Annotated in this window: 49 protein-coding genes and 1 tRNA gene (1 of these 50 running past the window's edge); 27 read left to right on the forward strand and 23 right to left on the reverse strand. The window is 34.1% G+C overall.

All coding sequences use genetic code 11. From position 1 onward, the window contains the following. From ACNQGN_RS14225 to ACNQGN_RS14240, 4 genes are all read right to left on the reverse strand, one after another. On the reverse strand, window positions 1-1,152 hold a 1,152-nt coding region (locus ACNQGN_RS14225), incomplete at its 3' end, for an HYR domain-containing protein (RefSeq protein ID WP_417988491.1). Between the two features lie 645 nt (window positions 1,153-1,797). Beyond that, window positions 1,798-3,795: a protein-disulfide reductase DsbD family protein gene (locus ACNQGN_RS14230; protein ID WP_417988492.1), complete on the reverse strand. Its 1,998-nt coding sequence runs from the start codon at window positions 3,793-3,795 to the stop codon at window positions 1,798-1,800. Continuing rightward, complete coding sequence (gene tilS / locus ACNQGN_RS14235) at window positions 3,795-5,105, reverse strand: tRNA lysidine(34) synthetase TilS (protein ID WP_417988493.1); 1,311 nt, start codon at window positions 5,103-5,105, stop codon at window positions 3,795-3,797. Before tilS ends, ACNQGN_RS14230 begins: the two co-directional genes overlap by 1 nt. Before the next feature lie 27 nt (window positions 5,106-5,132). After that, window positions 5,133-6,419, reverse strand: coding sequence for an anthranilate synthase component I family protein (locus tag ACNQGN_RS14240; protein WP_417988494.1), 1,287 nt, complete (start codon window positions 6,417-6,419; stop codon window positions 5,133-5,135). Between the two features lie 140 nt (window positions 6,420-6,559). Here ACNQGN_RS14240 and ACNQGN_RS14245 point away from each other — a divergent pair, with 140 nt between their 5' ends. Both ACNQGN_RS14245 and ACNQGN_RS14250 read left to right on the forward strand, forming a co-directional pair. Then, entirely contained in the window at window positions 6,560-6,964 is a 405-nt protein-coding gene (locus ACNQGN_RS14245) for a VOC family protein (protein WP_417988495.1), read from the forward strand. Between the two features lie 36 nt (window positions 6,965-7,000). Beyond that, window positions 7,001-7,378, forward strand: a complete 378-nt coding sequence (locus ACNQGN_RS14250) for a DoxX family membrane protein (RefSeq protein ID WP_417988496.1) — start codon at window positions 7,001-7,003, stop codon at window positions 7,376-7,378. A gap of 76 nt (window positions 7,379-7,454) precedes the next feature. Here ACNQGN_RS14250 and lpdA read toward each other — a convergent pair whose 3' ends face one another. Together lpdA and ACNQGN_RS14260 are read right to left on the reverse strand one after the other, a co-directional pair. Continuing rightward, the gene (gene lpdA, locus ACNQGN_RS14255) at window positions 7,455-8,858 is read right to left on the reverse strand and encodes a dihydrolipoyl dehydrogenase (RefSeq protein ID WP_417988497.1); all 1,404 of its coding nucleotides are present in this window, start codon (window positions 8,856-8,858) and stop codon (window positions 7,455-7,457) included. A 153-nt stretch (window positions 8,859-9,011) separates the two neighbouring features. Next, on the reverse strand, window positions 9,012-9,470 hold the full coding sequence (locus tag ACNQGN_RS14260; RefSeq protein WP_417988498.1) for an Lrp/AsnC family transcriptional regulator: 459 nt from the start codon (window positions 9,468-9,470) through the stop codon (window positions 9,012-9,014). A 269-nt stretch (window positions 9,471-9,739) separates the two neighbouring features. On the opposite strand from ACNQGN_RS14260, the gene ACNQGN_RS14265 reads away from it, so the two are divergent. Beyond that, the gene (locus ACNQGN_RS14265) at window positions 9,740-10,966 is read left to right on the forward strand and encodes an aminotransferase class I/II-fold pyridoxal phosphate-dependent enzyme (protein ID WP_417988499.1); all 1,227 of its coding nucleotides are present in this window, start codon (window positions 9,740-9,742) and stop codon (window positions 10,964-10,966) included. Between the two features lie 127 nt (window positions 10,967-11,093). Here the strand turns inward: ACNQGN_RS14265 and ACNQGN_RS14270 are convergent, their stop codons facing one another. Beyond that, window positions 11,094-13,025, reverse strand: coding sequence for an amino acid permease (locus tag ACNQGN_RS14270; protein WP_417988500.1), 1,932 nt, complete (start codon window positions 13,023-13,025; stop codon window positions 11,094-11,096). A 249-nt stretch (window positions 13,026-13,274) separates the two neighbouring features. Next, entirely contained in the window at window positions 13,275-16,190 is a 2,916-nt protein-coding gene (locus ACNQGN_RS14275; RefSeq protein WP_417988501.1) for an FAD-binding and (Fe-S)-binding domain-containing protein, read from the reverse strand. Between the two features lie 251 nt (window positions 16,191-16,441). On the opposite strand from ACNQGN_RS14275, the gene ACNQGN_RS14280 reads away from it, so the two are divergent. The 14 genes from ACNQGN_RS14280 to ACNQGN_RS14345 all read left to right on the forward strand — a co-directional run bounded on the left by ACNQGN_RS14280 (window position 16,442) and on the right by ACNQGN_RS14345 (window position 30,964). After that, window positions 16,442-17,974, forward strand: a complete 1,533-nt coding sequence (locus tag ACNQGN_RS14280; protein WP_417988502.1) for a glycoside hydrolase family 10-like protein — start codon at window positions 16,442-16,444, stop codon at window positions 17,972-17,974. A gap of 28 nt (window positions 17,975-18,002) precedes the next feature. Then, entirely contained in the window at window positions 18,003-19,274 is a 1,272-nt protein-coding gene (locus tag ACNQGN_RS14285; protein ID WP_417988503.1) for an AmpG family muropeptide MFS transporter, read from the forward strand. 25 nt (window positions 19,275-19,299) lie between these two features. Further along, window positions 19,300-20,910 carry a glycoside hydrolase family 3 protein gene (locus ACNQGN_RS14290; protein ID WP_417988504.1) on the forward strand — a complete coding sequence of 537 codons (1,611 nt, stop codon included), beginning with the start codon at window positions 19,300-19,302 and terminating at the stop codon, window positions 20,908-20,910. Between the two features lie 141 nt (window positions 20,911-21,051). Beyond that, complete coding sequence (locus ACNQGN_RS14295) at window positions 21,052-21,690, forward strand: peroxiredoxin (RefSeq protein WP_039107817.1); 639 nt, start codon at window positions 21,052-21,054, stop codon at window positions 21,688-21,690. Window positions 21,691-21,770: 80 nt separating this feature from the next. Beyond that, the gene (locus ACNQGN_RS14300; protein WP_416835483.1) at window positions 21,771-22,079 is read left to right on the forward strand and encodes a thioredoxin family protein; all 309 of its coding nucleotides are present in this window, start codon (window positions 21,771-21,773) and stop codon (window positions 22,077-22,079) included. A 53-nt stretch (window positions 22,080-22,132) separates the two neighbouring features. Then, complete coding sequence (locus ACNQGN_RS14305) at window positions 22,133-22,390, forward strand: DUF6952 family protein (RefSeq protein WP_113637306.1); 258 nt, start codon at window positions 22,133-22,135, stop codon at window positions 22,388-22,390. Window positions 22,391-22,582: 192 nt separating this feature from the next. Then, entirely contained in the window at window positions 22,583-23,080 is a 498-nt protein-coding gene (gene tpx, locus ACNQGN_RS14310) for a thiol peroxidase (protein WP_417988505.1), read from the forward strand. A 10-nt stretch (window positions 23,081-23,090) separates the two neighbouring features. Further along, complete coding sequence (locus tag ACNQGN_RS14315) at window positions 23,091-23,465, forward strand: diacylglycerol kinase family protein (protein ID WP_417988506.1); 375 nt, start codon at window positions 23,091-23,093, stop codon at window positions 23,463-23,465. Between the two features lie 18 nt (window positions 23,466-23,483). After that, window positions 23,484-25,931 (forward strand): DNA translocase FtsK, encoded by a 2,448-nt coding sequence (locus ACNQGN_RS14320; protein ID WP_417988507.1) that lies wholly within the window; start codon window positions 23,484-23,486, stop codon window positions 25,929-25,931. Window positions 25,932-25,971: 40 nt separating this feature from the next. Then, on the forward strand, window positions 25,972-26,625 hold the full coding sequence (lolA1, locus tag ACNQGN_RS14325) for an outer membrane lipoprotein periplasmic chaperone LolA1 (RefSeq protein WP_417988567.1): 654 nt from the start codon (window positions 25,972-25,974) through the stop codon (window positions 26,623-26,625). Between the two features lie 9 nt (window positions 26,626-26,634). Continuing rightward, window positions 26,635-28,068 (forward strand): LptF/LptG family permease, encoded by a 1,434-nt coding sequence (locus ACNQGN_RS14330; RefSeq protein ID WP_417988508.1) that lies wholly within the window; start codon window positions 26,635-26,637, stop codon window positions 28,066-28,068. 9 nt (window positions 28,069-28,077) lie between these two features. After that, window positions 28,078-29,211, forward strand: coding sequence for a 3,4-dihydroxy-2-butanone-4-phosphate synthase (gene ribB / locus ACNQGN_RS14335; RefSeq protein ID WP_417988509.1), 1,134 nt, complete (start codon window positions 28,078-28,080; stop codon window positions 29,209-29,211). Between the two features lie 167 nt (window positions 29,212-29,378). Next, a tRNA-Ser gene (locus ACNQGN_RS14340) sits at window positions 29,379-29,466 on the forward strand. Window positions 29,467-29,725: 259 nt separating this feature from the next. Beyond that, window positions 29,726-30,964, forward strand: a complete 1,239-nt coding sequence (locus ACNQGN_RS14345; protein ID WP_417988510.1) for a site-specific integrase — start codon at window positions 29,726-29,728, stop codon at window positions 30,962-30,964. Between the two features lie 479 nt (window positions 30,965-31,443). Here the strand turns inward: ACNQGN_RS14345 and ACNQGN_RS14350 are convergent, their stop codons facing one another. Further along, window positions 31,444-32,457, reverse strand: coding sequence for an NAD(P)/FAD-dependent oxidoreductase (locus ACNQGN_RS14350; RefSeq protein ID WP_417988511.1), 1,014 nt, complete (start codon window positions 32,455-32,457; stop codon window positions 31,444-31,446). Further along, entirely contained in the window at window positions 32,450-35,257 is a 2,808-nt protein-coding gene (locus ACNQGN_RS14355; protein WP_417988512.1) for a hypothetical protein, read from the reverse strand. The genes ACNQGN_RS14350 and ACNQGN_RS14355 overlap by 8 nt, the downstream gene beginning before the upstream one ends. Before the next feature lie 448 nt (window positions 35,258-35,705). Between ACNQGN_RS14355 and ACNQGN_RS14360 the strand changes: the two genes are divergently transcribed. Further along, entirely contained in the window at window positions 35,706-36,434 is a 729-nt protein-coding gene (locus ACNQGN_RS14360) for a hypothetical protein (protein WP_417988513.1), read from the forward strand. 238 nt (window positions 36,435-36,672) lie between these two features. On the opposite strand, the gene ACNQGN_RS14365 is transcribed toward ACNQGN_RS14360, so the two are convergent. The 7 genes from ACNQGN_RS14365 to ACNQGN_RS14395 form a co-directional block, all read right to left on the reverse strand. Next, on the reverse strand, window positions 36,673-36,963 hold the full coding sequence (locus ACNQGN_RS14365) for a DNA-binding protein (RefSeq protein WP_417988514.1): 291 nt from the start codon (window positions 36,961-36,963) through the stop codon (window positions 36,673-36,675). Between the two features lie 31 nt (window positions 36,964-36,994). Continuing rightward, window positions 36,995-37,456, reverse strand: a complete 462-nt coding sequence (locus ACNQGN_RS14370; RefSeq protein WP_417988515.1) for a hypothetical protein — start codon at window positions 37,454-37,456, stop codon at window positions 36,995-36,997. Between the two features lie 461 nt (window positions 37,457-37,917). Beyond that, window positions 37,918-38,265 (reverse strand): hypothetical protein, encoded by a 348-nt coding sequence (locus ACNQGN_RS14375; RefSeq protein WP_417988516.1) that lies wholly within the window; start codon window positions 38,263-38,265, stop codon window positions 37,918-37,920. Window positions 38,266-38,288: 23 nt separating this feature from the next. Further along, window positions 38,289-38,627, reverse strand: a complete 339-nt coding sequence (locus tag ACNQGN_RS14380; protein WP_417988517.1) for a hypothetical protein — start codon at window positions 38,625-38,627, stop codon at window positions 38,289-38,291. Between the two features lie 32 nt (window positions 38,628-38,659). Further along, window positions 38,660-38,944, reverse strand: a complete 285-nt coding sequence (locus ACNQGN_RS14385) for a hypothetical protein (protein ID WP_417988518.1) — start codon at window positions 38,942-38,944, stop codon at window positions 38,660-38,662. Between the two features lie 49 nt (window positions 38,945-38,993). After that, window positions 38,994-39,830: a hypothetical protein gene (locus ACNQGN_RS14390; protein ID WP_417988519.1), complete on the reverse strand. Its 837-nt coding sequence runs from the start codon at window positions 39,828-39,830 to the stop codon at window positions 38,994-38,996. A gap of 11 nt (window positions 39,831-39,841) precedes the next feature. Further along, window positions 39,842-40,693, reverse strand: a complete 852-nt coding sequence (locus ACNQGN_RS14395) for a hypothetical protein (protein WP_417988520.1) — start codon at window positions 40,691-40,693, stop codon at window positions 39,842-39,844. 171 nt (window positions 40,694-40,864) lie between these two features. Between ACNQGN_RS14395 and ACNQGN_RS14400 the strand changes: the two genes are divergently transcribed. From ACNQGN_RS14400 to mobC, 4 genes are all read left to right on the forward strand, one after another. After that, complete coding sequence (locus tag ACNQGN_RS14400; RefSeq protein WP_417988521.1) at window positions 40,865-41,260, forward strand: helix-turn-helix domain-containing protein; 396 nt, start codon at window positions 40,865-40,867, stop codon at window positions 41,258-41,260. 679 nt (window positions 41,261-41,939) lie between these two features. Then, window positions 41,940-42,329: a plasmid mobilization protein gene (locus ACNQGN_RS14405; RefSeq protein ID WP_417988522.1), complete on the forward strand. Its 390-nt coding sequence runs from the start codon at window positions 41,940-41,942 to the stop codon at window positions 42,327-42,329. Continuing rightward, on the forward strand, window positions 42,317-43,621 hold the full coding sequence (locus ACNQGN_RS14410; protein ID WP_417988523.1) for a relaxase/mobilization nuclease domain-containing protein: 1,305 nt from the start codon (window positions 42,317-42,319) through the stop codon (window positions 43,619-43,621). Before ACNQGN_RS14405 ends, ACNQGN_RS14410 begins: the two co-directional genes overlap by 13 nt. Window positions 43,622-43,632: 11 nt before the next feature. Beyond that, complete coding sequence (gene mobC / locus ACNQGN_RS14415) at window positions 43,633-45,624, forward strand: conjugal transfer protein MobC (RefSeq protein WP_417988524.1); 1,992 nt, start codon at window positions 43,633-43,635, stop codon at window positions 45,622-45,624. 1,230 nt (window positions 45,625-46,854) lie between these two features. Here the strand turns inward: mobC and ACNQGN_RS14420 are convergent. Next, window positions 46,855-50,067, reverse strand: coding sequence for a sacsin N-terminal ATP-binding-like domain-containing protein (locus ACNQGN_RS14420; protein ID WP_417988525.1), 3,213 nt, complete (start codon window positions 50,065-50,067; stop codon window positions 46,855-46,857). Window positions 50,068-50,945: 878 nt separating this feature from the next. Between ACNQGN_RS14420 and ACNQGN_RS14425 the strand changes: the two genes are divergently transcribed. The 5 genes from ACNQGN_RS14425 (at window position 50,946) to ACNQGN_RS14445 (ending at window position 53,244) form a co-directional block, all read left to right on the forward strand. Further along, window positions 50,946-51,452, forward strand: coding sequence for a hypothetical protein (locus ACNQGN_RS14425; protein WP_417988526.1), 507 nt, complete (start codon window positions 50,946-50,948; stop codon window positions 51,450-51,452). A 506-nt stretch (window positions 51,453-51,958) separates the two neighbouring features. Then, window positions 51,959-52,132: a transposase gene (locus tag ACNQGN_RS14430; RefSeq protein ID WP_417988527.1), complete on the forward strand. Its 174-nt coding sequence runs from the start codon at window positions 51,959-51,961 to the stop codon at window positions 52,130-52,132. 93 nt (window positions 52,133-52,225) lie between these two features. Then, window positions 52,226-52,858: an IS1595 family transposase gene (locus ACNQGN_RS14435; protein WP_417988528.1), complete on the forward strand. Its 633-nt coding sequence runs from the start codon at window positions 52,226-52,228 to the stop codon at window positions 52,856-52,858. Beyond that, entirely contained in the window at window positions 52,851-52,991 is a 141-nt protein-coding gene (locus ACNQGN_RS14440; protein WP_417988529.1) for a hypothetical protein, read from the forward strand. The genes ACNQGN_RS14435 and ACNQGN_RS14440 overlap by 8 nt, the downstream gene beginning before the upstream one ends. Beyond that, on the forward strand, window positions 52,975-53,244 hold the full coding sequence (locus ACNQGN_RS14445; RefSeq protein WP_417988530.1) for a hypothetical protein: 270 nt from the start codon (window positions 52,975-52,977) through the stop codon (window positions 53,242-53,244). The genes ACNQGN_RS14440 and ACNQGN_RS14445 overlap by 17 nt, the downstream gene beginning before the upstream one ends. A gap of 90 nt (window positions 53,245-53,334) precedes the next feature. Here the strand turns inward: ACNQGN_RS14445 and ACNQGN_RS14450 are convergent, their stop codons facing one another. The 5 genes in view from ACNQGN_RS14450 to ACNQGN_RS14470 are tightly spaced (at most 33 nt apart) and all read right to left on the reverse strand, a layout consistent with a single transcriptional unit that may run on beyond the window. Beyond that, complete coding sequence (locus ACNQGN_RS14450; RefSeq protein WP_417988531.1) at window positions 53,335-53,763, reverse strand: very short patch repair endonuclease; 429 nt, start codon at window positions 53,761-53,763, stop codon at window positions 53,335-53,337. A gap of 33 nt (window positions 53,764-53,796) precedes the next feature. Then, entirely contained in the window at window positions 53,797-55,227 is a 1,431-nt protein-coding gene (locus ACNQGN_RS14455) for a Sau3AI family type II restriction endonuclease (protein WP_417988532.1), read from the reverse strand. Further along, the gene (locus tag ACNQGN_RS14460; RefSeq protein ID WP_417988533.1) at window positions 55,220-56,392 is read right to left on the reverse strand and encodes a hypothetical protein; all 1,173 of its coding nucleotides are present in this window, start codon (window positions 56,390-56,392) and stop codon (window positions 55,220-55,222) included. The genes ACNQGN_RS14455 and ACNQGN_RS14460 overlap by 8 nt, the downstream gene beginning before the upstream one ends. Then, on the reverse strand, window positions 56,368-57,669 hold the full coding sequence (dcm, locus tag ACNQGN_RS14465; RefSeq protein WP_417988534.1) for a DNA (cytosine-5-)-methyltransferase: 1,302 nt from the start codon (window positions 57,667-57,669) through the stop codon (window positions 56,368-56,370). The genes ACNQGN_RS14460 and dcm overlap by 25 nt, the downstream gene beginning before the upstream one ends. Beyond that, on the reverse strand, window positions 57,659-57,671 hold the final stretch of the coding sequence (locus ACNQGN_RS14470; protein ID WP_417988535.1) for a helix-turn-helix domain-containing protein. 296 nt of this gene lie beyond the right edge of the window; only the last 13 of its 309 coding nucleotides appear in the window; the start codon falls outside the window, past its right edge; it ends in the stop codon at window positions 57,659-57,661. The genes dcm and ACNQGN_RS14470 overlap by 11 nt, the downstream gene beginning before the upstream one ends.

The following is a 57,671-nucleotide window of genomic DNA, read 5'->3' on the forward strand; positions in this document are numbered from 1 at the left end:
GTTTCCAACAGCATCTGTAAAGGTCCACGTAACTATTGATGTCCCTTGGGTTGTTCTTGTCAACGGATCCGAAGTAGTTCCTTGTAGGATCCCTGAACAATTATCTGTGGCAGTTGGCACTGCTGTTATTGTTGCAGAACATTGGCCCGTAACATCAGTAAGGGCTGTCATAGACGGTTTCTCTGTATCCGTTACAGTAATTGTAAAGGACGACGAAACATTGTTGCCTGCTGCATCGGTAGCTTTGTATGTTATTGAATATGGTCCTCCTACAGGAAATGTCGTGCCCGATGCTGCGCCAACCGTCTGAACCAGTAAATCTGGATTAGCATCATTTACTGTAGGCAAGTTCCAACTAACAGCGGCCCCACAACTTCCAGAAGTATTAGCTACTGAAAAATTTCCCGGTAGATTAATAACAGGGTTTGTGTTATCTACAATTATTGTTTTAGTTATAGAAGATGGGCTGTTTGATTCTTTATTATTATCATAAGCAATAGCGGTATATATACCATCTGGCACAAATCCACTTCCGGCCGCTGGACTGAATTGCCCATTCCATGAAAATGTGTCTGAACTTCCATTATTAATCGTTTTATCAGCGGATTGCCAAACTATTTGATTGGCACCATTTTTAACTCTTACATTAAAGTTAGAAATATTACTATTATTACCAACAGCACCATTATTAAACCCAGTTATTATCACATTGTCCTTTACTCCTGAACTTGTAATTTGATTTGGAGAAAAAGGACTTGGAGCAGCTGCTGATATTTCAGGTCTACCATCTGTAAAATTGCGCGTTGCAATTGACCCAGATATTTGCCCAGTTGCTGTTAGCAAAAAAGCAACACCTAGATGATTTTCCTTTATGAGAAACAGATTATTATAGATATTACCAACCGCATCTGCAATTGCAAACAAATTGTGTGGATTTACACAAGTCGCCGGTTTGGGAGTTTCATCAAAATGAAAATCTACCCTTTCCCCTGGTGCCCATCCGGTACCTGTAATAATAACGTACTCTCCTGGAGCATAATCGTCTTGATTTGTTGTGACAGTCGCCTGCCCAAAAGCCACACTTGCAAAAAACAAATTTGCAATTAAAAAAACAGTAGTTAAAAATCCAGATTTGAGTAGAAATGTTTTCATATTTATTGAATTTAAATAATAAAATAACGAATACTTATGCCTAACTATAAAATGTAAAAACCAATAGAATGAAGTTTCTATTTTTTTGATTTATTTCAATTTGGTGTCTTAAGAAAAAAGTCTTTTTTTAAACAAAAAACTCCTACATAACCTCTTAAAATTCATCAACTTAAATACTAAATTATACAATTAAGAATACATTAATCCAATTTTTAATACATTTCCGATTAAAGGAATAAAAAAAACTATGAACTACATATTTTGTGATTTTCAGCGGAAATAAAAAACTTTAATTCGGAAATTTGTTGCCTTTTGAATCCCATTTTCAATTTGAACAGATGAAAATTTGGTTTAAACAGACTCCTTTTTTTCTTTAGGAAGAAGAAGACTACTAACAAATAAATTGCCAGCAATAATCGTAAGAAGTATCTTTTGTTTAAAAAATTTTTAGAGGAAGTCCAGCTATGCATAACCATTTCAAAGCAGCTTATGTACCCGTACACTATAGAAAAACCAAGTAAACACTGGCTTTACTGGGGTTTAAAAAATTAATTGTTTCTCCCTAACTCTTTTAGAGCAAGACAGGGCTAAAAAAAAACCTGCCCAATTTTAAATGGACAGGTCAACTATTTTGAAAAAAAAGGTTTATTTTTTGAATTTGGAGATTCCGGTTTTCAACCAACTTTCATATTCTTCAACTCCAACATAACTTATAGTTGGTTTAGTTTCGTTTAAATTATTTCCTTCCATATCTGTTAGTACATACAACGGTTGGGTATTGGTTTTGTATTTCGAAATCATAAAATCAGTCCATTTATCACCGATGGTTTCGATTTCGGCTCCAGTAGTTTTAGAAATATAGTGCTCGTTTTTAGGTAATTCTCGTTTATCGTCTACATACAAAGAAATTAACACAACATCGTTATTCAAAATGGCAAAAATACGCTCATCAGACCAAACATTATTTTCCATTTTTCTGCAATTCACACAAGCATAACCTGTGAAATCAAGCATAATAGGTTTACTAACCGATTTGGCATACGCCAGACCTTTTTCATAATCATCGAAAACCACTAATCCGTGTGGCCCGCTTTTGGCACCTTTAGGTAAAATGGCCGCATCAGCTTTACCTGACCCACCAAATCCCATTGGGCTTTCGCTATACTCTATCGGAGGCGGAAAAGCATTTATTAATTTTAATGGCGCTCCCCAAAGTCCTGGAATTAAATAAATGGTAAATGTCAAAACCAGTAATCCCATCAACAATCTTCCTACTGAAATATGCGTAATAGGGCTATCATGCGGTAAGGTAATTTTTCCAAATAAATACAATGCCAATGCTCCAAAAACAGCTATCCAGATTGCTAAGAAAACTTCTCTTTCCAATAAATGCAATTGCAAAACCAAATCAGCATTCGATAAAAATTTGAAAGCCAGGGCCAATTCCAGAAAACCCAAAACTACTTTTACGGTATTTAGCCATCCCCCAGATCTTGGTAGCGAATGCAACCAGCCCGGAAACATCGCAAATAACATAAATGGTAAGGCTAAAGCCAATGAAAATCCCAGCATTCCAATTATTGGAGCTATTCCTCCCTTAGAAGCCGCCTCCACCAGAAGTGTCCCCACAATTGGGCCGGTACAGGAAAACGAAACAATTGCCAAGGCCAATGCCATAAACAATATTCCTATTATCCCTCCTCTGTCAGCCTGGCTATCTACTTTATTTGCCCAGGAATTTGGCAGCATAATCTCGAATGCACCAAGAAATGAAGCAGCAAAAACTATTAATAAAACAAAGAATATTATATTAAACCAAACATTGGTGGACAGCGCATTCAGGGCATCTGCTCCAAAAATCCATGTCACTAAAAATCCCAATACCACATAAATAAATATTATCGAAATTCCATAGATAATGGCATTTCTAATTCCTTTTGCTTTTGATTTACTTTGTTTGGTAAAGAAGCTTACCGTCATCGGAATCATCGGAAAAACACAAGGCGTCAGCAAAGCAGCAAATCCTGATAAAAAAGCAATGAAGAAAATAGACCATAATCCCCTTTGAGAAGCGGGTTTCGGTATTGAAATTTCTGATTTTACAGGAATAACAGTTTCTTTAGCCTCCTCTTTTGATACTATTGTATCTGTTATTACAGTAGGTGTCTCTGCAACTGCAATCTTAGTTTCTGAATTTAAGGGAATAGCAAACGTAAATTTTTTCTCCAAATTAATACATACCTCTTTACAAACCTGGTAATTCAATTCGGCTTCGATTTTCGTAATCTTCGGGTTTGTTATCGTGATTTCCTGTTGAATTTGCGCTTTTTTCTCAAAAAACGTTTCATTAACCTCAAAAATATCGTTAAAAGCAGTCCTCGTTTTACTTTCTTTGGCTTTGCCAACTAAATTAAAATTCCCTTTTTGATCTTTAAAAATAATTTCCAAAGGCAAAGGACCGCCATCCGGCGTAAACTGTGAGTACATATGCCAATCGTTTTCTATGACAGCATTGAAAGTAAGGATATAAGTATTCTCGGATTTTTTTTCAATTTTGGTTGTCCATTTTGCTGGATCAAGAATTTGGGCATTTAGGTTGGCAAAAGCCAAAAGAGCAAAAAGTATAAATAGTAATTTTCTCATTATTCTAATTCTATTTTAAGTATGTTTTGTGTTTCGTTTTCTATTCTAAAACGATTATCCTGACGAATGCCAACGATCCAGACAATTTCGGTTTTGGAACATAAAAGCCAAGTATCTTCTTTATCAATCAAAGATAATTTTTCATCCTTAAATAATTTACTCACTTTTTTAGATTTACCGTCCATCCCAAAAGGCTGAAAGGTATCTCCTTCATTCCAATGCCTCAAAACCAAAGGAAACTGTAACTTATTGGCGTCAACAAAGATAGTTTTATTTGAAACGATACTAATGTCGGCTACTTTGCAAAACGAAAGATTTAAGGGAATCTTAACTTTGTCCTGATTCTCCTCAATTAAATATTCTTCCTTTTCCTCTGCAAAATTTATCGGACTTAGGATCAGGGAATCTCTGTCTTTCAACAATCGAAACTCATCTGAAAAAACCTGCTTACCCGATTGACTTTCAACCAAATCGTATATATCATCCCAAGCCGAAAACTCAAATTCTTTCAACCATTGGTACAAATACGATTTATAATTGGGCAATTTTTTCAATTTTTTCAAATCGAAATAAATAGTGTCCTGCTCCTGTTTGGCCACTTGCTGATACACCATAATTGATGCATCCTCCACCATCGCTTCCGCTTCCTGTAAATACGTTTGTGTTTTGTGAAAAGAAGAAAGGAATTTTGGATTTAATTCCTTTAACATCGGCACTAAATCATGGCGGATTTTATTCCGAAGGTATTTATCAGATACATTACTGCTGTCTTCTCGCCACTGAACAGTATTTTCTTTGGCATAGGCTTCAATTTCCTGTCGGGAAAACACCAAAAATGGTCGAATTATTTTTTGATTTTGTTCCGGAATACCCGTCAAACCTTCTAACCCTGTTCCTCGACTGAGATTAATAAGAAAGGTTTCCAAATTATCATCCGCATGGTGAGCGGTGAGAACATAGTCGAATTTTTCCGTTTCCAAAAGCTCATAAAACCAATTGTAACGCAACTCTCGTGCTGCAACCTGAGTGGATAGCTTATAATCCTCCGCAAAAGCTTTTGTATCAAATTGGGTGAAAAAAAAAGTAATATCATTAGAAGTAGCATACTCCTGAACAAAGTTTTGATCCCCAAAACTTTCTATCCCGCGAAGTTGAAAATTACAATGTGCTATTCCTATCTTGTATTCTAATTGCTGAAATAAGTGCACCATTACCATACTGTCTATTCCTCCACTTGTAGCAAGAAGCAGTTTTTTTCCATTTAAAAACTGGAAATTATGAAGCAGATGATTTTGGAATTTCTGTAGCATTTCAAATTTAATTAATTCATTTTTGATTTAACTTAAAACGTCTCGCATTGCTTTTGCCTTAAGTAAACATTCCTCGTATTCCTTCTCAGCAATTGACTGGGCGGTTATGGCACTTCCTACTGAAAAAGAAACGTACTGCTTTTCCTGATTGTACACAATGCTTCGGATAACCACGTTAAAATCGAAATCACCATTTGGTGCAAAATACCCGACCGCCCCGCTGTATAAACCACGCTTTGTTTCTTCCTGCTCTTCGATAATTTTCATTGCTGAAATTTTGGGCGCTCCAGTCATGCTTCCCATCGGAAAAGTGGTTTTAAGAACATCCGCAACAGAGTACTTACTATCCAATTTTGATGTTATTGTAGAAATCATCTGGTGCACCTGCATAAAGGAATAAATTCCACATAATTCTGTTACTTCAACCGTTCCTTTTTGTGCGGTTCGCGATAAATCATTTCGGACTAAATCAGTAATCATAATATTCTCCGCTCTTTCTTTTGGATCCATCGCCAATTGCATTTTAGATTTCTCATCTTCAACCGGATCAGAAAATCGTTGCGAAGTTCCTTTGATGGGCTGCGAAATAATTAATTCCCCTTCCTTTTTCAAATAGCGTTCCGGCGTTGCCGAAAGTAAAAAATGTTTATTATTTTTAAAGAAAACCGCAAACGGAGGTTGCGAGATTTCGTTTAGTTTTATAAAATTTTCTATTGGATCAATCGTTGCATTTTCAACAAAAAATTCCATACAAAAATTAGCTTCGTAAATATCACCTTTATGAATGTGCTCTAATATTCTGGCTGCTTTTTCAAGATAACTTTCTCTTGAAATTCGCTGTTGAATTAGTAAATCTGTATTACTTTCAACTTTCGACTTTCGAATTTGCGTTATCTCTTCAAAATCTTCCTCAATTTCATCATCACACATATTGAGATATTGAATTTCGAGTTCATTTCCTTTCAATAAAAACAGTTTTTTAGGCTGAAAGAAAAATAAATCCGGAAAATTCAGCCCGTCATAATTGTTCGATTGTAAATCCTCTATGTCATTTTTTAAATCGTACGATAAATAGCCAAAAAGCCAATCTTTTGTAATTTGCTGGTATTGCTTTAAATCCTCAAAAGCATTATGATAGTCCGTTTTAATGGAGGTAAAAGCATCAACTGCAAGTATACAATCATAACTGGAATAGTCTTGCGGGTAATCATTGCTATCCATAAAAATGATTTCACGGAATTGTTCGGACCAAAATAAAAGTTGCTTTTTGAACAGCTTTGGATTCGAAATTTGCTTATGAATTGAGGTTCTCAATAATTAGATATTTGTAAAATTCAAAATTACAATAAAAAATTTCCTTCAATAAGAGATTACTGTAAAAATTAACCCCTTTTTTTGTAAATTTGTAATAGTATGATGACTTATTTTTTTAATCTCTATAAATCATTCCCATCATGGCTTCAAAAATCTTCATCAATTTAGCGGTTAAAGACCTTAAAAAATCAATTGCTTTTTTTACAAAATTAGGTTTTACTTTCAACCCGCAATTTACCGATGACACTGCTACTTGTATGATTATAGCAGAAAATATTTTTGCTATGTTACTTACTGAGAAACGCTTTAAAGACTTTACAAAAAAGGAAATCTGTAATGCCCACAAAAATACTGAAGTTTTACTTGCAATGGATGCGGAGAGCAAAGAAAAAGTAGATGAAATGGTTAAAACCGCAGTGAATGCCGGTGGTTCAATTTATATGGAGCCGCAAGATCATGGGTGGATGTACGGACATAGTTTTGCCGATTTAGATGGGCACCAATGGGAAATCTTCTACATGGATGAAAGTGCGGTTCCCAAATAATAATTCTCTAATATGTAACCATTAAAACCATATATCATGAAAATTGCAATCATCATTATTCGATCTTTACTTGGACTTCTTTTTCTTTACACTTCAATTAGCTTTTTTTTACATTTAGCCCCCGAGCCGGAATCTACCGGAAACTTCAAAGCATTTAATGTCGGTCTTATGGCCTCTACCTATTTGATCCCCTTAGCTAAATCCTTGGAATTTCTTTGTGGATTGTCATTTATTACCGGCAGATATGTAACCCTGGCTAATCTTATCATATTACCCGTTACTTTAAATATTTTATTGATCAATTTTTTCCTGACTCCTGAAAACATGCCAATTGCTTTGTTCGTATTTTTAGGAAACATATTTTTAATTTTCACGCATTGGGAAAATTATAAAGGCCTATTTGTGGCTAAATAATTTAAAGTATAAAATGCCTGTAAATAAGAAACCCGCTGTTGATTGCGGGTTTCTTATATAAAAAATAGTCGTTTTTTTATACGTGCAAAGCTCTATTGTCAGTAGCAGCTAATGCAGCTTCTTTTATTGCTTCTGCAAATGTTGGGTGCGCGTGGCTCATTCTTGAAATATCTTCAGCAGATGCTTTGAATTCCATTGCAGTCACTGCTTCAGCAATTAAATCAGCACAACGAGCTCCAATCATATGAACACCCAGAACTTCATCTGTTTTTGCGTCAGCAAGAATTTTTACAAATCCGTCTAAATCTCCACCAGCTCTGGCACGACCTAAAGCTTTGAAAGGAAAACTTCCCGCTTTGTATTCCACACCAGACGCTTTCAATTGCTCTTCAGTTTGTCCTACAGCAGCCACTTCCGGCCAGGTATAAACAACACCTGGAATCAGGTTATAATCAATATGAGGTTTTTGACCCGCTAAAATTTCAGCAACCATTGCTCCTTCTTCCTCTGCTTTGTGCGCTAACATTGCTCCACGAACAACATCACCAATTGCATAGATATTAGGAACTGAAGTCTGCAAATGATCGTTTACTTCAACCATTCCTCTATCTGAGATTTTCACTCCTGCTTTATCTGCATTCAATCCGTCTGTATAGGGACGACGTCCAACAGATACTAATGCGTAATCTCCTTCAAGAGTTATCGTTTCTCCTTTTGCATTTTCAGCCTGAACAACAACGCCCTCTCCATTTCTTTCTACCGATTTCACTTTATGAGAAACGTAGAATTTCATCCCTTGTTTCTTCAATACTTTAGTCAGTTCTTTAGATAATGAAGCGTCCATTCCAGGGATGATTCTGTCCATGAATTCCACTACAGAAACTTGTGCTCCCAAACGCAGGTAAACCTGACCTAATTCAATCCCAATTACTCCACCACCAATAATAACCAAGTGCTTTGGTACTTCAGGTAATTTCAATGCTTCCGTAGAAGTTATAATTCTTTCTTTATCGATTTTGATAAAAGGTAAAGAAGATGGTTTCGAACCTGTAGCAATAATGATATTTTTAGCTTCGATAGTTTCAGAAGTTCCGTCCGCTTTTGCAACAGCCACATGTGTAGCATCAACAAAAGAACCCAGTCCTTCAAGAACTGTAATTTTATTTTTGTCCATTAAAAATTTCACACCACCCGAAGTCTGATCTACAACGGCTTGTTTGCGCGCAATCATTTTTTCAAGATTCACTTTCACCTCACCGGAAACTTCAATTCCGTGATCTGCAAAATGAGCAATTTCACTATAATGATGGGAAGAAGCAAGTAATGCTTTTGAAGGAATACAACCTACATTTAAGCAAGTTCCTCCAAGTGTGGAGTATTTTTCGATAATTGCTGTTTTGAAACCCAGTTGTGCACAACGAATTGCTGATACATATCCCCCAGGTCCAGAACCTATAATGACTACGTCAAATGAACTCATAGTATATTTTTTTATATTGTGTTTTTATAAAATGTCGCACAAAATTAAGGAATTAAGTTTTGTTTAAAGTTTAATTTATAAGGTTTTTTGTTATGAATTTTTAGCAATTAGCATTTGCATACCTTGGAATACCTATTTAAATCGACGTATATACTAAATATCAACAACGGTCGTGTTTTTTACTTCACTAATCATAAAGGTACTGTGTGTACTTCCTATGTGTTGTAATGTCGTGAGTTTTGTAACCAAAAATTCCCGATACGCTTCCATATCTTTTACCACTATTTTCAGGATGTAGTCATAATCTCCGCTAACATGATGGCATTCTATCACTTCTTTTAGCTTTACGACTTCGTTTTCGAATTTAGCAATAAACTCCTTGGTGTGCTGTACCAATTTAAGGTGACAAAAAACAACAAAGCTTCTGTCGACTTTCGAACGATTGATGAGCATAACATATTTATCGATAACCCCCTCCCGCTCCATTTTTTTGATGCGTTCGTATACAGCAGTGACTGAAAGATTGAGTTTTAAGGAAAGCTCCTTGGTTGTTTTCTTACTGTCAGATTGTAATAAAAAAAGCAGCTTCTTATCTATTGCATCTAATGTCATTTACTAAAAAATTTGAATTGATAAATTATCTATAAAACTCTTATTCGAGAAGCTAATTTAGAAAATTAAATTGCAATACTTATATTTTATAGTTTTAAAATCTAATATTAAAGACTATGATTGATTATTAATCTGGAACAATGTTATTTTGAATAGATTTTAAACAAAACATAATCCCCTAGCCCCCTAAAGAAGCGCCATCCTTTTTACTTTAAAAGGTAAAACAGATGACCAACAGCAGGGATAGCTTCAAATAACACTAAAAAATTATGAAAAATTTCAATCCCGCAGACAACATTCAGGATTTACAGTACTTTGGCGAATTTGGTGGTGTAAATCCATCGATTTCTGACTCCTCTACTTATACTTTCTTATCGGCAAAAACGATGTTCGATACTTTCGAAGGCAATATGGAAGGCTGTTATTTATATTCGCGTCATTCCTCTCCGAGCAATTTGTATTTAGACAAAGCCCTGGCAGCAATGGAAGGTACAGAAACGGCAAATGTTTCAGCCTCGGGAATGGGAGCAATTACACCGACGCTACTGCAATTGTGCGGCTCGGGTGATCACATTGTCTCTAGCCGAACCATATATGGAGGAACCTATGCATTCCTGAAAAATTTTACACCAAGATTAGGCATCAAAACCACCTTTGTTGACATCACAAAATTAGACCTTGTGGAAGCGGCAATTACTCCGCAAACCAAAGTTTTATACTGTGAGACAGTAAGCAATCCATTGCTTGAAGTCGCAGATATTGCCGGTCTTGCAAAAATTGCAAAAAAACATAATTTGAAATTAGTAGTCGACAATACTTTTTCGCCACTATCGGTTTCTCCAGCAAAATTAGGAGCTGATATTGTGATTCATAGTTTAACAAAATACATCAACGGAAGTAGCGATACGGTGGGCGGTGTAACCTGCGCCTCTCAGGAATTTATTGACAATTTAAAAAATGTGAATAGTGGCGCCAGTATGCTGTTGGGTCCAACAATGGATAGTTTGCGTTCTGCCAGTGTAATGAAAAACTTGCGCACGCTCCACATCAGAATGAAACAACACAGTCATAATGCGATGTATCTGGCGGAACGATTTGAAAAAGACGGCCTAAAAACGGTTTATCCGGGTTTAAAAAGTCATCCAAGCCATGAGCTGTACAAAAACATGATTAACCCTGAATATGGCTTTGGAGGAATGATGACACTGGATGTTGGAACTTTATCAAAAGCCAATGAATTAATGGAATTGATGCAGGCGAAAAACTTAGGATACCTTGCGGTAAGCTTAGGATTTTATAAAACCCTATTTAGTGCTCCGGGAACTTCCACTTCAAGCGAAATTCCTATGGAAGAACAGATAGAAATGGGATTAACAGATGGCTTGATCCGTTTCTCTATAGGTCTAGATAATGATATTGAAAGAACCTATCAAATGATGAAAAAATGTATGATCGAATTGAATATCCTAACCGAAGAAGCGGTGCTGATGAAATAATTTTTTTTTAGTTTTGTAGTTTGTTGCATCCGTTTGAAAATCATTTTCGAACGGATTTTTTTAGTTTTAAACCAAAAAAAAACGCCTTGATTTGAACAAGACGTTTCCACATATAAATCTTTAAATCTTAAGCTTCCTTGCTATTCAACTTACTGTTATTTCGGCTAAAGCTAAAATAAATCACCAATCCGATCAATAGCCAAATTCCAAAATAAATCCAGTTCCAAACACTTAGTTCTGCCATCATATACAAACAACAGATCAAACCTAAAAGAGGAATTAATGATAAGTTTTCTTTGAACGACCAAACCGATAATCCTACCAAAACAATTAGAAAAATCCACATTGGAATTTTGTGTTTGAACAAATCAAAACCACTTTCATATTTAAGGGAATCCGCAATTGGCAGACCAGCTATAACATTTGAATATTTCGCCTCATCTTCCTGATACTGGCTTAACAAATGTTCTACATCCTGTGTCTCAGTTGTACTGTTTTTAGCATTAATACCTATCAGATAATCATATACTTTTTGAGTTTCTTCTTTATTTAAGGAAGTGATGATCGTCTCTGAATCGTTAATTTGTGTTTCATTGGTAATAAAATCCATGGTCGGTTTTTTGTTGTAACCAAAAGCAAACACTAATCCGATAATGAGTAATACCGGCATGATAAATTTTGAATTCACATACGGCGTTTTAAATTTCCCACGAGGAATATCCGTCTTATTTTGCAACGCTAATACACCCGCACAAACCAGTACAAAAGCAAATAAAGTTCCGATACTGCATAAATCTGTAACCATTGTCAGGTTCAGGAACAAAGCAGGAACCGCTACAACAAAACCAGTAACAACGGTAGCGTAGGAAGGTGTTTTGTATTTTGGATGTACTTTAGAAAACCGTTTTGGCAATAATCCATCGCGACTCATACTCATCCAGATACGAGGCTGTCCCATTTGAAACACCAACAAAACACTGGCCATAGCCACTACAGCACTTACAGCAATAATTCCCGACATCCATTTCAGATCTAATTTTTCAAATACAAAAGCTAATGGATCTCCTACGTTCAATTGGTCGTAACGTACCATTCCTGTTAGTACCAACGCAATGGCGATGTATAAAAGCGTACATATTATAATAGCCCACATCATTCCTTTTGGTAAATCACGTTGTGGATCCTTACATTCTTCCGCTGTAGTTGAAATAGCATCAAAACCGATATAGGCAAAGAACACCGCGGAAACTCCTTTCAAAACTCCTGTTACTCCATTGGGAGCAAAAGGATCCCAATTGGCCGTATCCACATAAAATACACCAACTGCAATTACTAAAAGAACAATACATAATTTCACAACAACCATGATATTACTGGCATTGCGGGATTCTTTCATTCCACGATAAATCAATGCAGTAATTAGAACGATAATCAACAAAGCAGGAAGATCTGCTACAAAATGAAAAGAGCCTAGTACTGGTGAGGTAGTCCAGGCCAAATAGGCATCCTGAATAGCAGGACTCAAATTTTCGTACGTTTTCCCACCTTGCATTAAAGCCGTGGCATCATCAAATCCTTTTGAAGCGGTTAAATAATCCATTTGAACCCAGTGTGGTAAGTGAAGTCCCCCACTTTCAAGTAAACCTGTAAAATAATCACTCCACGAGATCGCGACTGTTATATTACCTACAGAATACTCCATAATCAATGCCCAACCAATAATCCAGGCAATAATTTCGCCAAAAGCAACATAAGAATAAGTATAAGCACTTCCAGAAACAGGAACCATTGAGGCAAATTCAGCATAAGCAAAAGCAGCAAAACTACACGCTATAGCAGTGAACAAAAAAAGAAAGATAACTGCCGGACCTCCATCAGAACTGGCTTTCCCAATGGTACTAAAAATACCTGCTCCTACAATTGCCGCAATTCCAAAAGCGGTTAAATCACGAGCCGTTAAATGTTTTCCTAAGGCATTATGTCCATCTGCATTATTTTTTTCAACCTGCTTTAAAATGTCCTGCACCGTCTTCTTTCGAAATAAACTTGAAAATGCCATATTGTAGATTTTATTATTTAAAATTAATAAATTGTAATTTATAAGCCTTTATTTTGCAAATAATGCAAATTATTTTAAAAATTCAAAAGTATAAAACAAATTGAATTAATGGGATTTCCACAACTATTTTTTTATTTTTTTTCTAAAAAAAGTCAAAATTAAATTTATACCATTCAAAAAAGTTAAATTCTATTTTAAACAACTTAAAATAAAAAAAACCATATATTTTCTAAACACTCGTACCACATTTTATTTTAGGCAACTCCTCAGAATAGTAACCGGATGCAGGGCTTTTCTATTTGTTCCGTCAAAAATCTGATGGCGGCAACTGGTTCCGGCAGCAGCAATTGCTACATTTGTGTCCGTTGCTCTGATTTTTGGGAACAACGTATCTTCTCCCATTTGCATGCTAATTTCATAATGCTCCTTTTCATAACCAAAAGAACCCGCCATACCACAACAGCCCGAATTGTAAATGGTAACCAAATTATTTTTCGGCAAATTCAGCATCGCAAAAGTTGCTTCAATAGTGCTCAACGACTTTTGATGACAGTGTCCATGAATTTTTATCGTTTTCTCAACATCCGAAAATTGTTCGGAATGAATTGCACCCGCTGCAATCTCTTTTTTGAAAAACTCTTCAATCGTAAATACATGCTGTGCTAATGTGGCAGCACTTTCTGCATCATCTGCCAAGCGGATGTATTCATCTCTAAAAGTCAGTATCGCCGATGGCTCTATTCCTACTAGCGGACAATCTGCACTAATTATAGCTGAAAAAATGCCGACGTTCACATTTGCAATTGCTTTGGCCTGTTCGAGAAACCCTTTGGATATAAAAGCTCTTCCACTTTCCTCATGATCAGCCATAATGACGTCGTATCCTAGTCCGGTCAATAATTGATACGCATCAATCCCAACTGAAACATCATAAAAATTAGTAAATTCATCACAAAATAAATATACTTTCCCCTTTTCAAAAGAGGCACTTGCTGCTTTTGATTTATTTTTTTCATACCATTTTCTAAAAGTTGTGGGAGCCAGTAAAGGCACTTCTCTTTCGGATGCAATTCCCATGCTCTTTTTCACAAAAGGCAAATTCACCATGAAATTGGTAATTGAAGGAAAAATACTTCCCAGATTATTGAGTTTTGAATTAAATGCAAATACTTTATTTCGCAGCGAAAATCCATTTGCTTTTTGGTATTGGTACAAAAACTCTGATTTCAGTGCAGCGACATCCACATTACTTGGACATTCGCTTGCACAAGCCTTGCAGCTTACGCACAGTTCAAAAACTTTATATAATTCTTCGTGATCGAATTTATTGTCTTTTTCGGAATGCGTCAAATATTCTCGTAGCGCATTGGCTCTGGCGCGAGTGGTATCTTTTTCATTTCGGGTAGCGCGATAACTCGGACATAAAGTCCCCCCTGCTGACGGCAATTTTCTGCAATCCCCGGAACCATTACACTTCTCGGCTGCACGTAAAATCCCCATACTGTCGGAAAAATCCTGAATGGTTTTAATATCCGGCTCTACTCTTCCCGCTTCCACCCGAAGATTTTCATCCATTTTGGAGGCATTTACAATTTTCCCTACGTTTAAAATGGTATCCGGATCAAAAGCTTTTTTTACTCGTTTTAACAATTCATAATTCTTATCACCTATCATAAAAGGCAAAAATTCCCCGCGAACTATTCCGTCACCGTGTTCTCCACTCAAGGAACCTCTATATTTTTTCACCAGGATAGCCACTTCGGTTGCGATGTTTCTAAATTGGTGCAATCCTTCTTTTGTTTTTAAATTCAAAACAGGTCTCAGGTGAATTTCTCCGGCTCCGGCATGTGCATAATAAATGGCACTCTGACCATGACGCTCCATCATGGCGGAGAACTCGGCAATATAACTTGGCAAATCACTCAACTCCACTGCGGTATCTTCAATAGAATCAGCCGCTTTATCATCGCCAACGATACTTCCCAAAAGTCCAAGACCTGCTTTTCGCAATTCATTGATCTTATCGATATCAGTTCCATAAATTTTAGGTAAAGCATACCCGAAGTTATGCAGCTCAAGATCTGCTATCAGCGCATTGGCTTGTGCTTCTGCATCCTCCATGCTGTGATGAGACGCCACCTCAAGCATGATAACCGCTTTTGGCTCCCCTTGTATGAAAAATCTATTTTTAGCTTGTTCCCTGTTGGTTTTAGTACAATTCAAAATAGTATCATCCATCATTTCACAGGTGTACAAATGGTGCTTCATAGCTGTGACTACTGCTTCTAAACTTTCCTGAATGGTGTGAAAATGCGCTACCACCATAACATTATTTGTTGGCGGTAAATCATCTACTTTCAACGTAATTTCTGTGGTAAAAGCCAGAGTTCCTTCGCTTCCGCAAAGGAGCTTTCCTAAATTTATTGTTTTTTCTGTACCTGAAAACAATTCTGATTTTAACAACAAATCAATTGCATATCCGGTATTTCGTCTGTGTATTTCTGGCTTTGGAAATTGGCTGTAAATTTCTTCCTGGTTTTCAGTATTCGAAAGTTCCTCGAAAATCGTATTGTAAATCGAATTCTCCAGTGAATTCCCTTTTGTTTTTTCAATGAATTCTTCCGAAGTCATCTCTTTAAATACTGTGGAACTCCCGTCACTTAAAACAGCCTTTAATTCCACTATTTTGTCTCTGGTTACTCCGTAGCGTATTGATGTTGTTCCGGATGAATTATTACCAACCATCCCTCCTATCATACACCTGTTTGAGGTAGAGGTATTGGGACCGAAAAACAAACCATGCGGTTTCAGGAATAAATTCAATTCGTCCCGAATCACTCCCGGTTGTACCGTTACCGTTTTTTGTATTGGATCAAAGGCAACAATTCTGGTGAAATATTTCGAAACATCCACGATAATTCCATTACCAACCGTTTGTCCTGCCAATGAAGTTCCGGCAGTTCTGGGCGTGATTGAAATTTTATTTTTTGCTGCAAAGCGAATAATTTTGATAATATCTTCCTCTGATTTGGGGACCGCCACAGCAAGTGGCATAATTCGGTAGGCAGAGGCATCTGTAGCGTAAAGTGTTTTATGGAGATCATCATATAAAAGTGTTCCTTCTAATGATTGGGATAATTGTTCTAATTCAATTGAGCTTAACATGGCGTGTACATTATATTTTATAAAAAACTGACAATACAGCATTATTTGACAAATATAAATATATAGCCGATTATAAATTAAAAAATCAAATAAGAAAAATTCAAAAAGTTTTATTGTTTGTTAGAAAATTCCATTTAAAAACATTTTGGCAAAGAAATTGCGCTAGTAAAATAAGTCAAATTTTATAACCATTTTATCTGGTACTTTTCACTAAAAAAACTATTTTTGAATACTTTATAAATAAAACAATAATGAAAAATTTCAAGTACGCCCTATTCCTAATTTCATTCTTTTCACTTTCGTCTTGGAATGGGAATGCGCAACAAGTAGCTGCAAATCCTAAAAACGAATTTAGAGCCGTTTGGATTGCCACTGTGGTTAATATTGACTGGCCAAAGAGCAGTACAGATAACACTGCAAAACAAAAAGCCGATTTTATTGAAATTTTAGATACGTATAAAAAATTAAATTATAATGCCGTAATTGTCCAGATTCGAAGTGTGGGTGATGCTTTTTATCCAACGGAATTAGCCCCATGGTCTCGTTTTCTTACCGGAAAAGAAGGTCACGCGCCAAAACCTTATTTTGACACATTAGCATGGATGATTACTGAAACACATGCCAGAGGTTTTGAATTTCACGCCTGGTTAAATCCATATCGCGCTACAATGGACTATAATACTTCTATTTTAAGTCCATCCCATGATTTTTTCAAACATCCGGAATGGATGATCAAATACGGAGGTAAATACTATTACAACCCGGCACTGCCAGAAGTTCAGAATCATTTAACTGCCATAGTGGAAGAAGTTGTTGAAAAATATGACATCGATGCCATTCATTTTGATGATTATTTTTACCCATACAAAATAAAAGGAGAACAATTTAATGATACCGCTTCTTTCAAAAAATACGGAAATGGACTGAGCTTAGAGGATTGGAGACGTTCCAATGTGAATACTTTCGTAAAATGTGTTTCTCTTTCAATAAAAAACATAAAACCCTGGGTTCAATTTGGCATTAGCCCGTTTGGAGTCTGGAGAAATAAATCAGTAGATCCAAAAGGTTCTGAAACAGAGTCAGGACAAACTAACTATGATGATTTATTTGCAGATCCATTAGCATGGATGGAAAACAAATGGATTGACTATATCGTTCCACAATTGTACTGGAGCATGGACCATCCAAAAGCTTCCTATTCAAAATTATTGCGTTGGTGGTCTGAAAACTCAAAAAACACGGCGATTTACATTGGAAACGGAACCTATAAAATCAATACGGATTCTGATAAAAAGTGGAATAATCCTAATGAAATTCCTAATCAGATCGACATTACCAGAACCTACAAAAATGTGCAGGGGAATGCTTTTTTTAGTGCCAAATCATTTTTGAACAGGAACCAAAACGTAGCACAACTACTGATCGAAAACCAATACAAATATCCTGCTCTTCCTACCGTGGTACCAAATTCGGTAAAAAAGATGGCCATCGTACCTACAGCAAACAGTATTTTGGTAAATCCCATCTCTTCGAGCTTCAATGTTAAATGCCCCTTGTATAGTAAAGTGCGTTACGTAATGGTTTACGGAGCCAAATTCAACTCGAAAATTGACATCAACGATCCAAGCCAGATTATTGATAAAATAGCCTTTAAAGATAACATCGACACAGTTGAAGTCGTAATTCCAACCTATAAATTAGACAAAAACAAAACCTGCGCCATTACATTCATCGATTTTTATGGTAATGAAAGCCAACCTACAGTAGTTAATTTCACACTATAAAATTTGAATTGAATATAATCCGCTATAAATGAAAACAGACAATAGACCCTGGTATTGGATTCCCGTTTTAAACTTTGCTTCCGGCCTGCCTTATGCCATTATTATTTCAGTATCCGTTATCATGTATAAAAACCTTGGTATCGACAATGAAGACATTGGAATTTATACCAGCTTACTCTATCTGCCATGGGTTGTAAAACCATTATGGAGTCCTTTTATTGATCTTTATTCAACGAAAAGAAAGTGGTTTTTAAGCATGCAACTGCTCATTTCCATTGCTTTTTTAATTGTAGGATTAACCATTCCGCTGACTAATTTTTTTGTAATCAGTCTAGCTGTTTTTTGGGTTGCGGCATTTGCATCCGCATCTAATGATGTTGCAAGTGATGGGTTCTATATGTTGGCATTAGAGAAAGAACAACAATCTTTTTTCCTGGGAATCAGAAGTACTTTTTACCGCCTTTCCATGCTTACCGGAAACGGATTAATTGTAGTAATCGCTGGTTATCTCGAACAAGAATATGGTGATAAACAAAAAGCGTGGTCCTATACCATGGTAGTTGTTGCATTGATTATGGCCGTGATTACTATTTACAATTATTTTTCAACTCCAAAAACAGAAACAAAAATCACAGAAAACGAAACCCAATCGGTTCCACATAAAAGTTTTGGAGCTGTTTTTGCTACTTTTTTTCAAAAAAAGCAAATTGGTCTGATTCTCGCTTTTATCTTATTATTTAGGTTGGGTGAATCCCAATTACTAAAAATGCTAACGCCTTTTTTAATAGATCCTACGGCTGTAGGCGGAATGGGTCTGACCACTCAGGATGTCGGGGTTATCTACGGAACTTTTGGTGTAATTTCACTTACGGTTGGCGGAATTTTAGGAGGCATCGTCATTTCCAGAGATGGATTAGGCAAATGGATGTTGCCGATGATTTTAGCCATGCACTTGCCAATAATAGGTTTCATATTGCTTTCCCATTTTCACCCTAGTTCTGTATTTTATATTTATTTGACGGTGATCGCGGAACAATTTGGATATGGTTTTGGTTTTGCCGCCTTCATGATGTATTTAATTTACATTGCCGATGGCGAATCTAAAACTTCGCATTATTCTATAGCAACTGGATTTATGGCCTTAGGAATGATGCTTCCGGGAATGATCAGTGGTTATATTCAAGAATATTTAGGCTATGGAAATTTCTTTATTTGGGTATTTCTAGCCACAATCCCGGGATTAATACTTTCCAGATTTTTGATATTTCCCGCTGCTTTTGGAAAAAAAACAGACAACTAATTTCACAAATTAAGGCGGTTTCAAAATGACAGTAGAACAAAAAATAGGACAATTTTTCTTTCCGGCGGTTTTCATCAATGATACCGAAGAAAATATTCAGGCAACCGAACGCTTAATTAAAGAGTCCAATATAGGAGGATTAACTTTTTTTCACAGCAGAGCAAGTGCCGCAACCAATTATGAGACCAAGAAAAAAGTAATTTTAAACGATGCTAGTTTTCAGCGCTTAAAAGAACTGATTGTGCGCTATCAGAACTGCGCTTCTACCCCATTACTAATGAGTATTGATGCCGAATGGGGATTAGCCATGCGCGTTGAAAAAACACCACAATATCCGTATGCAATAACACTAGGTGCTTTACCTTTTAGCGAAAAACATTTGGTTTACGAAGTAGGTAAGCAAATTGGCCTCGATTTAAAATCCGTTGGAATCCATTATAATTTAGCACCATTGGCCGATATCAATAACAACCCCAACAATCCTGTAATTGGGTATCGTTCTTTTGGCCAAAACAAAGAAAAAGTAGCTGATTTTGCGCTGGAATACCTCAGAGGAATGAATGATGTTGGCATTTTAGGCTGTCTTAAGCATTTCCCTGGCCATGGAAACACCAATGTCGATTCGCATTTGGGCTTACCGGTTTTAAAAGAAACAGTAGAAGAACTATTGGAAAACGAATTGTATCCCTTTATAAAAGGAATCGAAAATAATGTTGACTCCATAATGATCGGTCATTTAGCCGTTCCTGCCCTAAACGATGGAAAAGATACTTCGGCAACATTATCAAAATCGGTGATTGAAACGCTTTTGCGAAAGCAATTAGGGTATGATGGTTTGGTAATTTCAGACGCCCTGAACATGCATAGCGTCTCCAAATTGTATGCGAAAAAGGGACAATTGGAATGGGAAGCTTTCAATGCCGGAAATGATGTCTTGTGTTTTGCCGAAAATGTACCCGAAGGAATTCAGGAAATTCTAAAAAATGCGACAAAAGAGCGAATCGAAGCTAGTTTTCAACGCGTCTGGAAATGCAAGCAAAAAGCGGGAATTGCAGATGGAAAAATCCCTTTGCCAAACCTTTCCGAAAGTAATTTTGATTTTAAAACCACTTCGAAATTAAATCTAAAAATTGCTCAAAGCTGCATTACAAAAATAAAAGACAACAACAGTACTGTGACTGTTTTTGACGCTAAAAACAGAGAGGATCTTGCCAAACTCAGCCTCTATAGAAACTCTGATAACGTGTTTTTTAAAAGCCTGACCAGCGCCTTGCCTTCTCCTGAATTCAGTTATGAAGCCGGAGCTGATTTTACACTGCATGCGTTAGAAAAAAAATTAAATAAATTTGATACGTTAATCATTTCTTTATTTGTTCCAAAGGCAAAACCACTGCATAATTTTGATATTGAAGATTCAGTGCTCCAATTTTTGGGCAATTTATTCCTTACAAAAAAATGTGTACTTTATGTATTTGGAAACCCTTATGCACTTCAAATCATTCCAAATTTAAAACACGCTTCAGGAATTCTTCAAATATATCAAGATTTTACAGAATTTCAAGAAGCCGCAGCCGAACAACTTTTAGAACATACCGATTGTAAAGGAACTCTGCCTGTGCTTGTTAGCGGTATATAATATACTATTCCAATTTCAAAAACACTTCGTTATAACAAATAGTTATTCATAAATAAATATTAATAATCAAAATTTATCAAAACAAACTTATTGTTTGGAGTACTTTTGCACTATCAAAAAAAATAACTTAAAATAAATAATATGTCATTAGTAGGAAAAAAATTCCCAAGTATTTCAGTTGACGCCATCTCAGAAATGGGCGATAATTTAAAAATCAACATTTTTGAAGAAGCTACAAAAAACAACAAAAAAGTACTTTTGTTTTGGTATCCAAAAGATTTCACATTCGTTTGCCCAACTGAATTACATGCTTTTCAAGCAGCTTTACCTGAATTCGAAAAAAGAAATACAATTGTTATAGGTGCATCATGCGATACGAATGAAGTACATTTTGCCTGGTTAAATACACCAAAAAACAATGGCGGAATAGAAGGGGTTACTTACCCAATTCTTGCTGACACTAACAGAAACTTATCAAACATCTTAGGAATTCTTGATATTGAAGAAACAGGTTATAGTGAAGAAACAGATTCTATCATTATTGAAGGTTCTAATGTTACTTACAGAGCTACTTACCTTATCGACGAAACAGGAAAAATTTTCCATGAAAGTGTAAACGATATGCCATTAGGTCGTAATGTAAATGAATATTTACGTATGGTTGATGCTTATACGCACATTCAGGAAAAAGGTGAAGTTTGTCCTGCAAACTGGGAAGCTGGAAAAGAAGCAATGAGCGCTGACAGAAAAAGCACTGCAGAATATTTAACTTTAAACTAATAAAACAATTTCAGTAATGGCAATTTCACTATTTTAAAATTGCCATTGCATTTTGTTATTAAATTTTAAAAACAAAAACTATGTTAATCGAATTAAACGAAGATACATTAGCGGATTTAATTGCAAAAGATGAAAAAGTTGTAGTTCAATTTTCGGCCTCATGGTGTGGAAATTGTCGTATTATGAAACCAAAATTTAAAAAATTGGCTTCAGAAAACGAAACAATTACTTTTGCTCTTGTTGATGCTGAAAATTTTCCTGAATCAAGAAAATTAGCCAATGTGAGTAATTTACCAACTTTTGCCACTTTTGTAAATGGTAAATTAGTAAACGAAACGCAAACAAATAAACAAGAAGTACTGATTGAATTGGTAAACGAAATTGTTTAAAAGGTATTTCCAAACAGTATACAATCCTAATTTATTAAATTAAAAAAAATCAGATGAAATTACCGGTCATTAAGCATTTAACGCAGTTTATAGAAGAAAATGATGAGGATTATATCATAGAAACAATTGAAGTTTTGGAAGCAATGACTGAAATTTCTTCACTGAAAGATGAAGAATTAGATGTAATCGGTGAATTAATTTCAAATATGTATGGTGCTTTAGAAGTTAATAAACTGGTAAAAACCGGAACTGATAAAAAAGAAGCTTTAAACAGTTTTATGAAACGTGTTTTAGGTTCTATCGACAAATAAGTAAGGTCTCTTACTTCACTCTTTTTTAAAACGCATTCCGAAACGAGTGCGTTTTTTTATGCCTATTATAAAAAAGTCATTGGGCGGTAAGAGATTCCTTAATGCTCCAAAATCTTGAACTTTATCCCGAAGTTTCATGACCAAATCTTAAATAATTTTCATACTTTTGAACCTCATTAAAAAACAAAAATTATGGCTTCAATAACATTAGGAGGAAATCCAATAAACACTTCAGGAGAATTACCAACAGTAGGCTCAAAATTGAGTGATTTTAAATTAGTAAAAAACGATCTTTCTATTGCTTCGCTAAGTGACTTTGCAGGTAAAAAATTAGTTTTGAATATTTTCCCAAGTATTGATACCGGGACTTGTGCTACCTCTGTTCGAAAATTTAACGAAAGCGCCAGTAAATTAGAAAACACCAATGTACTATGCATCTCAAGAGATTTGCCTTTTGCTCAAAAACGTTTTTGTGGTGCTGAAGGACTTGAAAATGTTATTAATTTATCTGATTTCTCAGAAGGAAGTTTTGGTAAAATCAACGGTTTAGAAATTACGAATGGTCCTCTGGCAGGTTTGCACTCCAGAGCTATCATAGTAGTTGACGAAAATGGAACAATTACCCATACGGAGCAAGTACCTGAAATTGTAGATGAGCCAAATTACGAAGCTGCATTAGCAGTACTTTAATACCCTCTGAATGGAATTTCAAAAAGACAATACTTTCTTTACCGGAAGATTAAAAAGTGTTTCCTATGCTTTTAAAGGTGCCGTAAAATTGATTACCACTGAACACAGCGTTATGGTACAGTTTTCAATTGGAATACTGATTAGCATTGCTGGGTTTTATTATGGAATTTCTAAAACAGAATGGCTTTTTCAGACTTTAGCCATTGGCTTGGTCATGAGCATTGAAGGTTTAAATACGGCTATTGAAAAAATAGCCGATTTTATTCATCCTAATTATCATGAAAGAATTGGGTTCATCAAAGATATTGCTGCAGGAGCTGTCTTTTTTGCTGCTTTGACAGCAATAGCAATCGGTTTAATCATATATATACCACTATTTTTTTAGGTATTATTACAATCAAGAATGGCAAAAACAACAAAAACAGCATTTTTAGATAAGAAAAAAGATTCTAAATCTGAGGAAATTAGCCCACTGCAACTAACAAAACAACACAAAATTGTTTTTGGTTCTCTGTTGGTCCTCTTTTCAATTGCTTTATTATTTGCATTTATCTCCTTTTACATTTACGGACAACAAGATCAAAGTGCTGTTCAGGAATTGACCGACAGAACTGAAACTGTTCACAATTGGCTGGGTAAATTTGGAGCCTTTTTAGCGGACTTGATTGTTTATAAAGGTTTTGGTATTGCCGCTTTTATATTTGTACGCTTGTTTTTTCTGACAGGAATGTACATGATTCTTGCCATTTCGTTAAAAAAGCTAAAGAATATTTGGTTTTGGGATCTATTCGTAATTATTATTTTATCCGTTTTGTTTGGTTTTTTTGCTACTTCAGCACCCGAATTAGGGGGGATAATTGGATATGAACTGAATTTATTCCTCCAGGATTACATCGGAAAAACAGGAACGCTTTTAGTTTTACTTTTTGGATTAATCATTTATATAATTTTCAAGATCAAAATTTCTCCGGAAAACATTCAGTCTTTCTTTGATAATACCAAAAAAGAAATCAAAGCTGAGTTAGCAACCAATCCTTTAAATAGCGCAAAAAGCGACTATAATCTGGAAGAATTTGCAGTTGCGGAAGAAGAAATAGATGAGATCCATCTCAAGACAAATGGTTCTCAATTTGAAATCAACAAAGAAGCGCTAAAACCAACTATTAGTAACTCATCCGATATTAATAGAGACCCTATTGCAAAACCGCTTGCTATGGAAGTTACTCCAATCGCTGCTCCAGCAACTGTTGCTCCTATTGATAATGCATTTGTAATAGAAACTGCTCCGGAAGAAGATATTATAGAAGAGAATTTAGCATCCAGATTGGTGGCTGATTTTGGTTTATTCGATCCAACCTTAGACTTATCCAATTATAAATTTCCAACGATAGACTTATTAAAGGAATATTCAACTGGCGGAATTACGATCAACCAGGAAGAATTAGAAGAAAACAAAAATAGAATCGTTGATACGCTTCGCAATTATAAAATAGAAATTGCACAGATTAAAGCTACTGTCGGACCATCAGTTACGCTATATGAAATTGTACCGGAAGCGGGAATTCGTATCTCAAAAATTAAAAGTTTAGAAGACGATATTGCGTTGTCACTTTCTGCATTAGGAATTCGTATCATCGCTCCTATTCCCGGAAAAGGAACAATAGGAATCGAGGTTCCTAACAAGAATCCTACCATGGTGTCTATGAAAAGTGTTATTGGTTCCGCCAAATTTCAGGAAGCTGAAATGGAATTGCCAATTGCGCTTGGAAAAACAATTTCCAATGAAACTTTTGTGGTTGATTTAGCAAAAATGCCCCACCTACTGATGGCGGGTGCTACCGGACAGGGGAAATCTGTTGGTTTGAATGCAGTTCTGACTTCACTTCTGTACAAAAAACATCCGGCCGAAGTTAAATTTGTTTTGGTCGATCCTAAAAAAGTAGAGCTAACGCTGTTTAATAAAATTGAAAGACATTATTTAGCAAAACTTCCAGACATGGATGATGCAATCATTACAGATAATGCAAAAGTCGTTAATACACTGAATTCACTTTGTGTGGAAATGGACAACCGTTATTCGTTACTGAAAGATGCGATGGTGCGTAACATTAAGGAATACAACGACAAATTTAAGGCCCGAAAATTAAATCCTGAAAATGGACATCGCTTTCTACCTTACATCGTTCTTGTTGTAGATGAGTTTGCCGATTTAATTATGACTGCAGGAAAAGAAGTCGAGGTTCCTATTGCACGATTAGCGCAATTAGCGCGAGCTATTGGAATCCACTTAATTATTGCAACCCAAAGGCCTTCTGTGAATGTGATTACAGGTTTGATAAAAGCCAACTTCCCTGCCAGAATAGCTTTTAGAGTAACCTCAAAAATTGATTCCCGAACTATTCTTGATACGCAGGGTGCGGATCAGCTGATCGGACGTGGAGATATGCTGTATACAAACGGAAATGATGTGGTACGTGTTCAATGTGCCTTTATAGATACACCTGAAGTAGAAAAAATCACTGAATTCATTGGTTCTCAAAAAGCGTATGCAACGGCTTATTTGCTTCCGGAGTTTGTTGGAGAGGAAAGTGGCATTAATCTTGATATGGATATTTCCGATAGAGATACTTTGTTTAGAGAAGCCGCCGAAATTATTGTAAATGCACAACAAGGTTCCGCTTCATTGTTACAAAGAAAACTAAAATTGGGCTACAACAGAGCAGGTCGATTGATCGATCAATTAGAAGCTGCTGGCATTGTAGGTCCCTTTGAAGGAAGTAAAGCACGAAGTGTAAACATCCTGGACATGAGTTCTCTTGATCAATTTTTCAACAATGAACAAAACAATTAACACCATGAAATTAACGATTCAAAAATTTAGGAAAAACAATATGGAAAGTATAGGAAAAAGCTTTTTGTTAATCACAGCTTTATTACTTTTTAGTTTTTCAATACAAGCACAAGATAAGAAAGCAAAACTCCTTTTAGATCAGGTTACAGCAAAAGTTAAAAGCTACAATACTATTGTAATTGATTTTAAATATTCTTTAAACAACAGCAGAGAAAACATCAATCAGGATAGTAAAGGAAATGTAACGATGAAAGGAAATCAGTATGTTCTGAATTTTATGGGCGTTACCAAAATTTTTGATGGAAAAAAAACATACACTATTGTTCCGGAAGATGAAGAAATTACGATTTCTACTGTCAACGAAAAAGACGATAATGCTATTACACCTTCTAAAATGTTAACTTTTTTTAATTCCGGTTATAAATATTCCATGGATATTGTACAGGATATAAAAGGTCGAAAAATACAATACATCAAGCTTATCCCTACCAATGCAAAAGACCAAAGAAAAGAGGTACTATTGGGAATCGATGTACAAACCAAACATATCTATAATTTGATTGAAATGGGCAAAAAAGGCACAAAAACGACTTTAACCGTTAATTCTTTTAAAACCAACCAACCTTTGTCAAAAAATCAATTTACATTTGCCGAAAGTAAATATCCAAATTACTACATCAACAAATTAGATTAATCTATATCGGTGAAGATTCTTGACAAATACTTATTAAAAACATTTCTGACTACATTTACTACTGTATTTGTAATACTTTTTTTCATTTTTATACTTCAAACTGTTTGGCTATTCATATCTGAATTGGCTGGTAAAGATTTGGACTTACTAATGATTGTCAAGTTTCTGGGCTTTTCCATGCCTCGTATTATTCCTTTGGTTTTACCTTTATCTGTACTATTGTCTTCCATCATGACTTTTGGCGATTTGTCCGAAAATTATGAATTGGCTGCCATGAAATCAGCTGGGGTTTCACTAAAAAGAGCAATGAAAAGCCTGACTGTTTTTATCGTTATCCTTGGGTTTATCGCCTTTCTTTTTGCCAATAACGTAATTCCTTTTGCGGAATACAAGTTTATCAATTTCAGAAAAAATATTGCTCAGGCCAAACCGGCCCTCGCAATTGCCGAAGGACAGTTTAGCGATGTCGGGTTTTATAATATAAAAGTCAATAAAAAATCCGGAGAAAACGGAAATTTCCTTACCGGTATAACAATCCACAAAAAATCAAATCTTGGTGACGGCAGCAAAACAGTTATCAAGGCTAAAAACGGTGAATTAATAAGTAGTGAGGAATCCAGTATTCTACAATTAGTATTGAATAATGGCTATTACTATGAAGATATCGTTCCTAAAAAATATGAGGAAAGAAGCAAAATGCCTTTTGCAAAAAGTTCATTCAAAAAATACATTATCAACATCGATTTATCAAAATTGAATACAGTGGATGTAAATGATGAACAGATTGCAAATACCAATACAATGCTTACGGTAAATGAATTAAATTATACTTTAGATTCCTTGCATAAAAATTTGAAAACGGATATCATTTCGTTTTCAGAAAACATGAATCAACGCATTGTAATTCCTAGGGACAATAAAATACAGCCCTTAAAAAAAACTAAAAATCTTCCCAACAATATATTGTCATTATATAACAACCAGCAAAAATCAAAGATTTTAGACCTCGCCGTTAGCAACCTTTCCAGTACAAAATATTCGATTGACGCCAGTAACACAGAGCTTAAAAATAAACGAAAAAACATCAATAATCATCTATTGGCATTCTATGACAAATTTGTAATTGCATATGCCTGCTTTTTAATGTTTTTTATTGGAGCCCCTTTGGGTGCCATTATCAGAAAAGGAGGATTGGGACTTCCTATTATTTTTGCGGTTTTAATTTTCATAACTTTTCACTTTATAAATACTTTCGGTAAAAGAATTGCACAAGAAGACGGCCTGTCTCCATTTTTAGGAGCCTGGATGTCCTCCTTTATTCTATCACCGTTAGCTATTCTTTTATCATACAGAGCTACAAACGATATCGGATTAATAAACATGGATGTTATTTTAGCTCCATTTCAAAAAATATTCCAAAAAATATTTCCATCACAAAATTAAACACCAACCATGGTTACACCTAAAATACACCTAAACACAATAGAAGAAGCGATTGAAGATATTCGACAAGGAAAAATTATTATTGTTGTTGATGATGAAGACCGGGAAAATGAAGGTGACTTCCTGGCTGCAGCAGAGAAAGTAACTCCGGAAATGATTAATTTCATGGCTACACATGGCCGTGGACTGATTTGTGCACCATTAACCGAAAGCCGTTGTAAAGAATTAGGACTGCATGTAATGGTCAGTAATAATACAGATCCAATGGAAACTGCTTTTACCGTTTCGGTAGACTTAAGAGGAAATGGAGTAACAACAGGGATATCAGCGGGAGATAGAGCAAAAACAATTCTATCTTTAGTTGACTCTAAAACCAAACCACACGATTTAGCAAGACCAGGGCATATATTCCCTCTTATCGCTAAACAAGGAGGCGTATTGAGAAGAACCGGACATACAGAGGCCGCAATTGATTTTGCACGTCTGGCAGGCTTTAAATCAGCTGGAGTGATTGTAGAAATCATGAACGAAGATGGCTCGATGGCACGCTTACCACAATTAGTAAAAGTCGCTAAAAAATTCAATTTAAAATTAGTTTCTATTGAAGATTTAGTTGCCTACAGAATGCAGCACGACAGTCTGATTATCAAAAAGGAAGATTTTGATATTGAGACTCGCTTTGGTACTTTCAGATTACGAGCGTACCAACAAACTACCAACAAACAAATACACATTGCTTTAACAAAAGGCATGTGGAATTTGGGCGAATCTATTTTAACAAGAATCAATTCCTCACAGGTAAATAATGACTTATTAGGCACATTGACTAATAATGCAGATCAGCAACTGGATGATATGTTTAAAGTAATTAACGAACAGGGAAAAGGTGCCGTTATCTTTATCAATCAGGATATGCAATCGGTTAATTTATTGAATCGCATAACAGAACTTAAATTATTACAGAGTGAAGGAGTAATGAAAGCCCCCAAAATTGTTATCGACAGTAAAGATTTTGGTATCGGTGCTCAAATATTGCATGATATTGATATCTCAAAAATAAGATTGGTATCCAATACTGAGGGAACAAAACGCGTCGGAATGATTGGTTATGGACTGGAAATAACAGAATACGTAAAGTATTAAAGTTATAATTTAATTTTTTGCAAAAATAAGTTTCCCCTAAAGTATAGAAAATGAAACATTTAAAAGGTGGTACTAAAAATAGATGCTTTTTTTCTAAAAATAGATTTGCATAACCAAAAAAGGTTCTTATATTTGCACTCGCAATCAGATAATGAAAGCGACATACTGGAGAAATGGCAGAGCGGTCGAATGCGGCAGTCTTGAAAACTGTTGACTGTAACAGGTCCGGGGGTTCGAATCCCTCTTTCTCCGCCACATAAGGTTTCAAAAGAAACTTTAAAAGTCAAAAGCCTTTAAACACTAGTGTTTAAAGGCTTTTTTGATTTTGGCAACCTTTCAAAAAACACCTACTTTATCAAAGGACAGTACACCTATTAGTGCACCTAAAAATTTTGGTTTTTTTTCCAATTTTAGGTGCACTAAAAAAAGAGAATTCCCCGGGAATTCCCTGCTATTATAGGGCTCTATCAAAATTTTTAAATCAATTTGAATATTAATTTAAAAACTAGATAACATGTTAAAAGTAATTTTTTACCTAAAAGCTGAAAAAGTAGATAGAATCGGAGAATCATCTGTATATGCCCGCATATCCTACAAGAAGAAAACCATTGCCATCAGCACCGGAAAATCCATCTCTAAAGAAAGATGGCTCTTTACGAACAATCTGAGAAATGTATTAAAACTAGAAAAAGAAAAAGTCATTAAAAACTCTCTTGACCTTTTTCAACTGAATACAGAGAAAAAATTCAATGAACTCTTCAAAATTGATCCCGAAGTATCCTTAGAATTATTAAAAGCTGAGCTAAGCGGAAAAACAAAAATAAACGGCAACAACAATCAGGTTACCATTATTAAAATTCTGGACAAGTATATTAAATACTTTAATAGAAAAGTGCTAAATGAGGAACGCTCCAATGCTTCTCTTCAAAAGTACGAGCGATCCAAAGAGCTTCTTTTGAATTTTATCAAAAAGAACTATGGAACCAATGATATGCCTGCTTTGGAAATCACAAGTTCGTTTGTCTACAAGTTGGAAGAATTTCTAAAATACGAAAGTAATTTTAAAGGCCAAATAGGCATCAAAAACAATTCAGTAGTCAAGTATATGAAAATGTACAAAACTGCCTGCAATTACAGTATTAAAATGGACTTAATCATCAAAAATCCTTTCCAAATCTACGACGGCAAATTAAGCATTAAAGATGCTGTGTTTCTAACCCAGCAGGAACTCGATACGATAGAGAGTAAAATATTCTCGGTTAATCGTTTAGAAAAAGTAAAAGACATCTTTCTCTTTTCCTGCTATACTGGCTATGCTCCAGTCGATGCTATGGACCTTTCACTTGACAACTTGTTCGAAGACAATAATGGTAATCTTTGGATTATGACTAGCAGAGCTAAAACCGCTATAAGAGCAAATGTTCCAGTACTTCCCCCTACTTTAAAAATCATCAATAAATATAAAAATCAACAAAAAGGATTAATCCCACAGATATCCAATCAAAAAATGAATGCTTATCTCAAGGAAATAGCAGATATCTGCGGCATCACCAAACACCTTACCTGGTATGTTGCCAGACATACCTTTGCCACCACTGTAACCTTAGGCAACGGTATGAGAATCGAGAATGTTTCAGCAATGATGGGGCATACTAATATTAAACAAACTCAACATTACGCCAAAGTACTAGATATAAATATTATGGAAGATATGAACAAACTCAAAGAGAAATTAGAGAAACCTCAATCATAAAATCCAAAAAGCAAAAGGATTACTCCTATCTAGGACACTAAAAAAGTCCCGTTACAAAATACAGAAAAAAAACTTCGTGAAACTACTAATTAAACGCTCTGAAAATAGCTTATTTAGGAATGAAACACTATCCCATAAATTATATAGGGAAGGGCTTGTACTTATACAAATATACAAGCCCTTTATTTTCCACTAGTTTTTCATTGGAAAGCCGTAATAAAGCAGTTTTGTACAGCCAATTTCGAATTCGTTCCCAATCAAGGAAAGTTCAATATTTATATCTCATGTGTGGACACCATATCAGCATGTTTTACATTGCAAATACCTTGCATGACTGGACGACTTAAAACAACTGGTAATACAACAAATTCCTATTGGCTCGACATCGGCAATACTCAAAATACAGGACAGGAAAAAAAAATCCCTGAAAGTCAACAAGAAAAAGTAAAATATTTTTTTATTAGGATTATATAGAAAATCTAGTGTAGATTGGATTTATTATAATAGTCTCTTAATCTGTCAACTTTTGTCATATATTGAGAAACGAACCAATGATCATACTCCATTAAAAATGCATTTTCACTCTCTGGAGATTTTAAACATCTATCAATGGTTTCAATTGCCGCAATAGCCGAAAGCATAGAATAAAAAATTCCTTGACCTGCAGCGGGATCAATTACTCCCGCTGCATCTCCACATATTAGCAGACCTCGCACTGCTACAGGACGAAACAAATGCCAACGCATGGTAAAGACAATTGGAGTGCTATTTTGAAACTCTTCCAATAATTTAGGAGGTTTGAAATCAGATTGCCCCTTTAAGGAAAGTCTTGTCCACGTACAATTCCCATTATTCTCAGGTGCCAACCAAGTCCATGACCAGCCATTAGAGGTAAATGAAGTATTAATTTTTTCAAATATTTCAGGTAATATATCTTTAGTAACTCCAGACCAGCATACTAACGGTGGTGAAAAATACTCTCGCTTTAAAGCTAATTCACGTGCGCTAAAGTGAAATCTCCCACTTCCATCTATTACATAATCACAAAAATATTCAATTCCATCATCTGTTGTAACACCAACAATACGTCCATTATTCGATAATAATTCTGCAGCATTTTTATAGTATATTTCTACCCTACCCTTAACTACCTTATCTCTTAGAAAGCATAAAAAAATTTCCTTATCGATATGCACTCCCTCCCATACACCAGAACTATCTTTACCCAACATTGTATTTTCCCCATTAGCCAAAATATTCTCATAAACCCCTCTTTTACAATTAACTGGCATACTCCCACAGTTCAGATGATCCAATAATGAAAGCAGCCCAGGATGAATACTCTCCGAAGGTCTATCCTCAGATTGCTTATCATTTTTAACTTTAGTTCCTGCAAGTATGGTAACGCTGCGTCCCAATAGCAGCGAATTAAGTGCTGCAGCACAAGCACTAGACCCAAAGCCAATAATAATTATATTTTGATGTTTAGGCATAGTTCCATTTAAGAAGATTTTCAGAAGAATATCCTTTAGGATCTAACTCGCACCAAGCAATTGAATTTTTAGTAATCTGACAGACTACAATTTTTTTAGACTTAATTCTTCTTCTTTTATCTTTTCTATCTCCAACCCAGGTATAGTTTTCGCACATATCATCATACTTATCATATAGAGGATCCGCAAAAATATATAAATAGCCATTACCTTCTATTCCGTTCTTTGGACTGGTTGCCCACTTTTTATCACTACCAACCAAATTAGTAGGTACTCCATATCCTTCTACTTTCTGACTCCAATTTACTTTTTCCGCACTTACCAGCCAAAGAGTTGAAAACTCTTTTCTTATTCCTTCAACATGTTTTTTACACTGCCGCAAACAATCAATTCTAAAGATTAATTCATTACACTTTAAGCTCCTAAGTTTTTCCATATTAAAGCCTACTTTATCGTCTCGAAGATTTTCAATGTAATCGGAACTTCCAATATCAGTGAAGTTAATCCAATATGTTTGATCATACTTCTCAAAAAAGGGTCCCTGCTCACCATCCCAACCATAAGTAGGTGCTAAACTAACATTAGATTTTACATCAGGATGCGATGAATGATAACCGATTTCATCATCCATCAATGGAATTGCACACGGTGGAACTGTATTATAAACTGGAAGTGGCTTGAGACCTCCCTGAAAAGTTCTGGCCGCATCAGGTGAAGCAACAGGCCACATACCATTTGCAGCTGCACATAATTTCATATCTTCCGGAAAAGGAGATCCAAGCCCAAAAGTAGCCAAATAAGTCCGATTCTTATTATCCCTTGAGTAAGTTGCATCCCAGCCAGGTGCGAAAATAAATGATGCCGTATCACTTAAGAAACTTGTTGCATCATAATCTCTCATCTTTGGATATTTATAAATCTCTTTTTCTTTATAAGATCCATTGAAAGGTTCTGAAACTCCCGCTATAATAGCCAATAAGGTATCGGAAACATCATATTTTATTACATCCTCTAATGTAATCTCTTCAATGAATGTCGGAGCAATACCTTCAATTTCAGGATGCTGAAAATTACGTGTTTTTTTATCATCTGGAAAAGCCTTCCGATCAGTGTAAGGAGCAATTATGTTAGGATTTGCTAGTAATCTACTGACTGAGAGATTCTCATAACCGCCTTCCATAAAACTGCTTGAGCCATTTTCGTCATAGCCAATCAAATCATGACTGTCTGCAAAAGGGAAGAAATCTGGAGCAGAAACAAGTGAAAAAGCAGGAAAAATATGTTGCAATTTCCTTCTTCTTACGGGATCAATTTCATATTTTATAATTACTGAAGCTGTAAGACATCCATCACATATACTATCTTCAAACATAGCAGCATAATACCCCCCTTCATATATTTTTTCATGTGAGCACTCATCATGTCCATAATATTCTTCAATTTGAAAACTAGTGTCATTTACTTTATATCTTATGTTGACAAAAAGAGGGGCATTGCGAGGGGCACCAAATCTTGTCGCTTTATACCTTTTACCTACCCCTTCAGTAATAGCATAATCAAACGCATTTCTATATATCTCATTTTGTAACTTAAGAGATGTATATCGACGATTTGATTCAACAATTGTATCATGAACTTTTGGCACCTTAAAACATGCTGTTTTATGATTTTGTTCTGCAATCCTTATAATTTTTGCCGGTACCGAATTTAGCAATATACTTGAACCTATGCGCTTTAAGCTTACCAATTTAGAATTATGACTTACTAAATCTAAGTTGCCCGACTCATCAGAGCTGCTTACTCTCACAAAAGGTGCTGTAGCGATATCGAAAACACCACAAGGCATGTCAATATCAGAGCGGTCTACTAATTTTTTTAGCTTTTCATTTTTATGAGATTCCATAAATTTAATAGTTCCTCCCCCGATAAATGGATCTCCATCAAAGATTTTTTTTACTGGCTGCAAAAACTTTCGCTGTGTTTTAAATACCAAATAATTACGGCTATCAGAATTTTCTTCACTTATAGCTTTGACCTTGTCAAAGTTTACTTTTTTCGCCAAAAAAAGGCCGTAACGTGCAGGCATAATAGCAATCTCTTTTGCATTTTTGGGATCAATTGGTTCATTTACAAAACTTCTTTTTTGCTTATTATAATTTAAGTCATGTTCACCTATCCTTGCAATACCGCATCTGGAATATACAAATTCTGCATGAGGACAACTCTCTGGTGTTTTAAATGCTGGACGATACTCATAAGAAAATAATGCAAAAACATAATTTTCATTAAAATCATCAGCTTGGATCTGAATATCTTTAAGACAAGTGATATAATTCTCAAGTATCTCTAATTTTTGCAAATCAGGATATTGCTCTATTGTAAAACCAACACCATTAAGTTTTGGTGTTACTCTAGGGCTTGCTAAACCATGATATAATAAACTCATTGATGGAAAACCTGGTTCTATAGCTCTACAACCAGCAAAATCATCGAAGCCAATTACTTTCCCAACATCCAATAATTCTTTATTAAGATTTTCTGCAAGTTCAGCAGAATTAGGATCCAAATTCAGTCCAAAACTTTCTTTAAAGAATTCATTCCATTTATTCTCCTGTAGCCATAAAAGCAGATTAGCAAATTCTTTCTTCAAGTCCGGTATTGCTTCCACAGTAGGAGCATTTTGCATTAATTCAAATAAGCCAACTTCTTTCTCTTCTAATGCTAGTTGCCCAAATGCTGGGACAGTATGCATTGCCAAAGCAGCACCTGCGACAGTTTCTAAAAAAGCTCTACGTTTCATAATTCGCTAATTAATAATTAAAAAAAATCCCACTCAAATTCAACAATCTTAAATTAAAATGGTATAAGTAGACATAATAATTTTAAATAAGTTACCGTTTTTTTTTAATTCATTTTCATTCGAAACGGACTAAAAGGGTAGCTAAGATATCGGCGGTTTCTGCATGCGCATAATGGCTCTGCTCCCCTTTCCCATCCTTCGGGGCTTATAACAATCCGAATTCTATAGCCAGTTACTTGATTCTTGCTTTCTTTTTCCCCGTTTTTCCCTCACAATCTTTAATAGCACCTTTTTTGCATTGTTGGGTTTTTATCATTTGTTTTACAAAAGATAAATCCATGAAGCTTTTGCGAATATGAATTAACATAAAAACTAACAACAATTATAAAAAAACATCATGTCATAATATTATTTTTGTTAAATTTAACAAAATTTAAACATAAAAACCATGAAAAAGTACATTTTATTTTTTATTTCCGCCTTTCTTTTTACTTCATGTAAAGATCGAAATCAAAGTTTAAGTAATGAAAAACCTGTCACTTTAGAAATCACGGACAAGGATTTTTCCAATGTTTTTGCTACAATTAAGGGAGTTCAATTAGATGACTCAAAAGTAGTCCGCTATAATGAAATTACTGGTAAAGATGAGGCAAGCCTTATACCACAACTAGTGACTGAACCATTAGGATGTACAGCCTTACCAACTGCAATTACTCAGTTAAATAGTGGTTCTGGATATGAATATTATAAGTTCACTCAAGAAGGTTCTGCTGAAGCAAGTTTTATGGGTTTTGGAGGAAGTATAGGCAAAAAAGAAATGTTGCTTATTCAAGATTATGTTCGTTATCAAGAAGTAACATGCAATGGAGTTAAAAAGCGCGTAGGGATAGGTTTACGCTGTTATATTCATGTTAAAGGAATTAAAGCATCATTTAAGGGATCCTATGCTGATATAGCTGCTAATGCACAATTAAGTAATATGAGTGCAAATTTTAGTTTAAAATCTTTAGGTTTCGCTATACAAGGAGATTTAATTGCTGATGGCTTAGCTGGTGAAAATGATTATAATGTGGATAATTTCGGAAAGATTGCAATAACTTTTACAAACGTTTTAAAAACTTTAAACAATAATAATACTGGCCTGGTAGTAAGTCCAGTCGAATTGCCATTTAAATAGTATATCTTAAACTTATTAAAATTAAAATATGTTAAATTTCATTTTTTCGCAAAATTTCATTTTTAAATTCAACATATTTTAATCCTCTCAATTTCTAATATTTTAAATGTATTGGAATAATACTTACATATTACGTATAACTACCAATTAATTTACAAATGAGTTCGAAAAGTCGTCCCCTCCTATTATCGAATTCTTTTGCTTTTCATTCTATATGATTGTACATAAAATACAATAGTTATTTTATTTCATTACCATGAAGTATCTTGTCTATTTTGCTCGAATCATACAGAAATATATCTCCCAATTTGGTAAAAGGAAGAACACCTGTCTGGCGGTATTTAATTATTGTATTATTAGAGAAACCAAATATTTTTTTCAAATCTTCATTTCTATAATACATTGGCCTGGTCACTCTATCTTTACCATCAATCTTCGAATCGATTTTTTCCAATCTCATCAACACTGGGTCTAACAATTGCTTCACTTTCATCACAAAAGAGTTTTTTTTTTCTTCAGTACTTTTCATAAGTTAAATTTTTAATTAAATAAATTATAAACTACCAATTGATCAATCTTTCTTTCCGTTGCTGAATTCTAATGATCAATTCATCTAAAAACCTAATTTGCTTCTCTTTATAAGAAAATCCTTTACACTCGGAAAATTGTTTACTAATTGATTTTATACCCACCTGAAAACCTGAATCTCCTGCATATGTAAAATTTTCCACAAGAAAATCCTGTAACCTGGCTCTATTATTTCTTTCGTCTACTGTATCAAAAAACAAAACACCTTCATCCATTAAAAGATAAAAAAGATGTGCCAATTCACTCTTACTATAAATGGATTTACATTTTTTATTAATTTTATTGCAGATCGAAAGATTACTCTTCCCTATCCCATCCTCTTTCACTTTTAATAAATCTTCTAAAAATTTCAATCTGGAATCCAAATTCAAACTATTATTGAAAATTTCAATTATCTCTGCATTTGTCATTATTTCTTGAATTTTAATCTCCATACTATTAGATCAACAGTCAATTTGACAAGATAAAGTCAGTTTCAGTTTCTTTTTACATTTTCTATCTGCTACGCTATATATCGTGATGGTGTCAAAGGAGATGTTCGAATTAAAAAAGAGGAGCAATTACAATATTGCAATTGCTCCATGAAATACTGGTAAACATTTCCTTTTCATTAATCCCTTTACATCCTTTTACTCTTTCCACAAATCACTTTGAAGATGACTTGACTGATTTCAGCGATAAAGGAACAATTAAACAAAGTCCTATACAAGTACAATTTTAATTGTACCCCTTTGTACCTCATCTTTATATCTTTTTTCATCTATCCCTCTATTAAAAAAAGACCACACTGGCCTTTTTTATTTAACAATCATATAACGCTTAAAAGACAAAAGATATTTCAGATTTTATCCTAGTCAAAATACGTTGGGGATAATAAAAATATGCGTTTCGAATTTTAATTTTCAGGAATATCGTTGCCATTTTTCTTAAAAAAAAGCTTCCTTGATTGGTCTAAAAACTCTGCTTCATCAATAGGAAGCAATTCAATTGCAATTTCCAATATCTGTGCGATATTGATTTTTGAACTTACAACAGAACAAGAATCCAAGCCGAATTCATCTTCAGTTGCGTAAATACAAAGTTTCATTAGGTCGGAGATAATGAACATTAAGTGACTATAATCATATACGGTAAATGATACCGTACAAGTATTCTTTTCTTTTTCATTAGGCTTTAATTTTGTAAAATGAGTATTTACCATTTCCTGCAATTCTTGTATTTTTTTTATTCCATTCGTTTCCATATATCATTTATTTAAATTACTATTTACTGCTCTCTCTGCTTTAAATAAAATTGATGTAATTCATCGAGTAATTCAAGTTCTCCATGTGGCATCAGTTGAAGTGCTATTTCCAGCAAACCCAAAACATTTATTTCAGGATTACGAATGGCCCTTGAGATATACGGCGGATCACTCTCCAAAGCCAAAATACTCACTTTAAGTAAGTCCGAAACCATCGAGCTTACATCCTTGTAACCTGAAACTTTTAATTCCAGAGTAAACAAATCCTCTTTTTTTTCATCAGGTGTTAGTTTCGTGAAATAATTGATCCTATTCATTAATTTCAAAAAATCTGTTACCGAATCTTTTTCTTCTATTTCCATGATTTTGTTTTTATGATTTAATTGTTGGTTTACTAATCTTCTTTGTAGCTATTCGCTGCATCATCAATGAGTAATTGATGTATTTCGTCCAATACTTCTAACTCTGCATGGGGAAATAATTGCAATGCAAGTTCCAGTACTGATGCAATATCGATATGCGGATCTTTTCCCAAATCCGAGACATATGGTCCTTCCGTCTGAACAGTATAGGCACACATTTTTATTAGATTAGCAGCTAGTGCAATCATGTCTGAATACCCTGAAACTTTTATTTCAAGAATATGACCAGCATATATATTTTCTGCTGGCTTAAGCATTTTAAAATGATAAGAGGCAAAATGCTTAAAATCTTCTAGGGTTTTAATTTTATTTGTTTCCATGATCTTCAAATATTTCTTTTGTTTTTTTAAGGTATTCCTGAAAAAATCTTCCAATTTCTTTTTTGAACCAATCCAATTTTATAGATGCCAACTCTACCGTTTCCTTACTAATAGGCTCTATTTCCTTATTCCACTGAATTGCGCTACAGGCTTTGTCTAATTGTTTCCGAACAAACCATTCTTCTTCTTTATCAGGATCAAAGGCATTGCCTAGTAAACTGGAAAACATACGGAGGTTTTCCTGTTGTCTTTTGAGACTTTGTTCAATCCTATATTCTCCTGTTAAAAACGAAGAGACACTTATAAACAGATAGCGGAATTGTTGGTGTATATTATAGGCAGCCATCAAAAAATTATGGCTCCGATAGAATCTTAAATCGCGGTCAATAATAAGACTGTACGAAGTGTGAATCTGAAATCTCTTTTTAGTCTTTTCTATCAGTTTCTTAGCATTTATTTTTTCGATATTGACAATGCTTTTGGGTGTTGTAGTACTATATATAAGTTCACTTTCACTGCAATTCATAATAAAAAAAGGATTACCCTCGTTAAGTTCTTCCTTTACGGATGCCTTATCAAAAATTACGAATGAAAATTCTGGATGGGATTTGAAAAGTTTCCATGCATACTCGTAAATATCATCGTAAAAATGGGGGCTGCTTTTACTAATGATAACCGTGATTATACCAATATTGGAAGGCTCTTCGAAGTGCTTTGAAAAATATATGGTGTCTACTTCTATAAACTCTAATAGAAGTTTGACTATTTTCTTTATTTGACTATACTCTGGGTAATCTTTCTGAGTTAAAATATTGTGGTACATAATTTAAGTTTTTAGGATTCTTTATTATACAGATTATCAATACGCTCCAATTCGGCTTCTACAAGTTCACAAGCTCTTTCATGAAATAGATTGCATCTTTTCGCCAGAAGCTTAGTATCTAATAAGCATGATTTTTTCAGATTAGCCCAACGAAGTGAACCTGGATGTGCTTTTAATAAATCAAACAGTTTTTTATCTTCACTGGTTGTTTGTGGAAATATCTCAGAGGTAAGGGGTGTGAATATTTCACAGATTTCAAACAAATAAGCCATTGAAAAATGATCAGGATGATATCCTAAAAACACATTGATGAGTCCTAAGCAGATCTGTTCTACAGCAGTATGCATCATAGATTCCTGAACGACTCCGGTATCCATACAGTCGATTTGATTTTCGCTTCTTAAAAAATTTTTAGCGACTATATTTCTGTTTTTCCAATAGGAGCGTATATAATCAATATTACGTTTTGGAACTTCATCAAAGGCAATATTCTGTGGCATATTTTGATACTCATACACTTTACAGCCTTTGGTTAAAACGGCATGGTAAAAATATAATTGATGTGGCTTGAGAAAATGATTTGATTTCGCTTTATGTACTAACAAAGTAACCGTATAACGCCCCTGAGTTTTAGTTTTCACAATATCACTGATGTCTGCTACTGCATTAGCAATCTTTTCATTTGTAAAAACTAATAAATAGAAATGGGTATGTTTTTCCTTTTTAGAATTGTTTTCCGAAAAAGGATTTAAAACCGATTGATTTTTCTTTCTCTCTCCTAAACAGTAAATACTGCTGGTACCGATACTTTCAACAATAATGTTCTTAACTGTCTGTAAACCTGCATTGCCAATTGTTTTCATAATTTAAATTTTTTAGTTAATACTTGTCCGAAAAATTGTATTTTTGTTTAATACACAGCAAGTAAGCAATAGATTGTACCGTACCGAACCATTCGCAATTGTATCCAACCAAAACTGACTTGTTTTTTACCAATGCATTTTTTTTGACAGAATTTTAAATATCTTTGGACTATGAGCACAGCAACAAAACCGAAACATGTAGGTAGAAATATTAGCCGAATCAGAGAGCTAAGAGGAATGAAACAGGAAGCATTGGCTACTGCAATTGGTGTAAGCCAGCAGTCGGTTTCTAATATTGAAGCAAGTGAAACTGTAGACGAAGAAAAACTAAAAGCAATTGCAGAAGTTCTAGGTGTTTCTGCTGAAGCAATTAAAAACTATAGTGATGAAACGGTATTAAATATTATTTCGAATACTTTTACCAGTCATGATAGTTCAACTATAAATGCAATTAACATTCAACCTAATTTCAATCCGCTTGATAAAGTTGTAGAACTTTACGAGCGATTGGTCCAAGCCGAAAAAGATAAGGTGGAATATTTGGAGAAATTATTAAAGAGTAAATAAACCTTCTATAAAAGATATATATAATTCCAATAAGAGACCTTCGCAAGTCTCTTTTTTGTTTGTAGGATTTAAATCATTTCAATATTTTTTTTGATAAATGAAAACCAAAAAATATCACAATGGATAGCCATTTCTTTACTTCAAGAAACTATTAAATGATTTTTGATTGCTGTAATTTTTTTCAAATCATGTGCAAAAACCTTCCTGAAAACAGTCAGAATTTTGCACATTAATTAAAATGCATTCCTTTGAAAAAGTACGCTCCCTTATTCAAGATATTGTAATTATTTAGGAACATTCTTTTTAGTATTGGTCATAAGGGAGCGTACACTTTCAAAGACGTTTAAAACAAATATTCTTACAGCTTTAATATGTCCTAAAGGCCTTAAAAACATCCCTAGAAGAAATATTTAAGGGCTGCTCAACAGAATCAAAAACTAAATCATCCAGTTTTTTATCTAAGTCATGTCTACGCAAAATACGGGGAGGATTGTTTATGTCAAACACTATTTCTATATTAGCCATATCCTTTGAAAAGTTAAAAGATTGCCACGTTCCTACAATCGGCAAGATGTCCGGTTGTTAAACAACCGATATCTTGCTGCCCCTACACTCGGAACTCGTGGGCAGTGACACTGAAAGGATAAAAAGAGTTTGAAAACAATGAAAATGATAAATAATGGAAACAGAAAATTCAAACAGGACACGCATAATTGGGCTGCGACTAACACCCACAGAATATGCAAAAATCGAAAAGAAATGGAAAGCCAGTACTTGCCGCAAGCTTAGTGATTATGTGCGGCGCAGTATCTTCGACAAGCCTATTGTAACCACTTACAGGAATCAATCTTTGGATGAGTTTATGTCGGAATCGATGCGATTAAGAAGCGAACTGAACAGTATCGGCAACAACTTTAACCAGGCTGTAAAAAAGTTGCACACCTTACAACAAATAGCCGAATTTAAAAACTGGTTAATTACTTATGAGTTGGAGAAAATAATCCTTTTCAACAAAGTAGATGAGGTTAAAAAGCATATTCAAAAAATTGCGGAAACATGGTTGCAGTAATCAAGACAGGACACTCCATCCACCGTATTTTTAATTACAATGAAAATAAGGTAAAGGAAGCCGTTGCGGAATGTATCGGGGCAGGAAATTATCCTATTGACTGTGATAAAATGACACACAATATGAAACTGAACCGCTTGCTAAAACAAGCGGAACTCAATGAAAATGTAACCCGAAACAGTGTTCATATTTCCCTGAATTTTGATACATCGGAAACTTTATCCAAAGAAAAACTGATGGCGATTGCTGATACTTACATGGAAAAAATAGGTTTCGGAAAACAGCCCTATCTGGTATATCAACACAATGATGCGGGACATCCGCACATCCACCTAGTTTCGATTAAAGTTCAGGAAGATGGCAGCAGGATTGACATGCAGAATATTGGTTGCAATCAATCCGAAAAAGCACGTAAAGAAATAGAAAAGACCTTTGAGCTTGTCGCAGCGGAGAGCCATAAAACAAAACAGGCTTTTGAACTAAAACCCGTTGATGCAAGAAAAGTGCAATATGGTAGAATCGATACTAAAAGGGCCATTACAAATGTTTTGACTGATGTGCTTTCCTCTTATAAATATTCCAGCCTTGCAGAACTCAATGCAGTGTTACGACAGTACAATGTTTTGGCGGACAGAGGCAATGAAAATTCAAAAATATTTCAAGCAAAAGGATTGGTCTATCGGATACTCGATGAAAACGGTAAACCTATTGGTGTCCCCATAAAAGCCAGTGACTTTTATAACAAGCCAACTCTAAAATTTTTAGAGGAAAAATTTGCATCCACTCCTACCGATCAAACTTCCGCTAAGAGCAGGGTAAAAAACGCCATTGATATTGCATTTTTAGGCACGAAACTATCGCTTATGGAACTAGTAAAAACACTGGAAAAAGACGGAATAAATACTGTTTTTAGAAAAAATAATGAAGGGCTTCTTTATGGGATTACCTACGTAGACCATACGACAAAATGTGTTTTTAACGGCAGTACGCTGGGTAAGCAATACAGTGCCAAAGCGATTCAGGAACGTTGTGCATCCATTAGTTCAGAGGAACAAAAAAGAAAAATTTTAAATAGTGAAAAATCACAGCGAATCACATTTGAAAAACCTACTTCGGAAATCATTCCAACCCTGTTTGGTAATGATTTCCAGAATGATAAATACGTCGAATCCAATACTATAATAGGACAATTAGTGGATATACTTACCCAACCTGAATATATAGTGAATTACGTTCCATACCAACTTAAAGGAAAGAAGAAAAAAAGACGAGGACAGTTCAATAATCAATAAAACATATAATTATGGCTATACAGACTGGAGAAAACGAACAGGCTTTGAGAAAAATCTTGGATATGACAAGACTAATCAGCATTGTTATTCTAGTGATTCATTTTTATTATTATTGCTACGCAGCTTTTAGGCAGTGGCATCTTGTTAGCGAGTTCAGTGATACAATTCTAGGCAATATCCAAAACACAGGATTATTCAACAATTTTCATAAATCCAAACTTTTTGCCCTTGGTTTTTTAACAATCTCACTAATAGGCACTAAGGGAAGAAAAGACGAAAATCTGAATTCTAAAACTGCTTTTACTTACATTATTACGGGGGCATTTATTTACTTTATAAGCTACCTTTCATTACATCTGAAAACAGAAATGATGCACGAAGCAATTACTTATATAACAATTACTTCAGTTGGTTTTCTTCTAATTCTTTCTGGTGGTACATTACTATCGCGTATTATAAAAAATAGACTTAACGACAAGGATATTTTTAATACGGAAAATGAAACTTTCCCTCAAGAAGAAAGACTATTGGAAAATGAGTATTCCATCAACCTGCCAGCCCGATATCATTTAAAGGATAAGGTAAGAGACAGTTGGATAAACATCATTAATCCTTTTCGGGGATTGTTGGTTCTGGGTACTCCTGGTTCCGGAAAATCGTACTTTGTAATTCGGCATGTAATTACCCAACATATCAAAAAAGGGTTCAGCATGTTTGTTTACGATTTTAAATATGATGACTTATCCAAGATAGTCTACAATACCTTTGAGAAATACAAAGATGTTTATAAAGTAATGCCCAAATGTTACTTTATAAATTTTGACAATATTATGCATCGCTGTAACCCGCTCGACCCCCAAAGCATGGAAGATATTACAGATGCTTCCGAGTCCGCACGAACAATTTTAATGGGACTTAATCGGGAATGGATCAAGCGTCAGGGTGATTTTTTTGTAGAATCTCCTATCAACTTTTTATCAGCTATTATATGGTATCTTAGACGGTATAAAGACGGTAAATTTTGTACGCTTCCTCACGTAATTGAACTCATGCAAGTAGATTACGATACGCTGTTCACTTTACTTAGAACTGAAAAAGAAATTGAAGTGCTCATTAACCCCTTTGTTAATGCTTATCTTAATAATGTGATGGAACAATTGGAAGGGCAAATTGCTTCAGCAAAAGTTGCGATGGCAAGGCTGTCTTCTCCCAAACTCTATTATGTTTTATCTGGAAATGACTTCACTTTAGATATTAATAATCCTGAGGAACCTAAGATTATATGCATGGGTAACAATCCGCAGAAAATACAAATTTACAGCGCAGTATTATCACTATATGTAAACAGGCTTGTAAAGCTTGTCAATAAAAAAGGCAAGATGAAATCCAGCCTGATTTTTGATGAATTTCCGACAATTTACCTTAATAACATGGACAGTCTAATCGCTACTGCACGCAGCAATAAAGTAGCTACCTGTTTGGGCATACAGGACTTTAGTCAGCTGCGTAAAGACTACGGACGTGAACAGTCGGATGTGATTATGAATATCACAGGAAACATTATCAGTGGACAAGTCACCGGAGATACATCCAAACAATTATCGGAGCGTTTTGGGAAGATTATGCAGGATCGAGAAAGCCTTTCGATCAATAGTGGTGATACCTCAATTAGCCGTTCAAAACAGTTGGAGTCCGCAGTACCCCCTTCTAAGATTTCGGCTTTGAGTTCAGGGGAGTTCGTAGGTATGGTAGCTGATGATCCCGATTGCAAAATTAAATTGAAGACCTTTCATTGTGAAATTGTAAATGATTACGAAGCGCTAAAAAAGGAGGAAGATAATTATACAGAAATACCTCTTGTACGCAGACTTGACAACACAATAATACAACGTAATTATTTGCAAATAAAACAAGATATTCAGGATATAATTCATTCTGAAATGGAGCGACTAATACACGACCCAAAACTGGTTAATTTGATAGTAAATAAAAATAAGAGATAATTAGATATTCCGGTACGGTATGGTCGAATCGATACCAAAAGAACCATTATAAATATACTGGATGCAGTACTTCAAAATTATAATACCCAAGCCTCCCGGAACCGAATGCACTACTGCATCAATACAATGTAAGTGCTCGGGGCCATGAAAATTCAAGGGTGTATATCAATAAGGGATTGGTATACCGAATACTTGACGAACAAGCAACAAGATAGGTGTTTAAAAAAGATTCAAAAGATTCTGTGAAAAATATTAAACAAGAGACATGTTGTATATCAAGCAAGCTTGCAACTAACAGCCTCTACGACGAGATTGCTGATTTTCAGCTCACCTTAAGTTTTTTCTTCACGAATAAACTATATCTTAGCAGAGAGAACCCAGTAGTGTTCATCAGGAACCTCGCTTAGTGGCTTAACATCAGTATGTCTAAAAAAAAATCTACCTGTTAATCTATTGTTTATTGCTCATGTCCTGTGATTTAGCTATCACAAAATGCAAGTAAGTAACATCACATAAGAATGGCATACTTTGCTCCGGAATATAGTGTCCACTTTGCGGGTTCTTCATCAATTTTGGTGAAAGGAAGAACCAGGGTCGTTGTCAAAATGGATTGTTACCGCTCAAATGGTTGATAATCCAGCTTTCAAAAATTTTGCTGAAATCTATAAGAGATTATGATGCTGTTAATAATGCCCTGGTTGCCCCATATAGTATCGGACCAAGTTCAAGGCCAGCTAATCGACATAGGAATATCAAACGAATGATGTATGGAAGGGCTCACTTTCAATTATTAAGAAAAATGGTGCTATCCAACTTGATTCTAAATCACCAAAATTGACGAAGAACCACTTTGTGCCGGAATATCACTCGGTTAAAGTATTAACTTCGGAGTAAAGTGACGTCCTTTGCAGCGGAATATCCACACAAAGCAACCGACCGGAGAGAGGCCTATGGATTGCCCGTAATGTTTGTAACGGAAATGTTCTTTGAGAATGAATCTCATTAGTGAAATTTCAATATTAGGTTTTATTTTCTTTTTTAAATAAAAAAACTACAATCTATTTTGGACTGTAGTTTTAGGGATTTTGTATTATTAGATTTCGTATGGACTAAAATACTAACGTTAAAAAACTGATAGAATTTTATATTTGTCCGGTTGCTTGGTTTCAGGAAAACTAAAATCTTTGATTTCTTGAATTATTTTCAATAGCTGTTCCAATAGAAAATATGCTAGTTGAGTTCGGCATGTGGTTTACTACTGAATTTGCTTATTTCTAATTGCAGAGATTCTATAAAATCAGAAAAGTCATCACCTATTTGGATAATATCTTGAGGTATGATACCACGATAGTCAATAAGGTGAATCGATTCCTCTTGATTTTTCTCAGCGTTTAGGTTTTCTTCAATTAGAGGTCTGATATCATTACCGATTTCTTTTACAAATTTAGTAAGTGGCAAAATTTCCTCAATTGATAAATTATATCTATCACCTTTACCTACATAACGGGATATATCTACTGAACATAATGCATATCTGTCATTTTCTTCCACGGCTCTTTGCAATTGCAGTTTACTCATTGATACAGAATTTACAGAGTTCCATCTAGATTTTACTTCAATGAAATAAATAGGGTTACTATCAAGTAATACAACAATATCTTGTCCGCCTTGTATATCTGATGCTTCTAATTTTTCATGATTGACAAATGTAATCCTGTCTAACAGTTCGGCAGACAATTTCTCTCTGATTAATCTTTCGATATTTCTTCCAATCTCATATTTATGTCTGAAATCAGTTTTTTTCTCGGCTTCCTGCTGCAAAACAACGGCTGCTTTATTCAATATGGCTTCAAAATTTTCATTTTGAATTAATTTGCCTAATTTTTTAAGCTGTTCTTCTTTTAGCATAACAATAGAAAAAATATCATCCTTTGTATTTTCATTTGTAACTATTGCTAACATTAAGTTAGCTTTCTTATCATCTAATCTGGGAAATAAATCAGAATACTGTTTATCTCTTAATTTAGATATAATATTTAATATATCTTCTTTAAACGGATGTTCATTAATATCATTAATATCCGTATTAAAGAAAATATTTTCAATTTCTGTAGTAAGATATTTATTAGTTACAAAACGATCTTCAGTCACAAAATCATTAAACTGTTTATATATAAGAGATGACCTGATATCGTCTTTGGTAACTTTATTGAATAAATCCTTTATTTCTTCTGATACGTTTAGATCTTTTTTTAAATCGTTAATGCTTTTTAGTTTATTTACTTGGTTTGGATATATTTTTGACACTAAATAAACTTCTTTTAAACTATCTTCATAGCAGTTAGCTATTTCTAATAACAGTAAAATATTATCTTTCACCCATTCATCATCATGAAGTTGAAGAAGATTAAAGAATACTTTAACCAATATTTTTCTTGCTGAACGGATATCTAGATTTTCTTCTTGTAATTCAAGCCTAGGCAGATAAATTAAATCATCTTCTAACGAATAATATTTGCTTATGATTTTAGTAAGCTGAGATGGTTTACTTTGTGATTTTAGATTATTATTTAGTTTGCAATAATTAAGCAGTGTTGTAAAAAAAACATACTCTAATGTTTTAATCTCATCAAAATCGATTTCATGAAAATGCCCCTTTTTAAGTTTTTCAGGCATACAAAATAAATCTAAAGCTTGCATTTCATCCAATCTTGTTTTTACACGATTGGAAAAGTCTTTTCTATTAAATTTTTCAAAGTGAAATTCGAAAATAAAATCTTGATGTACTAACCTTCCTATAAAATGAGGTATTAAAATTTTTCCAAAATCAATTAATGTAGAGGTTAAATTTTCAGGTGATAACAGGGCAGAAAGCAGACAAAATTCCCCATCCAAGTTTGGAAGTAAAGTGTGTTCAGAGAATAAATATACCTTATCATTGGCAATTAAGTTATTATAATAATTTTTTAAAATGGATTCATCGAACTTGGAGAGGTTTTCATTTGATATAAATGAAACTAAATCCTGATGTCCTATAAATTTGACATCATCATTTGTCCATTCATTAACAAATTTACTCCATAGAATGATGTCATTTTTTACAGGTATATTCTGATAGAAAAGAGAAGCTATTTCATATATTTCTTCAAAAACTTCAGGGCTAGCTAACAGTTCCTGATTAAAAAAGTATGCTTCGTCTACAGTCTTAAAGCCTTCTAAAGTCCTTACAATAGGTAATTGCTTTAATTCTTCTGTCCACAGTTCCTGTAATTCTTCGAAATATTCATTTAGAAAGCTATTTTCTGAGGTTCTTTTGAAATTTATTTTAGCATATAATAATGGGTTGGAAACGAGAAGAACATTACTCTTAAGAAAACTAAAAATTAGTTCAGAAGCCTTTTTAATAATCCTTCTGTTTGCTTCCTCTTGATTTTTAACCTGATCTTTATTACTCTTTAAATGAATTCCGTCTCTTGGTTCAGTAGGTAAGAATTCATTGCAATTAATTATAAAATTTAAACCAAAATTCTCAGAACCCACCAATGGATAATACAGAAATAACCTTGCCATACGATCCGAGAATTGTATTAACTCCAACTCTGCATTGATGGGTAAGATAACTTCAATCTGGCTATCCTCGTCAATAATTGAATATAAAATTTTGTTGTCTCCATTTCTGGAAATTTCGGTCTTAAATAAGTTAATATTTTTGCTGTTAGGTATAGAACCTTTTTTTGTTCTCACAAAAATAGTTTCTATACCGTTTTTGTCTTTTATAGTTACTTTTTTTAACCTATTATTAATTGTGAGTACTATTGGAACATAATCCTCCAAATCTGTACTCGATTCAGTTATATAATTTATTTCTTGTTCTGTTTCAGGAAGATAAGTAAACGTTGTTTTATTAACAGGACTAGAAATAATGGTACCCTCCTTAATAAGCTTGTAAACATTATCCTTTTGTAACTTAATATTAGCACTAAGTCCTTTCCATTCCTTTGGACTTCTATCAACTGAAAAATCTTTTATTTCAAAAAAAGCACTGTCAGCTCCTAATATTGAATTGATTAAAAATTTTCTCCCAAAAGTATGTGTTGTCAAAAAACCCGTACCATACTTACCCACTTCTCGCAAATCAGATTCTTCACCATATTTACCGCTGACCTGCTTAATTAGAGAAATTAAAGCTTTTGTCGTAAAAGGTTTACCGTTATGACTAAACGAGAAATTTTCTTTACTATAGTCAATAACTACTTCACAATCATTTGTTAAATCACAAGCATTTTGAACCATCTCCCATATTGCTCTATTTGAAGAAAAGTTATTGAAATTTTCAAAGCCACGAATCATTTTATCTGCATGTTGTTTCAAGTCAGATAATTCAGACTCTAACTCTGCATTTTTCAGAATTATATCTCGATTTATTTGTAATGATTTTTCCATTTTATACTGATTAATTGTTTAATGTTATTTATTTGTAAGTATCCCTTTGGGTTAAATCGCTACTATTAATATCTTTTTTGTTTAAAAAATTTACGCCATTATTTCTTACAAAAATACATTAAAGCAATTTAATAAAAATGAGAGAAACCGTAAAGGGGAAAATAAATCGAATTATCCAACTATATACTTGTAAGACCCAATTTTGTAAGAATCTATTAGAAGCCGCTTTATATTTATGACTCAGTAATAAGAATTAAGACAATAATATACTTCTATAACCCAAAGATAAAAATCAAACCGCTTCCGTGGTTTTTTTGTTTTATAGTATTAAAATAACAATTCATTTGATTTTTTTTCCGTAAAGCCTATGGGATGTAAATCCGAGTGTTATCTTCAAGTTTTTTTATACCTATCAAAAAGCCATTTAAATAGTTCTATATGCAAAAAGTCAATAGCGAAGATGTTTTAGGTATGCAGAACTAATAATATTCGCTTATTTCTAAATTTTGATTGAAATAAGGGCAGTATTATTTTGACGTTTCGCATTAAGTTATCAACAAAACGCTGTTGATAAAGCAATCGAAAAAACAAGTAAAGAACACGAATAAGTAACGTATTTACTGGTATTTACAGCGATTTAAGGAATAACAAAAAACATACAAAAATAGTCTTGTGTGTTTCTTTAATCTTTTCTTGTGTGTTTTGTGTTTGGTTATTTAAAAATACTTCATACATTTGTAAAAGAAAAATGCCTAATCCACCGTCGAAAGTTAAGATTAGGCAATTTTAGGAAAAAATAGATTCGCATTTGCGAACGGCTATTTTATTGTACAAAAATAAGTATTATATATTGTTTAACCTAATAGAGAACGAAGAAAATGGACATTCTAATTGAACTTTTAATAAATGAGCGACAAAAATTATCTAAGAGAATAATTGAAGTCGATAAAAAATTGTCTGAGTTGGGGTATAGTTTACACGGATTGATTCAAGACAATATTAATGATTCTGATTCCGTTCAAAATCCTAATAATGAAACGGATAAAAGTAGATATTCCAACTTTAAAAAAGATGGCAGTATTAGAGAGCAGGCGTTGGAAGTGCTAAAGACTGAAAATAGGTTTTTATCTAAAAAGGAGATAGTTGAAATCATTTTGCCTTTTCATAAATCAAGAGGAATTGAAAAATTAACTTCAAGAGTTACGTCTGAACTTTCTAATGCAAAGGAAAAAATAGAAAATCTTATCGCGTATCAGTTTTCCAGTTCTAAACAATCTTTTGTCTGGGGAAATAAAAGTTGGTTAGACGAAAACGGTAAACCTAAACCGGAACATATGTATAAAATTGATGAAAATAAAGAACAAACTAAAATATTTGAATTTTAGTATTAGCTTGTAAATAATCCTGATAAGGAGGGTCAAACGTAAAAACCCCGAATGCTACAACATTCGAGGCTTTGTCTTAATGAAATAATGTAACATTAAAATCACTAAAAATGGCTACAAGAACCGTTATTATTAGAACTGTCCCTATACGGGTACAGGTTCAAAGAACTGTAAAGGTCACTACAACCGTAACAGTTAAAAGGGTGCGCTAACATCCTTTAATCCGTCCGCGAGGGATGAAGGGCTACCAAACGAGCATCATTAGCTAGCAAAGGAGGCGGGACATTCGATTATTGATTAGCAATAGGGAAAACTTTTCATACGAGTAAAAGCCTATTGCGTTACTGCCGAAAAGGGGGAGCTTCACAAGAGTGTCCCTCTTTTTCATTTTGCAAATATATAGAAAAAATGTTTTACAAAATTAAAAATGTAATTTTATCACGAAATAATTACACAGATACTTGATTTTGTCAAAATATCGATTTATATCATCAAATAAGACTACTATGAAAACCACTAAAGATTTAAGAGATTCGACAGTTGATATTTGCGAGCAACACTTAGCTGCTATTCGCTGGAACGGCACGCCTGAATGTCCTTATTGTTATGGAGAATGTAAATATTTAAAAGGAAAAGATAAGTCGTATAAATGTTATGATTTGAAAAAAATTCAGCGTTAAAGTTGGTACAATTTTTCAAGATAGTAAAATCTCATTACGTAAATGGTTCGTTGCTATTTATTTGGTAACTTCACATAAAAAAGGAATTTCATCTTGTCAATAGCAAGAGATTTAAAAATTAGTCAAAAATCAGCTTGGTTTATATTACAACGTATTAGAGAGACATACAACCCAACAGACGGGGAAGTATTCACGAATGAAGTTGAAATTGACGAAACTTATATAAGAGGTAAAGAGAAAAACAAACACCAAAACAAAAGAACAGCAGATAATCAAGGACGTAGTGTTAAGACCAAAACACCTGTATTGGGCATCTTGGAACGTGATGAAAAAGTTTATGCAATTCCTGTAAATGACACAAAAAGAGAAACATTGATTCCGATTATGGTAGCTAAAGTTGAGGCAGGAGCAACTATTTTTACTGACGAATACAGAGCATATTCAACATTGAAAAATGATTACAACCAAGATTTTTTTAGATATAATGCAAATGAATATGTAAGCGGAAATGTACATACTAATAACATAGAAAACTTTTGGTCTTTATTAAAAAGAGGTTTAGATGGTATCTACCGCCATGTAAGCGATAAATATTTAGGTCGTTACGTGAATGAATTTACATTTAGATATAACAATATAGTATTATCAGAGGGAAGTAAATTTGATGTAGCTTTGGCAAACGGAACAACAAAAAGATTACAGTATAAAACATTAATAAATGGATAATAAACCAAGAAAGAAAGGCGACATACCAAAACCTAAAGAAGATGTACGGATTGAAAAGGATAAACCTAAATTCAGTTCCGTACTTTCTGCTATTGTAAAGCCAAAGAAAAAAGACGATGAAAGCACTAAGTAAGTTATATACTGCTAACATCGATAATATGGTAGTTTTGTTCTCTACTAACCTAAAAGAGTTTGCGGAGGCGTTAATATTGATTGAACCTAACGCAGATACTTATTTCACATATCGCAGGAAGTTTGAGAAAGCAACAGAAATCGTATTTATTGGTAAATCTGGCAAAAAATATATTTTACAAGAGGTTTACAACAACAAAAAGTCCGTAGGATTAAATAGAGATGCTTCTGTAAATTCAGCAAAAGAAAATTAACGATATTATAAAATTGTCCAAAAAGGCAGTTTATTAAGGATTTAAACTGTTGGGTCGGACAAGTATGTAATTGCCAAACAAAATTGCAAGCTAGATAAGTAAATTTTGTCGTTGAATGATTTCATTTTGTATTTTATTAATGCATGAATCCAGATCTTTTTTTACTTCCTTACTCCAAAAACGGATTATTTTCCAGTCTTGTGCCGTGAGGTAGTTGTTGACCTCGATATCTCTCTGAATATTCCTTTCTATTTTCTTCTGCCAAAACTTGGTATTGGATTTGATACGGTTTTTTTGAGTTGCCCAGTCCTTGCCGTGGAAAAATTCACTGTCCACAAAAATTGCGATTTTGTATTTTTTAAAGGTCAGATCTGGCGTGCCAAAAACTTTCCGATTATTCTTTCTATAACGATAACCCAAATGCCATAGCGCTTTTGCAAGACGAACTTCGTCTTTAGTATTTGTACCGTGAATGGAACTCATGATTTTCGAGCGTTGTTCCGGAGTAAAACGATCCATAGCAGTTCGAATTAAAACGTTATCAAAGGGAATTTATTTCACATAAATCACCTTTCTGACATAGGTATTATTTAGCCAAAAACATTGTTTACTGTACACAGTTGCATTTGATTTTTTGTCGATTATGGGTAAAGGAAATGTATGGGTAGAATCTGTTGCGTGAGGTCTAACATGACAAACTGTACTCTCGGATATTTTTGGTAAATTATTTAATTTAATAGGATTACCTTTTTTAGAAAGTCTTGTATCTCCATTCTTATTTCTACCATAATCTTTGAAGATATTGCCATTTTGAATCAAACATTTGGTTTTTAGCCAAACTTTTTTCACCTCTTGAATATCATCATCAGGCATACTCCAAAACTTAACCTTTTCTAAAAAGTACTGCGTCCCATCATTTTTAAAAAAAATAAATAAAAATTTACTTTCGATTATTTCCTTAAAATCACTTGTTCTCCAACTTTCATTATATATTTTTTCAAATTCAAATGCAGGAAACGAAACGGACTGCTCAATTGATCCCTTGGATTCTACTCTTATTGTCTTAACTATAATCCCCGCTTTTTCGAACTCTTCAATTTTTTTGCCAAGTTCAATATTTAAAACTGCATTTGTAATTCTAGAGTAAAAATTTTTAGATGATATATCTAATTCTATATTTGAAATTTCAGATATTTCCTCAACAGTTTTTCCGTAGTAAGGCCCGAATTTGTCTATGACAATTTCCTCAATAGATTTCGCTTCAAGTTGACTTAAAGACGTAATTAATTTACCGTACTTTTCTTTAGTTTCGCCTGCAATAGACGCAATGATATGATTGACATAACTTTGTTTGAAAGAATAAGCTCGTTGCTTTGCAAGAACTGCACAGTAGGGTTGGCGTCGTACTGTTTTAGCGCTAGCACCTTTGGTACAAGCGCCTAAATAAAAAGTATCACTTTCTGATAGCTCATGTGCTTCGCCATCTGTAATTTTTTTATTAATCGTTTCCCAATCTCTTTTTATAATTTCTAAGTCTGTTAAAGGAAAAGACCATTCACCAACAAGCTTTATCTCATAATCCAAAATATCATATCCGGCTTCGTGAAAGTAGAAAACCAATAATATGTTTGCATTCTTTTTATAAAAATCGCTATTTATAAAGTCCTGATTGACAACATTGATATAATCAATAATATTAAGAACTAATCTTTCCTTCGAACGATAGTCATCATTATTATTTTTTTTCAAAGGAGAGCTTTTTAATTCCATTCCCACTTCAGAAAAGTCTGGCTCAGATTTTGAATTGGGCTCATAACCGAAATAAAATTTCTCTAATACCTGACCAAAATTACCTTTTCCCGAATAAGAATGTTCTGCAATAGAAGAATGGCAGACTTGTTTTAAAGTTTTACTTTCTAATCTTTTAGCATACTCTATAATTGAGTTTTTTTCGTTTGGATTGTAGCTCATTTTTTTAGTCATTACCGTCTGCTGTAATTTGAAAATCTAATAAATTATCTTCTTCATTGAAAGAATATGTAACAAGTTTGACATCTTTCCAATCAGCTGCAACAGAAGGGCGTACGCCATGAATATATTTTCTTTCAATTATTTCTTTAAAAGTTTCCAAAGCATTATCAGTATATCCAAAACCAATCATGAAAGCTTTAATCATGCTATAGTCTCCAAATGCATATTCATTTTTTATCCAATCAACATATTTCATAAGCTGTAAAATATCTTGTGAATTAACTATGCCTTTTTTTATTTCGATAACCAGAAAGTGAGAAATTGTAGGTTTTTGATTTTGAATATATTTATATCCGAAAACATCCATTTTATCCATATAGTCAATTGGCTTGAAAGGTGACGCAATAACTTGATGAGATAAATAGTCCCAGTTACCAAATACATCGATAGTTGGTTGATGTTGATTTGATAATTGATAAATGAGGGAAGCCTCAATAGCCATCTCATGTCTTAGGCTAGCATCCGCATTAGTTATCGTATTTAGAAAAGGGGCAATTGATAATCTATAGTAATCGTTGTTTAAAGTTTTTCTTTGTATTTCTGAATGAAAATCAACATACCTACTTTCAAATATATTATCAGGATTAGGATTGTCTATTGCTTCAAGATTTCTTCTTAACAAAATATTTTTAAAAGCCTGATTTTCTTCTTCAGTAAATTTTATGAAGCTTAATTTCCAAAAAGCTCTTAAAATCTTAAATTGATTGGGCGCCGATGACAGTATCTCATCCATATCAATACCATTACTAAAAAAATTTGGTAATGGTTTGAAACAACAAATAAATCTCAAATTTAAACTTTCATCAGACCCAAGATCTAATAAAAGAGAATCACTAATTTCAAGGTAATTTTGGTTTATAGGAGAATTTGCATTTGGATAATTCAAGAACTTACATTGATTATTTATATTGATGAGAAATCCTATACCATAAATTTTTCGTTTTATAAAAAAATAGATATTATCACCTTCTTTCATAGAGCTATAATCGGCAAAAGTCCCCTCGTGATGAACTTTCCAATTATTTTCTGGGTTTGTTAATTTTGTTGAATACACACCATTATTAATGCATTCTTTTAATGAATCTTGATTATCTAAACTGAAAAGGTATCCTGCCATTTATTATCTTTAATTTTATTTTTTAAAGATATAGCAATTTTCTCAATAACTCCAACGACTAAAGCATTACCCATAAAAAAAGCGCGTTTAGTATCTGTAATTCCATTAAGTTCGGTATGATTATCAGGAAACATATTTAATCGTTCCAATTCAACTGGGGAGAGCCTTCTGTAGCCTTTCGAAGTTTGGATAACGTGTTTAAAACGGGAAGCCGATTTACCACCTTCACCAGTAATGATGGTTCTTGAAGCTTTATCTAAAGAATCAGGAAATATCATACCTCCTTCGCTATAGTTATATTCAAAACCCTGAGAATTTTTCCTCATCTCTTTTTTTGCACCTTTGAGATAAAACCATTTATCAAGTTCATTCTCTTGGATATAGAAATCTTCTGTCACTTCTCCATTCTGAATGATATCTCTTAGAATAGTAAACTTGTTATCGTAACTAGGTTTAGTCTTTATCGTGGTTACAATTCCATCAACCATCATACCAGTATTCTCAAACATTCCTTTCTTTCCGTTTTTATTGAAATTTTCAGAAATTTCAACAATATTAGCATTTAGTTTGAATCGATTAGGAAATAATAAATCGTCAGTTAAAATCGGGAAAGCTTGTGCTAAAGTACCATCTTCTACAATCCAATTATTTGTGTTACTGTTTTTAATGTCATTGTAAAGCGTGGTAGTTTTATGATAAGCCAAAATAAAAATTCTTCTTCTACGCTGTGGCATTCCATAATCAGCAGCATTTACAACACGCCATTCCACGGCATAACCAAGATCATTAAGGCTTTTTAAAATAATAGCAAAGTCTCTTCCTCTTTGTCCAGATGGAGAGATTAAAAGTCTATCTACATTTTCTAAAAAAAGATATTTTGGTTTGTTTTCTTTTTCACTTAATATCCTGTGAATTGACCACCACAAAACTCCTTTTTTTCCAATTAAACCTTTAGAGTTTTTTAGAGTTGTTGCGACAGAGTAGTCTTGACAAGGAAAGCCTCCCACTAATAAATCATGATCTGGAATATCTGACACTTCAACTGTAGCTATGTCTTTATTCACGTGCTTGGCTTTATCCCAACGATTTTCATAGACCATCGAAGCGTGTTGTGCTTTAGTAGAGGGTTCAAATTGGTTACTCCATACCACTTCGTAAGGAGATTCAAAATCCTCTCTGTAATTTGATGATGCAGATTTTCCTTTCCATCCTTCTAAACCGAGTCTGAATCCACCAACACCAGCAAACAATTCGGCTACTTTAATACTATTTTTCATTG

It is taken from the genome of Flavobacterium rhamnosi, assembly GCF_048286515.1.
GTDB lineage: Bacteria > Bacteroidota > Bacteroidia > Flavobacteriales > Flavobacteriaceae > Flavobacterium.

Bases quoted from the DNA above. Each gene is read 5' to 3' on its own strand.
- ACNQGN_RS14230 (WP_417988492.1), bottom strand. From the start codon at position 3,795: ATGAGAAAATTACTATTTATACTTTTTGCTCTTTTGGCTTTTGCCAAC.
- tilS (WP_417988493.1), bottom strand. From the start codon at position 5,105: ATGCTACAGAAATTCCAAAATCATCTGCTTCATAATTTCCAGTTTTTA.
- ACNQGN_RS14245 (WP_417988495.1), top strand. From the start codon at position 6,560: ATGGCTTCAAAAATCTTCATCAATTTAGCGGTTAAAGACCTTAAAAAA.
- ACNQGN_RS14250 (WP_417988496.1), top strand. From the start codon at position 7,001: ATGAAAATTGCAATCATCATTATTCGATCTTTACTTGGACTTCTTTTT.
- lpdA (WP_417988497.1), bottom strand. From the start codon at position 8,858: ATGAGTTCATTTGACGTAGTCATTATAGGTTCTGGACCTGGGGGATAT.
- ACNQGN_RS14260 (WP_417988498.1), bottom strand. From the start codon at position 9,470: ATGACATTAGATGCAATAGATAAGAAGCTGCTTTTTTTATTACAATCT.
- ACNQGN_RS14265 (WP_417988499.1), top strand. From the start codon at position 9,740: ATGAAAAATTTCAATCCCGCAGACAACATTCAGGATTTACAGTACTTT.
- ACNQGN_RS14270 (WP_417988500.1), bottom strand. From the start codon at position 13,025: ATGGCATTTTCAAGTTTATTTCGAAAGAAGACGGTGCAGGACATTTTA.
- ACNQGN_RS14275 (WP_417988501.1), bottom strand. From the start codon at position 16,190: ATGTTAAGCTCAATTGAATTAGAACAATTATCCCAATCATTAGAAGGA.
- ACNQGN_RS14280 (WP_417988502.1), top strand. From the start codon at position 16,442: ATGAAAAATTTCAAGTACGCCCTATTCCTAATTTCATTCTTTTCACTT.
- ACNQGN_RS14285 (WP_417988503.1), top strand. From the start codon at position 18,003: ATGAAAACAGACAATAGACCCTGGTATTGGATTCCCGTTTTAAACTTT.
- ACNQGN_RS14290 (WP_417988504.1), top strand. From the start codon at position 19,300: ATGACAGTAGAACAAAAAATAGGACAATTTTTCTTTCCGGCGGTTTTC.
- ACNQGN_RS14295 (WP_039107817.1), top strand. From the start codon at position 21,052: ATGTCATTAGTAGGAAAAAAATTCCCAAGTATTTCAGTTGACGCCATC.
- ACNQGN_RS14300 (WP_416835483.1), top strand. From the start codon at position 21,771: ATGTTAATCGAATTAAACGAAGATACATTAGCGGATTTAATTGCAAAA.
- ACNQGN_RS14305 (WP_113637306.1), top strand. From the start codon at position 22,133: ATGAAATTACCGGTCATTAAGCATTTAACGCAGTTTATAGAAGAAAAT.
- tpx (WP_417988505.1), top strand. From the start codon at position 22,583: ATGGCTTCAATAACATTAGGAGGAAATCCAATAAACACTTCAGGAGAA.
- ACNQGN_RS14315 (WP_417988506.1), top strand. From the start codon at position 23,091: ATGGAATTTCAAAAAGACAATACTTTCTTTACCGGAAGATTAAAAAGT.
- ACNQGN_RS14320 (WP_417988507.1), top strand. From the start codon at position 23,484: ATGGCAAAAACAACAAAAACAGCATTTTTAGATAAGAAAAAAGATTCT.
- lolA1 (WP_417988567.1), top strand. From the start codon at position 25,972: ATGGAAAGTATAGGAAAAAGCTTTTTGTTAATCACAGCTTTATTACTT.
- ribB (WP_417988509.1), top strand. From the start codon at position 28,078: ATGGTTACACCTAAAATACACCTAAACACAATAGAAGAAGCGATTGAA.
- ACNQGN_RS14345 (WP_417988510.1), top strand. From the start codon at position 29,726: ATGTTAAAAGTAATTTTTTACCTAAAAGCTGAAAAAGTAGATAGAATC.
- ACNQGN_RS14350 (WP_417988511.1), bottom strand. From the start codon at position 32,457: ATGCCTAAACATCAAAATATAATTATTATTGGCTTTGGGTCTAGTGCT.
- ACNQGN_RS14355 (WP_417988512.1), bottom strand. From the start codon at position 35,257: ATGAAACGTAGAGCTTTTTTAGAAACTGTCGCAGGTGCTGCTTTGGCA.
- ACNQGN_RS14360 (WP_417988513.1), top strand. From the start codon at position 35,706: ATGAAAAAGTACATTTTATTTTTTATTTCCGCCTTTCTTTTTACTTCA.
- ACNQGN_RS14365 (WP_417988514.1), bottom strand. From the start codon at position 36,963: ATGAAAAGTACTGAAGAAAAAAAAAACTCTTTTGTGATGAAAGTGAAG.
- ACNQGN_RS14370 (WP_417988515.1), bottom strand. From the start codon at position 37,456: ATGGAGATTAAAATTCAAGAAATAATGACAAATGCAGAGATAATTGAA.
- ACNQGN_RS14375 (WP_417988516.1), bottom strand. From the start codon at position 38,265: ATGGAAACGAATGGAATAAAAAAAATACAAGAATTGCAGGAAATGGTA.
- ACNQGN_RS14380 (WP_417988517.1), bottom strand. From the start codon at position 38,627: ATGGAAATAGAAGAAAAAGATTCGGTAACAGATTTTTTGAAATTAATG.
- ACNQGN_RS14385 (WP_417988518.1), bottom strand. From the start codon at position 38,944: ATGCTTAAGCCAGCAGAAAATATATATGCTGGTCATATTCTTGAAATA.
- ACNQGN_RS14390 (WP_417988519.1), bottom strand. From the start codon at position 39,830: ATGTACCACAATATTTTAACTCAGAAAGATTACCCAGAGTATAGTCAA.
- ACNQGN_RS14395 (WP_417988520.1), bottom strand. From the start codon at position 40,693: ATGAAAACAATTGGCAATGCAGGTTTACAGACAGTTAAGAACATTATT.
- ACNQGN_RS14400 (WP_417988521.1), top strand. From the start codon at position 40,865: ATGAGCACAGCAACAAAACCGAAACATGTAGGTAGAAATATTAGCCGA.
- ACNQGN_RS14405 (WP_417988522.1), top strand. From the start codon at position 41,940: ATGGAAACAGAAAATTCAAACAGGACACGCATAATTGGGCTGCGACTA.
- ACNQGN_RS14410 (WP_417988523.1), top strand. From the start codon at position 42,317: ATGGTTGCAGTAATCAAGACAGGACACTCCATCCACCGTATTTTTAAT.
- mobC (WP_417988524.1), top strand. From the start codon at position 43,633: ATGGCTATACAGACTGGAGAAAACGAACAGGCTTTGAGAAAAATCTTG.
- ACNQGN_RS14420 (WP_417988525.1), bottom strand. From the start codon at position 50,067: ATGGAAAAATCATTACAAATAAATCGAGATATAATTCTGAAAAATGCA.
- ACNQGN_RS14425 (WP_417988526.1), top strand. From the start codon at position 50,946: ATGGACATTCTAATTGAACTTTTAATAAATGAGCGACAAAAATTATCT.
- ACNQGN_RS14430 (WP_417988527.1), top strand. From the start codon at position 51,959: ATGAAAACCACTAAAGATTTAAGAGATTCGACAGTTGATATTTGCGAG.
- ACNQGN_RS14440 (WP_417988529.1), top strand. From the start codon at position 52,851: ATGGATAATAAACCAAGAAAGAAAGGCGACATACCAAAACCTAAAGAA.
- ACNQGN_RS14445 (WP_417988530.1), top strand. From the start codon at position 52,975: ATGAAAGCACTAAGTAAGTTATATACTGCTAACATCGATAATATGGTA.
- ACNQGN_RS14450 (WP_417988531.1), bottom strand. From the start codon at position 53,763: ATGGATCGTTTTACTCCGGAACAACGCTCGAAAATCATGAGTTCCATT.
- ACNQGN_RS14455 (WP_417988532.1), bottom strand. From the start codon at position 55,227: ATGACTAAAAAAATGAGCTACAATCCAAACGAAAAAAACTCAATTATA.
- ACNQGN_RS14460 (WP_417988533.1), bottom strand. From the start codon at position 56,392: ATGGCAGGATACCTTTTCAGTTTAGATAATCAAGATTCATTAAAAGAA.
- dcm (WP_417988534.1), bottom strand. From the start codon at position 57,669: ATGAAAAATAGTATTAAAGTAGCCGAATTGTTTGCTGGTGTTGGTGGA.